This window comes from Streptomyces sp. NPDC034043 (assembly GCF_055575675.1).
In genome coordinates, this window is sequence record NZ_JBVISF010000001.1 from 270572 (window position 1) to 325504 (window position 54933).

At 73.3% G+C, this 54933-nt stretch carries 55 protein-coding genes and 3 pseudogenes (2 of these 58 only partly in view); 33 read left to right on the top strand and 25 right to left on the bottom strand.

The genetic code is table 11. From position 1 onward, the window contains the following. Positions 1–509, top strand: partial view of a histidine phosphatase family protein gene (locus ACZ51S_RS01570; RefSeq protein ID WP_468476126.1) — the 3' portion only. It extends 85 nt beyond the left edge of the window; 509 of the gene's 594 nt are visible here — the last part of the coding sequence; its start codon lies off the left edge, out of view; it ends in the stop codon at positions 507–509. A 37-nt stretch (positions 510–546) separates the two neighbouring features. On the opposite strand, the gene pdxR is transcribed toward ACZ51S_RS01570, so the two are convergent. Continuing rightward, positions 547–2007, bottom strand: a complete 1461-nt coding sequence (pdxR, locus tag ACZ51S_RS01575; protein ID WP_468476127.1) for a MocR-like pyridoxine biosynthesis transcription factor PdxR — start codon at positions 2005–2007, stop codon at positions 547–549. Between the two features lie 46 nt (positions 2008–2053). Here pdxR and ACZ51S_RS01580 point away from each other — a divergent pair, with 46 nt between their 5' ends. The 7 genes from ACZ51S_RS01580 (at position 2054) to ACZ51S_RS01610 (ending at position 9699) form a co-directional block, all read left to right on the top strand. Continuing rightward, entirely contained in the window at positions 2054–2506 is a 453-nt protein-coding gene (locus tag ACZ51S_RS01580; protein ID WP_468476128.1) for a carboxymuconolactone decarboxylase family protein, read from the top strand. A 55-nt stretch (positions 2507–2561) separates the two neighbouring features. Beyond that, the gene (locus ACZ51S_RS01585; RefSeq protein ID WP_468476129.1) at positions 2562–4079 is read left to right on the top strand and encodes an APC family permease; all 1518 of its coding nucleotides are present in this window, start codon (positions 2562–2564) and stop codon (positions 4077–4079) included. Positions 4080–4088: 9 nt separating this feature from the next. Further along, positions 4089–4514: a universal stress protein gene (locus tag ACZ51S_RS01590; RefSeq protein ID WP_388936868.1), complete on the top strand. Its 426-nt coding sequence runs from the start codon at positions 4089–4091 to the stop codon at positions 4512–4514. Between the two features lie 514 nt (positions 4515–5028). Next, complete coding sequence (locus ACZ51S_RS01595; protein WP_468885316.1) at positions 5029–6534, top strand: FUSC family protein; 1506 nt, start codon at positions 5029–5031, stop codon at positions 6532–6534. A 53-nt stretch (positions 6535–6587) separates the two neighbouring features. Beyond that, the gene (locus ACZ51S_RS01600) at positions 6588–7181 is read left to right on the top strand and encodes a GNAT family N-acetyltransferase (protein ID WP_468476131.1); all 594 of its coding nucleotides are present in this window, start codon (positions 6588–6590) and stop codon (positions 7179–7181) included. A gap of 224 nt (positions 7182–7405) precedes the next feature. Further along, the gene (locus tag ACZ51S_RS01605; protein WP_468476132.1) at positions 7406–8545 is read left to right on the top strand and encodes a nitric oxide synthase oxygenase; all 1140 of its coding nucleotides are present in this window, start codon (positions 7406–7408) and stop codon (positions 8543–8545) included. A gap of 134 nt (positions 8546–8679) precedes the next feature. Further along, complete coding sequence (locus tag ACZ51S_RS01610; protein ID WP_468959667.1) at positions 8680–9699, top strand: lactonase family protein; 1020 nt, start codon at positions 8680–8682, stop codon at positions 9697–9699. Positions 9700–9807: 108 nt separating this feature from the next. On the opposite strand, the gene ACZ51S_RS01615 is transcribed toward ACZ51S_RS01610, so the two are convergent. The 3 genes from ACZ51S_RS01615 to ACZ51S_RS01625 form a co-directional block, all read right to left on the bottom strand. Next, positions 9808–10728 (bottom strand): sirohydrochlorin chelatase, encoded by a 921-nt coding sequence (locus ACZ51S_RS01615; protein WP_388936858.1) that lies wholly within the window; start codon positions 10726–10728, stop codon positions 9808–9810. A 111-nt stretch (positions 10729–10839) separates the two neighbouring features. Continuing rightward, positions 10840–11526, bottom strand: a complete 687-nt coding sequence (locus tag ACZ51S_RS01620) for a uracil-DNA glycosylase (RefSeq protein WP_388936855.1) — start codon at positions 11524–11526, stop codon at positions 10840–10842. A 42-nt stretch (positions 11527–11568) separates the two neighbouring features. Next, complete coding sequence (locus tag ACZ51S_RS01625) at positions 11569–12657, bottom strand: WD40/YVTN/BNR-like repeat-containing protein (protein ID WP_468476135.1); 1089 nt, start codon at positions 12655–12657, stop codon at positions 11569–11571. Positions 12658–12876: 219 nt separating this feature from the next. Between ACZ51S_RS01625 and ACZ51S_RS01630 the strand changes: the two genes are divergently transcribed. Both ACZ51S_RS01630 and ACZ51S_RS01635 read left to right on the top strand, forming a co-directional pair. Beyond that, complete coding sequence (locus ACZ51S_RS01630) at positions 12877–13977, top strand: NADH:flavin oxidoreductase/NADH oxidase (RefSeq protein ID WP_468476136.1); 1101 nt, start codon at positions 12877–12879, stop codon at positions 13975–13977. Between the two features lie 125 nt (positions 13978–14102). Beyond that, complete coding sequence (locus ACZ51S_RS01635) at positions 14103–14456, top strand: ArsR/SmtB family transcription factor (protein ID WP_468476137.1); 354 nt, start codon at positions 14103–14105, stop codon at positions 14454–14456. A 63-nt stretch (positions 14457–14519) separates the two neighbouring features. On the opposite strand, the gene ACZ51S_RS01640 is transcribed toward ACZ51S_RS01635, so the two are convergent. Beyond that, complete coding sequence (locus ACZ51S_RS01640; RefSeq protein ID WP_468885310.1) at positions 14520–15887, bottom strand: FAD-dependent oxidoreductase; 1368 nt, start codon at positions 15885–15887, stop codon at positions 14520–14522. Positions 15888–15940: 53 nt separating this feature from the next. Then, entirely contained in the window at positions 15941–16597 is a 657-nt protein-coding gene (locus ACZ51S_RS01645) for a DUF305 domain-containing protein (protein WP_468959248.1), read from the bottom strand. A 76-nt stretch (positions 16598–16673) separates the two neighbouring features. On the opposite strand from ACZ51S_RS01645, the gene ACZ51S_RS01650 reads away from it, so the two are divergent. After that, entirely contained in the window at positions 16674–18158 is a 1485-nt protein-coding gene (locus ACZ51S_RS01650; protein WP_468476140.1) for an LVIVD repeat-containing protein, read from the top strand. Between the two features lie 12 nt (positions 18159–18170). Here ACZ51S_RS01650 and ACZ51S_RS01655 read toward each other — a convergent pair whose 3' ends face one another. The 4 genes from ACZ51S_RS01655 to ACZ51S_RS01670 form a co-directional block, all read right to left on the bottom strand. Next, entirely contained in the window at positions 18171–18794 is a 624-nt protein-coding gene (locus ACZ51S_RS01655; RefSeq protein WP_467884066.1) for a TetR/AcrR family transcriptional regulator, read from the bottom strand. A gap of 37 nt (positions 18795–18831) precedes the next feature. After that, positions 18832–19497, bottom strand: coding sequence for a phosphatase PAP2 family protein (locus ACZ51S_RS01660; protein WP_468476141.1), 666 nt, complete (start codon positions 19495–19497; stop codon positions 18832–18834). Between the two features lie 31 nt (positions 19498–19528). Continuing rightward, positions 19529–20467 carry a M56 family metallopeptidase gene (locus ACZ51S_RS01665; protein WP_468476142.1) on the bottom strand — a complete coding sequence of 313 codons (939 nt, stop codon included), beginning with the start codon at positions 20465–20467 and terminating at the stop codon, positions 19529–19531. 98 nt (positions 20468–20565) lie between these two features. Continuing rightward, positions 20566–21123: a DUF5134 domain-containing protein gene (locus tag ACZ51S_RS01670; RefSeq protein ID WP_468476143.1), complete on the bottom strand. Its 558-nt coding sequence runs from the start codon at positions 21121–21123 to the stop codon at positions 20566–20568. Positions 21124–21253: 130 nt separating this feature from the next. On the opposite strand from ACZ51S_RS01670, the gene ACZ51S_RS01675 reads away from it, so the two are divergent. Beyond that, entirely contained in the window at positions 21254–21793 is a 540-nt protein-coding gene (locus ACZ51S_RS01675) for a GNAT family N-acetyltransferase (RefSeq protein ID WP_468476144.1), read from the top strand. 25 nt (positions 21794–21818) lie between these two features. Here the strand turns inward: ACZ51S_RS01675 and ACZ51S_RS01680 are convergent, their stop codons facing one another. Together ACZ51S_RS01680 and ACZ51S_RS01685 are read right to left on the bottom strand one after the other, a co-directional pair. Beyond that, a complete protein-coding gene (locus ACZ51S_RS01680) occupies positions 21819–22511 on the bottom strand; it encodes a glycerophosphodiester phosphodiesterase (RefSeq protein ID WP_468476145.1) in 693 nt (230 codons plus the stop codon). A 190-nt stretch (positions 22512–22701) separates the two neighbouring features. Then, positions 22702–23409 carry a helix-turn-helix transcriptional regulator gene (locus ACZ51S_RS01685; RefSeq protein ID WP_468959669.1) on the bottom strand — a complete coding sequence of 236 codons (708 nt, stop codon included), beginning with the start codon at positions 23407–23409 and terminating at the stop codon, positions 22702–22704. A 13-nt stretch (positions 23410–23422) separates the two neighbouring features. Here ACZ51S_RS01685 and ACZ51S_RS01690 point away from each other — a divergent pair. The 5 genes and pseudogenes from ACZ51S_RS01690 to ACZ51S_RS01710 all read left to right on the top strand — a co-directional run bounded on the left by ACZ51S_RS01690 (position 23423) and on the right by ACZ51S_RS01710 (position 28587). Beyond that, positions 23423–24586 (top strand): annotated as a pseudogene (locus tag ACZ51S_RS01690) (LLM class flavin-dependent oxidoreductase). Between the two features lie 61 nt (positions 24587–24647). Then, positions 24648–26054: a DUF6421 family protein gene (locus tag ACZ51S_RS01695; protein ID WP_468476147.1), complete on the top strand. Its 1407-nt coding sequence runs from the start codon at positions 24648–24650 to the stop codon at positions 26052–26054. Next, positions 26051–26830 (top strand): SDR family NAD(P)-dependent oxidoreductase, encoded by a 780-nt coding sequence (locus ACZ51S_RS01700; RefSeq protein ID WP_468476148.1) that lies wholly within the window; start codon positions 26051–26053, stop codon positions 26828–26830. The genes ACZ51S_RS01695 and ACZ51S_RS01700 overlap by 4 nt, the downstream gene beginning before the upstream one ends. Further along, positions 26827–27888, top strand: a complete 1062-nt coding sequence (locus tag ACZ51S_RS01705) for a threonine aldolase family protein (protein ID WP_388936805.1) — start codon at positions 26827–26829, stop codon at positions 27886–27888. The genes ACZ51S_RS01700 and ACZ51S_RS01705 overlap by 4 nt, the downstream gene beginning before the upstream one ends. 99 nt (positions 27889–27987) lie before the next feature. After that, positions 27988–28587 carry a transglutaminase domain-containing protein gene (locus ACZ51S_RS01710; protein ID WP_468476150.1) on the top strand — a complete coding sequence of 200 codons (600 nt, stop codon included), beginning with the start codon at positions 27988–27990 and terminating at the stop codon, positions 28585–28587. Here the strand turns inward: ACZ51S_RS01710 and ACZ51S_RS01715 are convergent. Both ACZ51S_RS01715 and ACZ51S_RS01720 read right to left on the bottom strand, forming a co-directional pair. Then, positions 28523–29761 (bottom strand): MFS transporter, encoded by a 1239-nt coding sequence (locus ACZ51S_RS01715; RefSeq protein ID WP_468959251.1) that lies wholly within the window; start codon positions 29759–29761, stop codon positions 28523–28525. The two genes, ACZ51S_RS01710 and ACZ51S_RS01715, sit on opposite strands and share 65 nt — an antisense overlap. A 100-nt stretch (positions 29762–29861) precedes the next feature. Further along, a complete protein-coding gene (locus ACZ51S_RS01720; RefSeq protein WP_388936796.1) occupies positions 29862–30590 on the bottom strand; it encodes a lysophospholipid acyltransferase family protein in 729 nt (242 codons plus the stop codon). Positions 30591–30808: 218 nt separating this feature from the next. Here ACZ51S_RS01720 and ACZ51S_RS01725 point away from each other — a divergent pair, with 218 nt between their 5' ends. From ACZ51S_RS01725 to ACZ51S_RS01745, 5 genes are all read left to right on the top strand, one after another. Continuing rightward, positions 30809–31156, top strand: a complete 348-nt coding sequence (locus ACZ51S_RS01725; protein ID WP_468959252.1) for a thioredoxin family protein — start codon at positions 30809–30811, stop codon at positions 31154–31156. Between the two features lie 251 nt (positions 31157–31407). Further along, positions 31408–31983, top strand: coding sequence for a flavin reductase family protein (locus tag ACZ51S_RS01730; RefSeq protein ID WP_468959255.1), 576 nt, complete (start codon positions 31408–31410; stop codon positions 31981–31983). Between the two features lie 202 nt (positions 31984–32185). Continuing rightward, the gene (locus ACZ51S_RS01735) at positions 32186–32971 is read left to right on the top strand and encodes an electron transfer flavoprotein subunit beta/FixA family protein (protein ID WP_468476153.1); all 786 of its coding nucleotides are present in this window, start codon (positions 32186–32188) and stop codon (positions 32969–32971) included. A 60-nt stretch (positions 32972–33031) separates the two neighbouring features. Further along, complete coding sequence (locus ACZ51S_RS01740; protein ID WP_467884041.1) at positions 33032–33994, top strand: electron transfer flavoprotein subunit alpha/FixB family protein; 963 nt, start codon at positions 33032–33034, stop codon at positions 33992–33994. A 182-nt stretch (positions 33995–34176) separates the two neighbouring features. Further along, on the top strand, positions 34177–35475 hold the full coding sequence (locus tag ACZ51S_RS01745) for a DUF6986 family protein (protein WP_468801749.1): 1299 nt from the start codon (positions 34177–34179) through the stop codon (positions 35473–35475). A 32-nt stretch (positions 35476–35507) separates the two neighbouring features. Here the strand turns inward: ACZ51S_RS01745 and ACZ51S_RS01750 are convergent, their stop codons facing one another. Then, positions 35508–37745 (bottom strand): hypothetical protein, encoded by a 2238-nt coding sequence (locus tag ACZ51S_RS01750; RefSeq protein WP_468959257.1) that lies wholly within the window; start codon positions 37743–37745, stop codon positions 35508–35510. A gap of 157 nt (positions 37746–37902) precedes the next feature. On the opposite strand from ACZ51S_RS01750, the gene ACZ51S_RS01755 reads away from it, so the two are divergent. Next, entirely contained in the window at positions 37903–38097 is a 195-nt protein-coding gene (locus ACZ51S_RS01755; protein ID WP_468801751.1) for a hypothetical protein, read from the top strand. Here the strand turns inward: ACZ51S_RS01755 and ACZ51S_RS01760 are convergent. Continuing rightward, the gene (locus ACZ51S_RS01760) at positions 38087–39076 is read right to left on the bottom strand and encodes a LacI family DNA-binding transcriptional regulator (protein WP_468801953.1); all 990 of its coding nucleotides are present in this window, start codon (positions 39074–39076) and stop codon (positions 38087–38089) included. The two genes, ACZ51S_RS01755 and ACZ51S_RS01760, sit on opposite strands and share 11 nt — an antisense overlap. 221 nt (positions 39077–39297) lie before the next feature. On the opposite strand from ACZ51S_RS01760, the gene ACZ51S_RS01765 reads away from it, so the two are divergent. Next, the gene (locus ACZ51S_RS01765) at positions 39298–40335 is read left to right on the top strand and encodes an NUDIX hydrolase (protein ID WP_468476156.1); all 1038 of its coding nucleotides are present in this window, start codon (positions 39298–39300) and stop codon (positions 40333–40335) included. 106 nt (positions 40336–40441) lie between these two features. Here ACZ51S_RS01765 and ACZ51S_RS01770 read toward each other — a convergent pair whose 3' ends face one another. Further along, positions 40442–41137, bottom strand: coding sequence for an MBL fold metallo-hydrolase (locus tag ACZ51S_RS01770; RefSeq protein ID WP_468885302.1), 696 nt, complete (start codon positions 41135–41137; stop codon positions 40442–40444). A 113-nt stretch (positions 41138–41250) separates the two neighbouring features. Further along, entirely contained in the window at positions 41251–42615 is a 1365-nt protein-coding gene (locus ACZ51S_RS01775; RefSeq protein WP_468476158.1) for a M20/M25/M40 family metallo-hydrolase, read from the bottom strand. Positions 42616–42776: 161 nt separating this feature from the next. On the opposite strand from ACZ51S_RS01775, the gene ACZ51S_RS01780 reads away from it, so the two are divergent. Continuing rightward, a complete protein-coding gene (locus ACZ51S_RS01780) occupies positions 42777–44093 on the top strand; it encodes a geranylgeranyl reductase family protein (RefSeq protein ID WP_468959261.1) in 1317 nt (438 codons plus the stop codon). Between the two features lie 234 nt (positions 44094–44327). Here the strand turns inward: ACZ51S_RS01780 and ACZ51S_RS01785 are convergent, their stop codons facing one another. Then, complete coding sequence (locus ACZ51S_RS01785) at positions 44328–44786, bottom strand: nitroreductase family deazaflavin-dependent oxidoreductase (protein WP_468959264.1); 459 nt, start codon at positions 44784–44786, stop codon at positions 44328–44330. 149 nt (positions 44787–44935) lie between these two features. Between ACZ51S_RS01785 and ACZ51S_RS01790 the strand changes: the two genes are divergently transcribed. Further along, entirely contained in the window at positions 44936–45634 is a 699-nt protein-coding gene (locus ACZ51S_RS01790; RefSeq protein ID WP_468959266.1) for a TetR/AcrR family transcriptional regulator, read from the top strand. 124 nt (positions 45635–45758) lie between these two features. Continuing rightward, positions 45759–46715: a spherulation-specific family 4 protein gene (locus ACZ51S_RS01795; protein ID WP_468959269.1), complete on the top strand. Its 957-nt coding sequence runs from the start codon at positions 45759–45761 to the stop codon at positions 46713–46715. 102 nt (positions 46716–46817) lie between these two features. On the opposite strand, the gene ACZ51S_RS01800 is transcribed toward ACZ51S_RS01795, so the two are convergent. Further along, positions 46818–47171, bottom strand: a complete 354-nt coding sequence (locus tag ACZ51S_RS01800; RefSeq protein WP_468476162.1) for a CU044_2847 family protein — start codon at positions 47169–47171, stop codon at positions 46818–46820. A gap of 169 nt (positions 47172–47340) precedes the next feature. Between ACZ51S_RS01800 and ACZ51S_RS01805 the strand changes: the two genes are divergently transcribed. From ACZ51S_RS01805 to ACZ51S_RS01815, 3 genes and pseudogenes are all read left to right on the top strand, one after another. Beyond that, the gene (locus tag ACZ51S_RS01805) at positions 47341–47757 is read left to right on the top strand and encodes a DUF5958 family protein (RefSeq protein WP_468476163.1); all 417 of its coding nucleotides are present in this window, start codon (positions 47341–47343) and stop codon (positions 47755–47757) included. A 78-nt stretch (positions 47758–47835) separates the two neighbouring features. Next, positions 47836–48954: pseudogene (locus ACZ51S_RS01810) on the top strand (IS701 family transposase). Between the two features lie 301 nt (positions 48955–49255). Continuing rightward, the gene (locus ACZ51S_RS01815; RefSeq protein ID WP_468476164.1) at positions 49256–49576 is read left to right on the top strand and encodes a hypothetical protein; all 321 of its coding nucleotides are present in this window, start codon (positions 49256–49258) and stop codon (positions 49574–49576) included. A 46-nt stretch (positions 49577–49622) separates the two neighbouring features. On the opposite strand, the gene ACZ51S_RS01820 is transcribed toward ACZ51S_RS01815, so the two are convergent. Both ACZ51S_RS01820 and ACZ51S_RS01825 read right to left on the bottom strand, forming a co-directional pair. Continuing rightward, entirely contained in the window at positions 49623–49916 is a 294-nt protein-coding gene (locus tag ACZ51S_RS01820) for a hypothetical protein (protein ID WP_468801757.1), read from the bottom strand. 97 nt (positions 49917–50013) lie between these two features. Beyond that, a complete protein-coding gene (locus ACZ51S_RS01825) occupies positions 50014–50301 on the bottom strand; it encodes a hypothetical protein (RefSeq protein ID WP_468959270.1) in 288 nt (95 codons plus the stop codon). Positions 50302–50321: 20 nt separating this feature from the next. On the opposite strand from ACZ51S_RS01825, the pseudogene ACZ51S_RS01830 reads away from it, so the two are divergent. Continuing rightward, positions 50322–50491, top strand: a pseudogene (locus ACZ51S_RS01830) (transposase); the annotation flags it as partial. Between the two features lie 277 nt (positions 50492–50768). On the opposite strand, the gene ACZ51S_RS01835 reads toward ACZ51S_RS01830, so the two are convergent. The 3 genes from ACZ51S_RS01835 to ACZ51S_RS01845 form a co-directional block, all read right to left on the bottom strand. Beyond that, a complete protein-coding gene (locus ACZ51S_RS01835) occupies positions 50769–50891 on the bottom strand; it encodes a hypothetical protein (protein WP_468959692.1) in 123 nt (40 codons plus the stop codon). 105 nt (positions 50892–50996) lie between these two features. After that, positions 50997–52232, bottom strand: a complete 1236-nt coding sequence (locus ACZ51S_RS01840; RefSeq protein WP_468801758.1) for a GDSL-type esterase/lipase family protein — start codon at positions 52230–52232, stop codon at positions 50997–50999. 180 nt (positions 52233–52412) lie between these two features. Then, complete coding sequence (locus tag ACZ51S_RS01845; protein WP_468476168.1) at positions 52413–53156, bottom strand: maleylpyruvate isomerase family mycothiol-dependent enzyme; 744 nt, start codon at positions 53154–53156, stop codon at positions 52413–52415. 36 nt (positions 53157–53192) lie between these two features. On the opposite strand from ACZ51S_RS01845, the gene ACZ51S_RS01850 reads away from it, so the two are divergent. Together ACZ51S_RS01850 and ACZ51S_RS01855 are read left to right on the top strand one after the other, a co-directional pair. Next, positions 53193–53849 carry an alpha-ketoglutarate-dependent dioxygenase AlkB family protein gene (locus ACZ51S_RS01850; RefSeq protein ID WP_468476169.1) on the top strand — a complete coding sequence of 219 codons (657 nt, stop codon included), beginning with the start codon at positions 53193–53195 and terminating at the stop codon, positions 53847–53849. Positions 53850–53890: 41 nt separating this feature from the next. After that, on the top strand, positions 53891–54933 hold the 5' portion of the coding sequence (locus ACZ51S_RS01855) for an ROK family protein (protein WP_388936730.1). 220 nt of this gene lie beyond the right edge of the window; 1043 of the gene's 1263 nt are visible here — the first part of the coding sequence; it begins with the start codon at positions 53891–53893; the stop codon falls past the right edge of the window.

Here is a 54933-nt window from a genome sequence, read left to right on the forward strand (position 1 = left end):
CCGCGCGGGGCGTCGAGGAGGCCCTCTCGCTGGCCCCGTACTTCCGCGACCGTGCGCCCGCCCTGGTGCTGACCAGCCCCCTGGGCCGGGCCGTCGCCACGGCCGAACTCGCCGGACTGACCAGCGGGATCCCCGAACCGGCCCTCCACGAATGGGACTACGGCGGCTACGAGGGCGTCACCACCGCGGAGATCAGGCGGACCCGGCCCGACTGGTCGCTGTGGACCGACGGCGTCCCGCCGGGAGACGCACGGCACCCCGGCGAGGACGCGGAGCAGGTCGGCGCCCGAGCGGACCGGGTCCTCGCCCGCGTCGGCGAGTCCCTGCGCGCCGGTCGGGGCGACGTCGTACTCGTCGCCCACGGCCACTTCCTGCGCGTCCTGACCGCCCGCTACCTCGGACTGCCCCCGCAGGACGGCCGGCTCTTCCTCCTGCGCACCGGCACGGTCAGCGTGCTGTCCACGGAGCACGGGCTCCCGGTGATCGCGGGCTGGAACACCCGGCCCTGATCCCCGGCCCTGACGCGCCCCGCGCCCCGGCCGCCCCTCAAAGCCCATCGGCCTCGGGCGGCCCGGGCAGCGCCAGGCACAGGGCGTCCAGCGCCGCCGCGAACGCGTGCTCGGGCGGGGTGCCGTAGCCGAGCACCAGCCCGTCCCGCGGGGCCATGGCACTGTCCGGGTGCAGGTACGGCCGCAGCCCCTCCAGGGCCACGCCCGCCCGCCGCGCCGCGCGCAGGGCGCCCTCCTCGGTGCCCGGCGGCAGCTCCAGCACCGCGTGCAGCCCCGCCGCCACCCCGCTGACCCGGACGTGCGGCGCCTCGGCCGCCAGCCGCGCCGCCAGCAGGTCGCGGCGCCGCCGGTACACCTGCCGCATCCGGCGCAGGTGGCGGTCGTAGCCGCCCGAGGCGATGAACTCGGCCAGGGTGAGCTGGTCCGTCACCCCCGACCACATCTCGCGCGGCCCCTTCGCCTCCAGGACCTCGTCGACCAGCCGGCCCGGCAGCACCATCCAGCCCGTCCGCAGCGCGGGCGACAGGCTCTTGCTGACGGAACCGATGTACACGGTCCGCTCCGGGTCCAGGCCCTGGACGGCGCCCACCGGCTGGCGGTCGTAGCGGAACTCCCCGTCGTAGTCGTCCTCGATCACCACCCCGCCGCAGGCCCGTGCCCAGTCCACCACCGCCGCCCGCCGCTCGGGGTGCAGCGGCCCGCCCGTCGGGAACTGGTGCGCGGGCGTGAGCAGCACGGCCCGCGCCCCCGTGGCCGCCAGCTCCCCGACGCGCGCCCCCCGGCGGTCCACGGTCAGCGGCACCGTCTCCCTCCCCGCCCGGGCCAGCACCTCCCGGTGGAAGGGCAGCCCGTACGACTCGACGGCGACCGGGCCCGTCAGCACCCCGGCCAGCAGTTCCAGCGCGTGGGCGAAGCCGGAGCAGACCACGACCCGGTCGGGTGCCGTCCGTACGCCCCGCGCCCGCGCGAGGTACTCCGTCAGCGTGCGCCGCAGCTCGATCCGGCCGCGCGGGTCGCCCACCCCGAAGGCGTCCTGAGGGGCGGCGGCCAGCGCCCGGCGGGCCGCGCCCAGCCACGCCGTGCGCGGGAAGGCCGAGGCGTCCGGCGAGCTCGGCAGCAGATCGTGGACGGTACGCCGCGGCGCGGGCCGGGCCGGAGCGCGCGGGCCTTCCGGCTCCAGGGGGACGGCCCGCTCCGCGACCCGCGTCCCGGACCCCTGGCGCGCCGACAGCCAGCCCTCCTCGACCAGCTCGGCGTACGCGTCGGCGACGGTGTTGCGGGCGATCCCGAGGTCCGCGGCGAGCGTCCGGTAGGGCGGCAGCCGGGTCCCCGGCGCCAGCCGCCCCGAGTGCACCGCCTCCCGCAGGGCGTGCATCAGCCGGGCCCGCAGGCTGCCCCCGCCGCTCAGGTCCAGGTGCAGGTCGCTGCCCGTTCCGGCGGGGGCACCGCCGCCGCCGGCCCGCGCCTCCTCGACCGGATTGACCCATGATCTCCGCATGGAAATGAACCCTACGCCCGGTCGATCACGCCCGTAGGTTCCTCCCATGACGACTTTTCAGGTTCCCCAGCGCATGGACTTCTCCACCGTCGCACCCCGCGTCTTCAAGGCCGTCCTCGCCCTCGACGCCGCCGCCCGCGAGGGCCTGGACCCGGTCCTCCTGGAACTGGTCCAGATCCGCGCCTCACAGATCAACCGCTGCGCGTACTGCATCGACTACCACACCGGCGACGCCCGCAAGGGCGGCGAGTCGGAGCAGCGGATCTACCAGCTCTCCGCCTGGCACGACTCCAGCCTGTTCACCGTGAAGGAACGCGCCGCCCTCGCCCTGACCGAGGAGATCACCCTGCTGCCCGGCGGAGTATCGGACGCCGTCTACGACGAGGCCGCCCGGCATTTCGGCGAGGAGGAACTGGCCCACCTGGTCGCGCTCGTCCTCGCCGTGAACACCTGGAACCGGATGAACGTCACCACCCGCAAGACCCCCGGCACCGACTGACCCGGACCGACCCGCCCGCCTCGCGCCCGGCCGCCGCGTGCGTGACGATGCGTACATGAACGACGGCGACCGCGCCGAGGCGGGCGGCGGCACGGCGGACGCCGGTGCCGAGGAGGGCCTCAAGGCCAATGCGATCGGCTTCCTCGACGCCCTCGTCATCGGCCTCAACTCGACCTCTCCCGCCTACTCCCTGGCCGCCGTCATCGGCCCGATCGTGGCCCTGGCCGGCATCTACGCGCCGGGCGTGATGCTGGCCTCCTTCGTACCGATGCTGCTCATCGCCGCGGCCTTCTACTACCTCAACAAGGTCGACCAGGACTGCGGCACCACCTTCTCCTGGGTGACCCGGGCCATGGGCCCCTGGGCGGGCTGGCTCGGGGGCTGGGCCATCGCCATGACCGGGGTGCTCGTCATCGGCTCCCTCGCCGACGTGGCCGTCCACTTCGGCCTGCTCGCCGCCGGCCTCGACGACTGGGCCGCGAACCAGGCGGTCCGCCAGACGCTCACCGTCGTCGTCATCCTCGTGATGACCGCCGTCTGCGTCATCGGCACCGAGCTCTCCGCCCACCTCCAGGACGTCCTCATCCTCGCCCAGGTCTTCTTCCTCCTGGCCTTCGCCGTCGTCGCCCTCTACCGCGTGTACGCCGGCACCAGCACCCTCGACGGGATCGAACCCTCCCTCGCCTGGCTCAACCCCTTCGGCGCGGGCGGCGCCGCGCTCACCGGCGGACTGCTGCTCGGCGTGTTCATCTACTGGGGCTGGGAGTCCGCCGTGAACCTCACCGAAGAGGTCGAGGACTCCGCCACCGCGCCCGGCAGGGCCGGCATCTGGTCCACCGTGGTGCTGCTGGTCACCTACCTGTCCGTGGGCTTCGCCATCGTCGGCTACTCCGGGACGAGGTTCCTGGCCGAGAACGCCGCCGAGGAGGAGGCCGTCTTCGCCGTCCTCGCGCACGAGGTGATGGGCGGCTGGGACTGGATGGTGCTCCTCGCCGTCTGTACCTCCGCCCTCGCCTCCACCCAGACGACGATCATCCCGGCCTCCCGGACCGCCCTCTCCATGGCCCGCCGGCACGCCCTGCCGTCGCGGCTCGCGCACATCCACCCCCGCTTCCACACCCCGGAGGTGAGCACCTGGTGGGTGGCCGGCATCGCCATCGCCTGGTACCTCGTCGTCAACCAGATCAGCGAGAACGCCCTCCTCGACTCACTGACCGCGCTCTCCCTGCTGATCGCCTTCTACTACGCGCTCACCGGGGTGGCATGCGCCGTCTACTACCGCCGCCACCTGCTGGAGAACGCGCACAACCTCTTCCTCATCGGCGTGGGCCCGCTGGTCGGCGCGGGCCTGCTGGCCTGGCTGCTGGTGGAGTCCGTCATCGACATGTCCGACCCCCGCAACTCCGCCGGCGGGGTCTCCTGGTTCGGTCTCGGCCCGCCGCTGGTCATCGGCATCGGCATCGCGGCCCTCGGCGTGCTCCTCATGTGCGTCCGGCGGATCCGGGACGGCAGGTTCTGGCAGGAGCGCCGCGGGGTGGTCGACCCGGCCCTCGTGCGCGGCGGGAAGAGCTGAGGAGGCCCGATGTCCGTGGTCCTGGGGTACGACGAGTCCCCCGGCGCCGAGCGTGCCCTGCGGGTGGCGCTGGAGGTGGCCACCGCCTTCGGGGAACCCCTGGTCCTCGTGTACGGGGCCGCCGCGCCCGGACCCACGGGGGAGGAGTACCGCGCGCACCGCGAAGCCGTACTCCAGGCCGGGCGGGCCGCCCTCGCCCGGGCCGTCGAGGCCGCCGACGAGGCGGGCGTGCCCTCCACGGTGGAGGTGGTGGACGACAAGCCGGCCCAGGCCCTGCTCGCCGCCGCCGAACGCCACCACGCGCGGGTCATCATCGTGGGCAGCTGGGGCGACAGTCCGATCCGGGGCGCCCTGCTCGGCTCCACCCCGCACAAGCTCCTGCACCTGTCGCCCGTTCCGGTGCTGTGCGTGCCGACGGAGGGGGCCGGCTCCTGAGCCCGCCCGTCGGAGCCCCGGGCCCGCCGTCAGCCGTCGAACACGCCCGCCAGGTATCCGGCCGGTCCCCCGGCCGTCGGCGGGCAGAGCCGGGCCCCAGGTAGCCGTCCGGCCGCACCACGAAGGCCGTCGGCTCCCGCACCCCGTACAGCCGGGCGAACCCGCGACCAGAACGTCCGCCGCATCGCCTCGCACCCCTCCGTCGTGGGCGCCCCGCCCGCCCTCCGCACAGCGGCCCGGCCCCTGCCTCCCGGGCGGGTCCGTTGGTCTCCCACTGGCCGGAATTGCCCCCTCCCGGCTGTGCCAACGGCCCAGCGTGACGAACGTCGCTTGAGCCATTGCCCCTCCGGATGCTTATCTGTGTCATATCCATGTACTTTCGGCGCCGCGCAGCGCCGGACGGCAACGACGCCGGTCCGGAGCGCGGTGCCTTCGCCGTGCCCGTACGCCGCCCACCACCCCCGGGCGGACGCCGGGCCGGCGCGCGTGACTCCGAGGGGGGCGGCACACCGCCATGAAGAGGATGTTCGTTGCTCCGGATCCGGGGCGCACCAGACTGCGGAACTCGCTGCGCGCCGTGATCGGCACGGCGCTCGCCGTCGCCGTGGCCGAACTGTCGGGGCTGTCGCTGACCGCTTCCATCACCGGCGGCCTCGCGGCGCTGCTCGCGCTGTTCACCGTCCTCGACGCGGACGTCCGCGCCCAGCGGGTGACCACCGCCCTGCTGCCCGCCACCGGCTTCCCCGTCCTGGCGCTGGCCACCGGACTGCACGGGATGCCGCCCGTCCGCGACGCCGCCTTCCTCGCCGTCGTCTTCGCCGGGGTCTACGCACGCCGCTGGGGCCCGCGCGGCCACGCCCTCGGCATCTTCGGCTTCATGATGTTCTTCGTCACCCAGTTCCTGCACGCCCGCCCCGCCCAGCTGCCCGAGCTGTTCGCCGCCGTGGCCCTGGCGCTGCTCTCGGCCGGGGCCGTTCGGTTCGTGCTGTGGCCCATCGAGCGCCGCACGCCCCCCGCAGCCGCCCCGCCGCCGCTGCCCGGCACCGGCCTGGCCCGGCCCACCACCCGCCAGGCCTTCCAGGCGACCGCCGCCTGCGCCTTCGCCCTCGCCGTCGGCCAGGTGCTGTCCGAGGACCGCTGGTACTGGGCCGTGGGCACCGCCTGGTGGATCTTCGTCAACACCGCCTCGCGCGGCGAGACCCTGGTCCGCGGCTTCCGCCGGGTCCTCGGCACCGTCGTCGGCATCGCCGCGGGCCTGCTCATCGCCGTACCGCTGCACGGCGCGCCCGCGCCCACCGCCGCCCTCGTCGCCGTCTGCGTCTTCGGCATCTTCTACACGGCGGCCCCCTCCTACTCCTGGATGATGTTCTTCGTCACCGTCATGGCCGGGCTGCTCTACGGGCTCCTCGGCGTACTGCACCCCGGGCTGCTGCTCCTGCGCCTCGAGGAGACCGCCGTCGGCGCGCTCGGCGCCGCCCTCGCCGTGGTGCTGATCCTCCCCGTCACCACGCACGGCGCCAACGAGGCCTGGATCCAGCGGGCCCTGCACTGCGTACGCGCCGCCACCGCCGCCTCCCTCGACCGCCTCGCCGGAGACCCCGGGGCCGACCCCGCCCCGCACGCCGCCGAGCTGGAACTCCTGCTGGGCCGCGCCCGGATCGCCCTCGCGCCGCTCGTCCACCCGCTGAGCCCGCTGCGCGCCCGCAAGGCCCGGGCCCGGCAGGTCATGGCGCTGCTCGACGACTGCGCCCGGGAGGTGCGCGGGCTGGCGGCCGTCGCCGCGGACCCGCAGGCCTCCCACGACGCCCGGCTCGCCGCCGCCTGCTGGCGGGTGGAGACCGCCGTCGAGGCGCTCACCGCACCCGGGGGAGCCCCGGCACCCGCCGCGCCGGGGGCCCCCGCCCGGGACGCGGGCGCCGAACCGGCCCTGGCCCACCTGCACGGGCTGGAGCAGGCCCTCGTCGCCCTGGCCACCCCCCTGCGCACCGACCCCCGGTCCCCGCTGGCCATTACCGCCTGAACCGCCCGAACCGCCTCAACCGCCCGCCCCGCGCGGGCGGTACGGTCAGGTCCATGACGAACCCACAGGCCCCGGCGTTCGAGTACCGCACCGCCCGCCCCGAGGACCGGGAGGCGATCGAAGCCCTCGACGGTTCCTTCGTCACGTCCACCGTGTTCGAGGTGATCCGGCCCGAGGACGGCTTCGGTTTCGCCCTGCGCGAGGTCGCGGTGGACCCGCCGCTGCGCAAGGTCTTCCCGCCCGATCAGGACGACGAAGCCGACGAGGACGACCACGACGACGGGGACGCGGGCGACGGCCGCGAGGAGCACTCCCGCACCTTCGTCGCCGTCGACGCCGGATCGGTCTGCGGTTTCGCGACCGTCACCTACGCCCCCTGGAACCGGCGCCTGACCGTCGACGACATCGAGGTCGCCCCCGCCCACCGGGGACGCGGCGTCGGACGGGCCCTGATGGAGCTAGCGGCCGGCTTCGCGCGCGAACGGGGCGCCGCGCACCTGTGGCTGGAGGTCAGCTCGGTCAACGCCCCCGCCGTGCACGCCTACCGGCGCATGGGGTTCGCGCTCTGCGGCCTGGACACCGCCCTCTACGAGGGCACGCCGGCGGCGGGCGAGCAGGCCCTCTTCATGAGCCGCCCCTGCGGCTGACCCCGCCCCCGGCCCCTCGGTCCTCACCTTGCCGGAATGCCGCGGAGGATACGCCCGTAGGACCCCTTGCCGCAGGCTGATCGGGTGAGACCACTCGGACGAGTGTTCCGGAGGCTCCAGCGGCACCGGGCTGACCTGCCCCGTGTACAACGGGTGAGTGTTCATTGCACATTCATCCGGCACGTACAGGATGGATCTGGTCGGACAGGGGGTAACGGCCCGGGATGGAAATTCTGCAGAAGCACTCGAGCGCCGCTCAGGTGTGGGAGGAAGCCGAGGAGTTCATCCGGCTCTTCCACCGGGAGAATCCGCAGGCCGGTGATCCGCGTGCCCGCCTCGCCACCGTGCGGGCCGAGCTCGCGGAGACCGGCACCTACCGGCACACCCCGCAGGAGCTGGTCCACGGCGCCCGCGTGGCTTGGCGCAACAGCAACCGCTGCATCGGCCGGCTCTACTGGAACTCCCTGCGGGTCCGCGACCGGCGCGGGCTGACCGCCGCCGAGGACATCGCCGCCGAATGCTTCGAGCACCTGCGCGAGGCGACCAACGGCGGCAGGGTCCGGCCCACCATCACCGTCTTCGCCCCCGACACCCCGGACCGCCCCGGCCCGCTGATCTGGAGCGAGCAACTGGTGCGCTACGCCGGTTACGGGGACCACCACTCCATAACGGTGGGCGACGCCCGCAACGCACCGCTCACCGAGGCCCTCCTCGGACTCGGCTGGCGGGGCGGCGCCGGCACCCCCTTCGACCTCCTCCCGCTGGTCGTGCAGGGCGTCGACGACAAGCCCCGCTGGTTCGACACCCCCGCCGACGCCGTACTGGAGGTGCCCATCCGGCACCCCGACGAGGGCGACGACTGGAGCGACTGGGGTCTGCGCTGGCACGCCGTGCCCGCCATATCCAACATGTGCCTGGAGATCGGCGGCATCCACTACCCCGCCGCCCCCTTCAACGGCTGGTACATGGGCACCGAGATCGGCGCCCGCAACCTCGCCGATACCGACCGCTACAACCTCCTCCCCGCCGTCGCCCGAAGACTGGGCCTGGACACCTCCAGCGACCGTTCGCTGTGGAAGGACCGGGCGCTGGTCGAGCTCAACCGGGCGGTGCTGGACTCCTTCGACCGGGCCGGGGTCACCATCGCGGACCACCACACCGAGTCCCGGCGCTTCCTCACCCACCTGGAGCGGGAGGAGCGCAGGGGCCGCGAGGTGGGCGCGGACTGGTCCTGGATCGTTCCGCCGATCTCCGGTTCCGCCACGCCGGTCTTCCACCGCACGTACGATGACAGCCCCAGCTCCACGGGGTACGTACACCACGACGGCGCGCGGGAACGGGCCGAGGGACGGGACTTGGTCTAGACCTTCTGTTACGGTCGCCCCGACGGCGCGGAACGGCGGAAGGGCGACCTGTGGACGACGTGAACGGCGCGGACGGCGCACCCGGCGGGACCGGTGCGCGAGGGGCCGCGCACAGCACCCGCGATCTCGCCTACATCGGCTCCTTCACCTCCGGCGGCGGCCGCGGCATCACCACCGCGGCCGTCGACCCCGCCACCGGGGCGCTGACACCGGTCGCCGTGACCCCCACCCCCGACAACCCCTCGTGCCTCGCGCTCGGCCCGGACCATCGCGTCCTCTACGCGGTCAGCGAGGCCGACCGGGGCGCCGTGATCGCCTTCCGCACCGGACCCGGAGGCCTCGAAGCGCTCGGGGCCCCCGTGCCGGTCGGGGCAGCCGGACCCACCCACCTCAGCACGGCCGGCCGCAGGCTGCTGACCGCCAACTACACCTCCGGCAGCGTCAGTACCCTGCCGCTCGACGCCGACGGCGCCCCCGCCGGCCCCGCGGCCGTCCTCGCGCACCGGGGCGGCGGCCCGGACCCCGAGCGGCAGCAGGGCCCGCACGCCCACCAGGTCCGGCCCGACCCGAGCGGCCGCTGGGTGCTGAGCGTGGACCTGGGGACGGACTCCGTCCGGGTCTGCGCCCTGGACCCCGACTCCGGGGAGCTGCGCCTGCACGCCGAGAGCGTGCTCCGGGCCGGATCGGGGCCCCGCCACCTCGCTTTCCACCCCGACGGGGAGGTGGCGTACGTCTTGCACGAGCTGGAGCCGCAGATGACCGTCTGCCGCTGGAACGCGGCCGCCGGGGAGCTGGAACCGGTCTCGGAGGTTCCGCTCCTTCCGGAGGGCGCCCCGGACGCTCCGCGGGCCTACCCCTCGGTGGTCGCCGTCTCGGCGGACGGGCGCTTCGTATGGGCCGCCGTCCGCGGCACCGACACCCTCGCCACGTTCTCGCTCGCCGACGGGCCGGAGAAGCCGCAGGCCACCGATGTGACGGGATGCGGTGGCAGCTGGCCGCGCGATCTCGTCGCCGACCCCTCGGGGCGCCGCCTCTACGTGGCCAACGAGTGGTCCGGTGACGTCACCTGGTTCGAGGTGGACGCGCTCACCGGGCACCCCCGCCGGGCCGGTTCGGTGGCCGTCCCCGCGGCCGCCTGCGTGGTCTTCGCCTGAACGAAGCCTTTGCCCGGACGAGCCGTCTGCCCGGGCGAAGCCGTCCGGACGCACGGAGAGGGCCCGCCCGGAACGGATTCCGGGCGGGCCCTCGTCACGCCTGCGGGCCTACTGTGCCGCGGCGCCCAGCTGGAGCCCCAGGGCGGCGCTGTACTGCGCGACGGCCAGCTTGCCGAGTGCCGGGTAGGCCCCGAGGACTTCGGCGGTGGAGCAGTCGGCCTCCTTGCAGGCCGTGTCCAGCAGGCCCTCGGCCGCTTCCGGGCCGATCAGGTACGGGGCCAGTGCCAGCTGGACCGAACCGGAACCGCGCAGCTCGGCGGCGACCGCCGCCACCGAGCCCTCCTGGTCCAGCGCGGCGGCGATCACGGGCACCGCGAGCCGGGCGGCCAGCAGCATGCCGGTGATGCCGGCCGCCTGGACGGCCTCCTCGCCGCCGGTGGTGGCCAGGATGATGCCGTCGGCGGCGGTGGCCACCGTGAACAGGCGCGCCCGGTCGGCGCGGGCCAGGCCGGCCTCCGAGAGGCGTACGTGCAGGCCCTCGGCGAGCAGCGGGTGCGGGCCGAGTACGTCGGCAAGTTCGGCGGCGGCCGAGGAGTCCATCAGCGCCTGGCGCACCCGGCGCAGCAGGCCTCCGTCGGGACCGGCCAGCAGGGGCACGACCACGGCGTCGGGGCCGGTCGGCGCGGGCACCTCGAGACCGGCGGCCCGGGCGAACTCCGCCCGGGCGGTCCGCTCCTGGGCGACGGCGTTCAGTACGCCGGACAGCGAGGGGAACTCGCTCTCCTCGCCGTCCTCACCCTCGAGGAAGCCGATGCGGGCGTCCAGGCCCGGCAGCTCGGAGCGACCGATGCTGATGACCTCTTCGGCGAGCCCCCGCGAGGCGGCCGAGGGGGCACCGGGCACGGCGAGCACCAGCGCGGGCGCGCCCTCGGGCGCCACCGCGGGCTCGGGCCGGCGGTGCCGTCCGGTCTGGCGGGGTCGCGGCATTCGTACGGGCAGGCCATTCGCGGGCCCAGTGGGGGAGCTCATGGCGCCGCATGCTACTGGCTTATCGGAACGACGTGTTCGGGCAGGGCCCACTCGGGTGGCATCTGTCCGTATTTATCCATTGAATGTCGTACGTTGAATATCATATACGGTTCAACTGACTGACGGCAGGCGCCAGTCGACGGGCTGCGCGCCGAGGCCGGCCAGCAGCTCGTTGGTCCGGCTGAACGGCCTGGAGCCGAAGAAGCCGTTGGCGGCGGACATGGGGGAGGGGTGGACGGACTCCACGGCCGGCAGGTCCCCCAGCAGGGGGCGCAGGTTGCGGGCGTCGCGGCCCCACAGGATGGACACCAGCGGCTTTCCGCGCGCGACGAGGGCGCGGATCGCCTGCTCGGTGACCGTCTCCCAGCCCTTGCCGCGATGGCCGCCGGTCTTGCGGGGGGCGGTGGTGAGCGCACGGTTCAGCAGCAGCACGCCCTGTCGGGTCCACGGGGTGAGGTCGCCGTTCAGCGGCCGTCCCGTCCCGATGTCCGCGTGCATCTCGCGGAAGATGTTGTCGAGGCTGGGCGGCCACGGGCTCACCTCGGGGGCGACCGAGAAGGACAGGCCCATGGCGTGTCCCGGGGTCGGGTAGGGGTCCTGCCCGACGATCAGTACCTTCACCTCGTCGAAGGGCTGCTGGAACGCGCGCAGCACGTTCGCCCCCGACGGGACGTAGGTCCGGCCTGCCGCGATCTCGGCGCGCAGGAAGTCGCCCATGGCGGCGATCTGCCCCGCCACCGGCTCCAGAGCCCGGGCCCAGCCCGGCTCGACGATCTCGTTCAACGGTCGTGCTGCCATGGGTGATCACTCTACTGGCCCACACCGACAGCCGGCCGCCGCTCAGCGCAGTACGGCGGCCCGTACGCACAGCACGTCCGGCAGGTGCTCGGCCAGCAGCTGCCAGCTGTCGCCGTCGTCGTGGCTGGCGTACAGCTCGCCGTTGCGGTTGCCGAAGTAGATGCCCGCGGGGTCGGCGTCGTCGGTGCACAGGGCGTCGCGCAGGACGGTGCCGTAGTGGTCGCCGGCCGGCAGCCCCTTCGAGAGCGGTTCCCAGGTCGCCCCCGCGTCCTGGGTGCGGAAGACCCGGCAGCGGTGCTCCGCCGGCACCCGGTCGGAGTCGGCGTTCAGCGGGAAGACGTACGCGGTGTCCGGGCGGTGCGGGTGGGCGGCCACCGCGAAGCCGAAGTCTGAGGGCAGCCCGGCGCCGATGTCGGTCCACCGGGTTCCCGCGTCGTCGCTGCGGTAGACCCCCCAGTGGTTCTGGAGGTAGAGCCGGCCGGGGTCCCCGGCGTCCTGGGCGATCTTGTGGACGCACTGGCCGAACTCCGGGTCGGGATCCGGCAGGAACACCGCGGAGACCCCGCGGTTGGACGGCTCCCAGCTCGCCCCGCCGTCCCGGGTGCGGAACACCCCGGCGGTGGACACCGCCACCGTCACGGCGGCCGGGTCGGCCGGGTAGGTGATCACCGTGTGCAGGCCCTCACCGCCGCCGCCCGGCACCCACTCCGAGCGGGTCGGGTGCTCCCACAGCGGCCGCACCAGCTCGAAGGACTCGCCGCGGTCGGCCGAGCGGAAGAGCGCGGCGGGCTCGGTCCCGGCGTAGACCACGTCCGGAGCCTCCGGACCGGCCGGGTGCAGCTGCCAGACCCGCTCCAGGGAGGCGCCGGTGTCCTTCGGGAACCTGACGGCGGGCGCGGCGGGCTCGTGCCAGGTCGTGCCCAGGTCGTCCGAGCTGAAGACGGACGGCCCCCAGTGCGTGCTGTCCCCGCCGACCAGCAGCCGGGGCGCCGGCCCCCGGGTGTCGACGGCGACCGCCGAGACGGCCTGGGCGTTGAAGTGCGGACCGTCGAACTCCCAGGGGCCGCCGTCCCGGCGGCGGCCGATGAAGAGGCCCTTGCGGGTCCCGGCGAGCAGTACCACGTCGGTCATGGCCGACACCTCCGGACGTCGTAGTCCTTCACGGCAGCTTCCCAGCCAGTCTGCACCCGCCCGCCGACAGTGGTCCGGCAGGCCGGGCCGCCGAAGGCCAGTTCGACCCCCCAGCCTCTTCGTACGAGGGGTCTCGTACTACGAGAGATTTCGTAGTACGGTGTTCCTCGTACTTGGCGCCGGTTCCGGCGCACGTCCGGTGACATCTGGAGAGCTCCCATGAGTGCTGCACCCGCTGCCTTCGCCGCCCTGTTCCAGCCCTACACCCTCCGTTCGGTCACCATCCCGAACCGCGTCTGGATGGCACCGATGTGCCAGTACAGCGCCGAGGCCTTCGGCCCGAACGCGGGCGTGGCACTGGAGTGGCACTTCGCGCACTACGCGGCCCGGGCCACCGGCGGCACCGGCCTGATCATCCAGGAGGCCACCGCCGTCGCGCCGGAGGGCCGCATCAGCCCCTACGACCTCGGCATCTGGAACGACACCCAGGTCGAGGCCCTCCGCAGGATCACCGCCTTCGTCAAGTCCCAGGGATCCGTCCCCGGCATCCAGATCGGCCACGCCGGGCGCAAGGCGTCCACCGACCGCACCTGGAAGGGCGGCCGCCCCGTCGGCCCCGAGGGCCACGGCTGGCAGCCCGTCGCCCCGAGCGCCGTGCCGTTCGACGAGGGGCACCCGGTGCCGCACGAGCTCACGACCGAGCGGATCAACGAGATCACCGGCCAGTTCGCGGCCGCCGCCGGACGCGCCCTCGCGGCCGGCTACGAGGTCCTCGAGATCCACGGCGCCCACGGTTACCTCATCGGGGAGTTCCTCTCCCCGCACAGCAACAGGCGCACCGACTCCTACGGCGGCTCGTTCGAGAACCGCACCCGCTTCCCCCTCGAAGTCGTCGACGCCGTACGGGAGGTGTGGCCCGAGGAACTCCCGCTGTTCTTCCGGATCTCCGCCACCGACTGGCTGGAGGAGGACGGCTGGACCGCCGACGAGACGGTCCGGCTGGCCCGGCTGCTCCAGGAGCACGGCGTGGACCTGCTCGACGTCTCCACCGGCGGGCTCGCCCCGCACGTAAGGATCCCGGCGGGCCCCGGATACCAGGTGCCCTTCGCCGCCCGCGTCAAGGCCGAGACCACCCTGCCCGTCGCCGCCGTCGGCCTGATCACCGAGCCGGAGCAGGCCGAGAAGATCCTGGCCAACGGCGAGGCGGACGCCGTCCTCCTCGGCCGCGAGCTGCTGCGCGACCCGTACTGGGCCCGCCGCGCGGCCGCCGAGCTGGGCGCGGAGATCCCCACGCCGGACCAGTACCACCGCAGCTGGTGACACCGCGTGCGGCGCGGGCGGGCACGCGGGCACCCGCCCCTCCCCTCCCCTCCGCGCCGCCCTCCTTGCTACGACACTTCTCGTACGATGGGACCCGCAGCCGAGCCGAACGAGCGGAGCAGGACATGACGGAACGCGACACGGCCCGTGCCCTCGCCCACCCCGAGCCGCGGGAGATCCGGCTGGAGGACGTCCTGCACGCCCTCTCCGACCCGATGCGGCTGTCCATCGTCCGGGAACTCGCCTCCACGGACACCGAACTGGCCTGCTCCGACTTCGTCCTGCCGGTCACCAAGTCCACGACCACCCACCACTTCCGCGTCCTGCGCGAGAGCGGCGTCGTACGCCAGACCTACCGCGGGACGGCGAAGATGAACGGCCTGCGCCGCGACGACCTCCAGTCCCGCTTCCCCGGCCTCCTGGACAGCATCCTGACGGCCGCCGCGGCCGAGCCGACGCGGCCCGAGGGCGCGTCCTAGCGCCGACCTCCGCGACCGGTTCCGCGACCGGTCGTCCGTGACCGGCTCCTGGGACCGGTGGCCCTACCCGATGCCGGCCGCCGAGCGGAGACCCGCCCAGTCCGGGATCTTCACCGAGCGGCGGCCCAGGGAACGGCCCAGGGCCTCCTCCGCGGCCTCGATCGACAGCCAGCCCGGCCACTCCACCGGGCGAAGGCCCGCCGCGCGCAGGGCGTCCAGGGGGTCTCCCGGCAGCTCCCGCCGGGCCAGCGCCCCCGCGTCCTGGAGCAGCGAGGACACCGTCTCCTTGGCGCACGGCCGGTTGGTGCCGATCACCCCGGTCGGGCCGCGCTTGATCCAGCCCGCCACGTACTCGCCCACCGAGGCCCGGCCCCCGCGCACCACCCGGCCCGCCGCGTGGGGCACCGTGCCGGTGGCGGCGTCGAAGGGCAGGCCCGGCAGCGGCACCCCCAGGTACCCCACCGAGCGCAGCACCAGTTGCGCCTCGACGTCCTCGTACGCGCCCGTCCCGGTCACCCCGCCGCGGCCGTCCGGGGCGGTCCGCTCGAAGCGGAGCCCGCGGACCCGGCCGTCGGGCCCGCCCAGCACCTTCACCGGCCTCAGGTAGAAGCGCAGCCGGATCTCCCGGGCCGCGTCCACGGCCGCGTCCGCGCCGTCCGGCCCGGCACCGGCCCAGCCGCGGAGCACCTCCAGGTTGCGCCGGGCCACCGCCGGCAGCGCCGCCGCGGCCCCGCCCGCGTACGCCGGGTCGAGGGCCAGCTCGGCGGGCTCCACCCGGGTGCCGACTCCGGGCAGCGTGCCCAGTTCGCGGAGCTCCTTGGTGGTGAACTTGGCCTGCGAGGGCCCGCGCCGGGCCACCATCGTCACCGTCCGCACCCCGCTCTCCGCGAGCGCGCCCAGCGCGGGCTGCGGCATGTCGGTGGGCTCCAGCTCGGGCACGCCCCGGGCCAGCATCCGCGTCACGTCCACCGCGACGTTGCCGGCGCCGACGACCACGGCCGAGCGGACCCCGCCGAGGTCGAAGGAGCCGGCGTCGGGGTGGCCGCTGTACCAGGACACGAAGGCCGTCGCGGAGTGCACCCCGGCCAGTTCCTCGCCGGGGATGCCGAGCATCCGGTCGCGCGCGGCGCCCACGCAGTACACCACCGCGTGGTACAGCTCCAGCAGCCGCGCGGTCGGCAGCCCCTCGCCGCCCACCTCCACGTTGCCGAGGAAACGGATGCGGTCGTCCTCCAGCACCGACCGGAGGTTTCCGGTCAGCGACTTGATCTTCTCGTGGTCGGGGGCCACGCCGTACCGCACCAGGCCGTACGGGGCCGGCAGCCGGTCCAGTACGTCGACGCGCACGCCCGGCACCTCCCGCTGCTGGACCAGCGTCTGGGCGGCGTAGACCCCGCTGGGGCCCGAACCGACGACGGCGACATGAAGCACGGCGGTACTCCTCCCGCAAGGTGCTCCCAGCATGCCACCGGGTCCCCGGCCCGTCAGCCCAGGGCGCGCATCCGCTCGATCTCGGCGCTCTGGGTGGCCACGACCTCGTTCGCCATCTCCTCCACGGCGACGTTGTTGCCCCCGGCCAGCGCCTCGCCGGCCATCTTCAGGGCCCCCTCGTGGTGGGCGGTCATCATCCTGAGGAAGAGCCGGTCGAAGTCGGCCCCCTTGGCGGCGGTCAGCTCCGCCAGCTGCTGCTCCGTCGCCATGCCGGGCATCGCGCCGTGTTCGTGCTCGCCGGTGCCGCCGCCGGGCGCCGGGTACCGGGAGAGCCACTTCTCCATGGCCCCGATCTCGGGCCGCTGTGCGGCCGCGATCCGTTCCGCGAGCCGTTTCACCCCTTCCGCCGAGGCCCGGCCGGGGGCGAGGGCGCTCATCGTGAGGGCCTGCCGGTGGTGTTCGGTCATGCGCCGCACGTACGCGTGGTCGGCCGCGTTGGGGCTGTCGTCGGGGCGTTCCCTCGCGGCCTGTTCGGGGGAGAGGGTGCGGGCCGGGCCGCCCGGCCGGCCGGGGGCGACGATCGCGGGCCCGTCGTCACCCGCCGCCCGCGCGCCCGCGTCGCCGTCCTGGCAGCCGGTGACGGTGAGGAGGAGGCCGGCGGTCAGCGCCGCCCCCAGGAATCGGCCGACTAATGCATTTGCCATGTCCATGAAAAGCACGATACTGCCGGGGTCCAGGTTCCGTTCCCATGAGGAGCGAAACGTACGGGCCCCCACGGGAGGCACAGTGACCCTGCTCCACAGCGTCAGAGTGCATCACCGGAGTCTGGGGGCGGCCCTGGCCGCCGCCGGACTCCTCACCACCCTCCTCACCGCCGGACCGGCGGCCGCCACCCCCGACCCGGGCGACCTCGCCCCGGGCCCCGGAGCCCGGCAGAACGCCGGCCCCGCCCAAGGCCGCGAACTCGCTCCCGGGGAGATCCCGGGCCAGGACGAGATCGTGCACAGCGCCAACGTCAAACACCTCGCCAACATCCCCAGCGCCAACCCGGCCGGGATCAACTCCGACCTGGCGTTCCAGGGCGACTACGCCTACGCCGGCAGCTACGACGGCTTCACCATCTACGACATCGCCAACCCCAAGTCGCCCAAGGTCGTCACCCAGGTCCTGTGCCCGGGCGGCCAGAACGACATCTCGGTCTCCGGCGACCTGCTCTTCCTCTCCACCGACTCGTCCCGCAGCGACGACTCCTGCAACAGCGTCTCGCAGCCCGCGACGGAGAAGTCCTCGTGGGAGGGCATCAAGATCTTCGACATCAAGGACAAGCGGAACCCCAAGTACGTCAAGTCCGTCGAGACCGCCTGCGGATCCCACACCCACACCCTGGTGCCCGGCGGCCGCGACGTCTACGTCTACGTCTCCTCGTACTCGCCCAACGAGGCCTTCCCGGACTGCAAGCCGCCGCACGACGGCATCTCCGTGATCAAGGTCCCGAAGAAGGCCCCGACCCAGGCCGCCGTCGTCGGCTTCCCGGTGCTCTTCCCGGACGGCGGCAACCCGGGCGCGCCGACCAACCCCGGCGTTTCCAAGACCACCGGCTGCCACGACATCACCGTGCTGCCGTCCAAGGACCTGGCCGCCGGCGCCTGCATGGGCGACGGCATCCTCTTCGACATCAGCGAGCCGGAGCGGCCGAGGGTCATCGACCGCGTCCAGGACAACGTCAACTTCGCGTTCTGGCACTCGGCGACCTTCAACGAGCGGGCCGACAAGGTGGTGTTCACCGACGAGCTCGGCGGAGGTGGCGGCGCCACCTGCAACGAGGCCACCGGCCCCGACCGCGGCGCCGACGGGATCTACGACATCACCGGCCGCGGCGACCAGCGCCGGCTGGTCTTCAAGAGCTACTTCAAGATCCCGCGGCACCAGGCCGCCACCGAGAACTGCGTCGCCCACAACGGCTCGCTGATCCCGGTCGGCGGCGGGCGCGACATCATGGTCCAGGCCTGGTACCAGGGCGGCGTCTCCGTCTGGGACTTCACCGACTCCGCGGCCCCCAAGGAGATCGGCTACTTCGAGCGCGGCCCGCTGAGCACCGACAAGCTGGGCCTCGGCGGCTCGTGGTCCGCGTACTACTACAACGGCCACATCTACTCGAACGACATCGCCAAGGGCCTCGACGTGCTCAGGATCGACGACTGGCGCACCGAGAGCGCCAAGTGGGTACGGATGGACCGGCTCAACGTACAGACCCAGCCCGAGTACCGCTGATCGTCACCCCGCTCAGCGGGGAAACGTTCCGCCGGGCGGCCCCCCGTCCGGCGGGACCCCCAGCTCCCAGTCCAGCCCGTACCGCTGGAACAGCTCCGCCCGCAGCCGGGCCGCCGGCATCGGCGCCCCCGGCAGCAGCACCGCGACCACCGCTCCCATCAGCAGCGCCCGCAGCAGCGGGTAGTCCGTGTCCACGTCCGCCGAGCCGTACCGGTCGACGGTGTCCCGCAGCAGCTCCGCCAGGCGCTGCTGCTCCGGGCACTGGATGAACCCCTCCGCCTGGAGGATGCCCCCCATGTGCGTCCGCATCAGCCGGGGGTGATCCCGGGCCAGCCCCAGGATCGCGTCGATCGCCCGGGCCAGCCGTTCCCGGCCGTCCTCGCTGCGGGGCTCGCGCTCCAGGGCCGCTTCCAGGGTCAGGTGCATCAGCCGGTGCACGGCGGACTGGAACAGCTGGCGCTTGCCGGGGAAGTAATACGAGACCAGGCCGCGCGCCGCACCCGCCCGGTCGGCGATGTCGCCGAGCTTCGTGGCCTCGTAACCGCGCTCGGCGACCAGTTCGACCGTCGCCTGCAACAGCCGCTCCCGGGAACGTCTGCGCAATTCTTCATTGACCGATGCGCTGCGCGGGGACATGCTTACTCCTGCGTTGACTGGCTCTGAGCCAATATACTCAGCGCGCGGGACCGTCTGCTCGGGGCGACGCGGGGGATCGCCCCGGGCAGGCATGCCGGAACGCCGCCAGCGACACCACGGCCACCCCCAGCAGCCAGCCCGCCAGCACGTCCGTGAACCAGTGCACGCCCAGGTAGAGCCGGGTGAAGCCGACCCCGAGCACCGAAACGACGGCCACCGCCCAGGCCCCAGCCACCACCGCGCGCGGGGTCCTCGCCGGCAGCAGCCACAGCAGCAGTCCGCACACCACCGTGGCCGTCATCGCGTGCCCCGACGGGTAGGCCGCGTAGTACGCCGAGTCGACCGGATCCGGCCACACCGGACGGGCGCGCCCCAGCAGCGCCTTCAATCCCTGCTGCACCCCCGAGGCCACCAGTGCCGCCCCGCCCACCCGGACCGCCCGCGAGCGGTCCCCGCGCCGCCAGAGCCACAGACAGGCCAGGGCGGCCAGGGCGCGCATCGTCCACGGGTCCCAGACCCAGTCGGAGAGGACCCGCATGACACCCGTGACCCCGTCATGGGCGACCGCGTACGGGTGCAGGCCCCGGGCGACCCAGTCGTCGTACGAGATCAGGGGCGGCCAGCTCGCCACCACCAGGAGGGTCAGCGCGGCCGCGAGCAGCGCGCAGCCCACCCCGGCCCTCGAAAGCCACGTGTTCCGCATGCCCCGATCCTGCCAGCACACGGCCGCCCTCTCAGGCCAGCGCGCTCAGCCCCGGTCCGAAGGCCACCAGCAGCGGAACCGCCGGAACCAGCGTGGCCATCGCCGCCAGCCGCAGCCGGCGGGCCGGCGACAGGCGCGGCGCGGCCGACAGCAGACGCCGCACCCGCTGCGGGACGTGCGCCTCCTCGGGCCCGCACGGACCGAAGACGCCCCGGTCCTCGTTCAGCCCGACCAGGGCCAGGGCCACCGTCAGCCGCCCGTAGCGCCGCGAGGCCACGTCGTCGGCCGCCAGCTCGACCAGCCGGTGCATCTCCGCCTCGAACGCCGCGAAGACCGGCACCTGCGGGAACCCCTGCGCCAGCGCCCGCGAGCAGTGCAGCAGCCAGTCGTGCCGGGCCGCCACGTGCCCCTGCTCGTGCGCCAGCACCGCGTCGAGCTGGCTGCCCTTGAGCCGGCCCAGCGCCGCCGTCGTCACCACCAGCCGCGGCGCCGCCCCCGGCTGCCACCAAGCTTCGGGACGCGGGCCCTCCAGGACCACCAGCCGCGCGGCGGCCGGGTCCTCCCCGGGCATCAGCGGGGCCCGCACGAGGAGTTCGGCCCCCCGGGCGCGCCGCCCCGACCGAGCCCGCAGCACCTCCCGCGCCAGCATCGCTCCGGTCCACAGCCCGCCGCCGGCCAGCGCCAGCGCCGTGCCCGTGGCCCAGGGGCCGCCCTCCGTCCCCAGCGCGTACGCGTCGACGACCCCGTGCGGGGCCACGGCGAACAGCCGGCCCCGTACCGCCTGCCAGGCGGCGGCCGCGCTCAGCAGCATCGACAGCCCCAGGCACAGCAGGGTCGCGGCCACCACGCACTGCCACACCCACAGCGCGACCACCGGTTCACGCTCGGGCCACTGCGCCCGGGCCAGCAGGCGGGGCGCGAGCACCGCGGTCAGTGCGCCGAGCATCAGGAGAGCGGCGGAGACCATCATGTCCGCCAGCCTATGAGCGCGGCACCTCCTCCGGGTACGGGCTCGGGGCATTGGTGACGCAGGACACGTCCCGCCCGCGGGCACCCCGGCCACGGGCCTCACATGGCCAGCAGCATCGCCAACATCCCCGTCCCCATGGCCAGTCGGCAGGCCCGCGTCAGGTCCCCGGTCCCTCCCGCGGTCCCGCCGCCGCCCCCGTCCGCCGCCACGGCCACCGGCCGCGCCCCGCCGCCCGCCGTCAGCAGCCGCGCCCCGCCGAGCAGCACGTACCCGGCGTAGTACACGAGCAGCGCCCCCGTCACCGCAGGCAGCCCCGCCCGCCCGTGCCCCTGCCCGAGGGCCATCGCGAGTGCCATGTACGCCATCGCCAGCGAGCCGACCAGGTGGTGCGCGTGGTGCACCCCGCCGCGCAGCAGCCACAACGCGTGCACCGTCGCCCCGCCGAAGACCGCCAGCAGGACCTGCGGACCCCACGGCCCGATGCCCGCGGGGACGGCCATCGCCGCCATCCCGAAGCCCATCACCACCTCGCCCACGGCCGCCCCGCGCGTACGCCGGTCCGCTCTGCGCGCCCGCAGCAGGCAGTACCCGCCGGTGGCGGCGCACAGCGCCACGAGCATCCAGGCGAGGGTGAGCGGCATCGCGGATCCGTGCACGGCGGAACCTCCCGGTTCGTCGGCGTCGCAGAAGGGATTCCCTGCTCGCGCCGCCCTCACGCCGGCCCGGGTTAGGCTCTGCGTGCCGTACCAGGCATGTCATATGCCGCCGCGATGAACGGAGCGCCCGATGTCGACCGCCCAGCCCGCCGCCACGAGTTTCCGCAGCGCCGTGGAGGCGGACGTACCGGAACTGGTGGCGCTCGTCGAGTCCGCCTACCGGGGCGACGCCAGCCGGGCCGGCTGGACGACGGAGGCGGACTTCCTGGACGGGCAGCGCACCGACCCCGAGGGCGTCGGCGCGATCATCGCGGACCCGCACGGCATCCTGCTGGTCGTCGAGCGCGCGGGCGAGCTCGTCGCCTGCTGCCAGCTCGAACACCGCGGGGACCACGCCTACTTCGGCATGTTCGCCGTGCGTCCCGGGCTCCAGGGCGCCGGTCTCGGCAAGGAGGTCCTGGCCGAGGCCGAGCGCCGGGCCCGCGAGGCCTGGGGCGCGAAGGAGATGCGGATGACCGTGGTGAACGTACGGGAGGAGCTCATCGCCTACTACGTGCGCCGAGGCTACCGGCGCACGGGCGAGCTGAGCCCCTTCCCGTACGGTGACGAGCGCTTCGGCGTCCCGCTCCGCGACGACCTGGCCTTCGAGCTGCTCGTCAAGGCCCTCTGAGGTCCACGGGCCCGGCCGCGGCCGCTCAGGCGGTGAACCGGCCGGTGCTGCGGATCTCCGGGAAGTCGGTGGCGGCGCCGTCGAGTTGCAGGGCCCGCGCCAGCCGCAGCTGGTCCAGGGTGTTGACCGTCCAGCCCGTCACCCGGAGCCCCGCCGCGTGCGCCGCCTCCACCGTTTCGAGGGTGAGCCGGCGGATGTCCAGGGCCACGGTGCGCGCGCCCGCCGCCAGGGCGAGGTCCACGAGGTCCTCGGCGGCCGCCCCGGGCCGCCTCGGGTGCAGGGTGGTCCGCACGCCGGGGGCGTGCCGGGCGACCGTCGCGAGCACGTCGCCGTCACCGGAGGCCACCTCCACCCGGGCGGCCAGGTCCCGGCGCACGACGAGCTCCGCGAGCGCCGTCGCGGCGGCCTGATCCTGTACCGACACCTGGAGCGGGAGCCGGACGGCCTCCAGGACCTCGTCCAGGACCGGCACCCGCTCGCCCTGGCCGGCGTCCAGTTCGCGCAGCTCGGCCAGGGTCAGGTCGGCGACGGCGCCCGCGCCGTTCGTGGTGCGGTCCACCTCGGCGTCGTGCAGCACCACGAGGGCGCCGTCCTTGCTGAGGCGGACGTCCAGCGCGATGACGTCCATCCCGCAGCGTTCGGCGCGGACGAACGACCGCAGGGTGTTCTCCGGCTCGACACCCATGACCCCGCGGTGACCGATGGTGAGGAAAGTCAAGGTTCTCTCGCTTCCGTCGAGGGCGGCTCCCCGCGCGGTCGCGGTGTCCCGACCGGCCGCGCGCGGTGAGGACGCATGCTAGTGCGCCCCGGTCGGGATGGGACCGGTCGTGCGGGGTCCCGCGGAAGCCCTCCGGCCGCTTCCCGCCAGGGGCGTGCGCCGCACGGCGGGCCGGGGCCGCCGTATCGCGTCACCCCTGCGTGGGCGCGTCCCCGCCGGCTTGACGGGCGGCCGTCCGCGGGGCCCGCGCGCCGCCCGACGGGGTGTCCCGGCCGGCCCCGGCGGCCCGGATCCCGGCCTCGCGCACGTCCGTGAGCAGGGCGCCGGCCAGCTCCAGCTCGGCCAGGTGCTGCCGCTCGCTCCAGCGCAGCGCGAGGACCGGGAAGGCCCATTCCGGTACGTCCGCCGCGTGCTCCATCGCCTCGCGCACGGCGGCCAGCTCGCCCCGGGTCCGCTCGACGTGGTCCTCGACCATCGCGCGCAGCCGTTCGGGGTCGGCCAGGTGCCCCAGCCAGATGCGCAGCAGCAGCCCGTGCTTGAGGACCGGAGGCCCGGCGTCCGCTGTGTCGGAGGCCCAGCCGGAGAGGGCCTCGCGGCCCGCCGCCGTGATGCAGTAGCGCCGCTTCGCGCGGGCCTCCTCGGGCCCCGAGCGCACGGAAGCCGCGTACCCCAGGTCCTCCAGGCGGCGCAGTTCGGCGTAGATCTGGCTGATGGCGGGCGACCAGTAGAAGAAGCGGAGGGAGGAGTCCGCCCACTTCTTCAGCTCGTACCCCGTGCGTTCGCCGGGGAACGACAGCAGACCGAGTACCGCCCAGGCGGTCGGCGGGAGGTCTCGCTTCTTCGAGATCTGACTACTAGTTATATTTTTAATCGAAGCAAGACCGGGCACGGGACGCATTCCTGGAGGCATCGTGAAATTCTCCGTGATCTTCGAGGCTCAGCGGGCCGATCCCACCGTGGAACGGGAACACCAGGTCGTCCGTGACTGCGTCGAGCAGGCGGTCCTCGCCGAACGCAGGGGATCCGACCGGATCTGGGCCGTCGAGCACCACTCGCTGAAGTGGTTCGCTCACTTGAGCGCACCGGAGGTCTTCCAGAGTTTCGTCGCGGCCAGGACGAACACCATACGCATCGGCCATGGCGTCGTGTGCATGCCCTTCAACTTCAACCACCCGGTACGCGTGGCCGAACGGGCCGTGATGCTCGACCTGCTGTCCGGCGGGCGGCTCGACCTGGGTGCGGGGCGCGGGGGCACGGAGCAGGAGACCTCGCTCTGCGGGTGGACCGGGACCGCACCGCCGCCGAGGTGGAGGAGGCGCTGCGGATCATCGGGAAGGCCTGGCGGGAGGAGGAGCTGGAGCACCACGGCGAGCTGCTGGACATCGGCCCGCACCCGATCCTGCCGCGCCCGGCGCGGCGCCCCCATCCGTCGCTCGTCCTGGCGTGCGGCCGGGGCGAGACCCTGGTGCAGGCCGCCGAGCTGGGCATCGGGGCCCTGGTGATGGGTTTCGCCGGTCCGGAGTCGATAGCGGGGATGCGGGCGGTGTACGACGCCGCCGTGGCGGGCCGCGACGGCAGCCGGTTCGTGTCCACGGCCGTCAACGACCACTTCTCGGCGCTCTGCCCCACGACGAGATGCGCCGGGCCGCCGGACAGGTGGTGGCCCGGCTGCACGAGCAGGACATCCCGGGCGGCCGGCCTCGACGGCCACCTTCAACGCCGACCACGCCTACGGGAGCGCGGACGAGGCCATCGCGTACGTCGAGCGGCTGCGCGCGGCGGGCGCGGACGAGGTGATGTGCCTGGTCCAGATGGGCACGGTGCCGCAGGAGGCCTGCCTGGAGACGCTGCGGCAGTGGGGGGAGAAGGTCATCCCGCACTTCCGTGCGGAGCGCGCCGCCGTCACGGGCCTGAGCGCCGGGCCCCGCCGATTCCTCATATTTTTTCGCGGCCCCGCCGGAGGGCGGCCCGATACTCCAACTACTAGGCGGAGTGGTGGATTCCACCGTGCGTTACCGGAAGACTTCCGGTGGAGCTGGGGGTCGCACAGGATAATTTCCCGAGTTGCCTCTTGAGCGGAAGAGCCTCGCATGCATACGCTGTCTTAACGCGAGGTTCTCCTGTGGAGGAAGTGACATGACGGAAACTCTTGTGCCGGGCTCCGGCGGTGCCGTGATAACCGCTGGCGCGCGGGTGGTAGACCACCCTGCGTGGCCCGCGCTCAAGGCCGCCGTGGAGGAGATCCGCCCCTGGCAGGCCCAGGACGGATCGATCGACTTCGACGCCGAGGGCGCCCCCGCCCGCGTCGACGTCGAGGCCGCCGTGGAGCGGGTCGCCAGTGCGGTGCAGGAGCTGTCGCCGCTGCTGCCGCACGCCACCGCCTACCACGCCGCGCTCGTCGCCGACCTGCGCAAGTGGGCCGCCGAGGGCTTCGGCGTCCCGGACTTCCTCGACTCCCTGCTGGCCTTCCACCCGGCGTCCCAGCGCGCCGACGGGCTGCAGCACCTCGTGGTCTTCCCGATGTACACGCAGAACGGCAACCCGGACCGCAACCTCGAGGCCGTCGTCCTGAAGATGGTGTGGCCCGACTGGCTCTCCGAGCTGGAGCGCACCCGGTACGACAACCCGCTCTTCCTCGGCATCACCTTCGAGGACTTCACCCCGGGCTACGACACCAACTCGGCGGTGCTCTTCCCCGAGACCATCGCCGTCCGCGAGGCCCCCGAGCGGTTCACCTGGGGCGGCATCTTCTGCGACCGCGAGGCGGCCCGCTACCGCAAGGTCACCGCGGCGGCCGTCGACATCCTCGGCATCGAGCTGCCCGAGGACATCGCCCGCATGGTCGAGGACCAGGAGCGCTGCGAGAAGGCCTTCGTCCTGTGGGACATGGTCCACGACCGCACCCACAGCCACGGCGACCTGCCGTTCGACCCCTTCATGATCAAGCAGCGCCAGCCGTTCTGGATGTACGGCCTGGAGGAGCTGCGCTGCGACCTCACCGCCTTCAAGGAGGCCGTGAAGCTGGAGTCCGAGGGCAACGAGCACGGCCGTGACGTGCAGTACGCCGTCCTCTTCGACCGGATGTTCCGCTTCCCCGTCTCCGGCGACCGCAACCGCAACTACGACGGTCTCGGCGGCCAGCTGCTCTTCGCGTACCTCCACAAGCACGACGTCGTGCGCTGGACGGACAACAAGCTGAAGATCGACTGGATGCGCGCCCCGCAGGTCACCAACCAGCTGTGCGCCGAGATCGAGGACCTCTACCGCGCGGGCATCGACCGCCCGAAGCTGGTCCACTGGTTCAAGGCGTACGAGCTCGTCTCCACCTACCTGGCCCCGCACCCGGGCTCCAAGTGGGCCAAGGGCCCCGACGCCCTGGACCTGACGCAGCCCCCGCGCAAGCTCGTCGACGACGTGCTTCCGGACGAGTTTCCCCTCAGCATGTTCTACGAGGCCCTCGCCAAGAAGCTCAAGGGTGTCATCGCCGCGACCAAGGGCATCACCCCGGCGAACGCGGACGACGCCGAGCGGGCCGCCGCATGAGCGACCGCGCACAGGAGGCTGCAGGGATGAACGGCAACGGGAAGCTCCACGGAGCGGTGGTGGCGGTGGCCGGGGCCGGCGGCCCCGCCGGCCGCGCCGCGCTGATGCGCCTCGCCGAGGCGGGGGCCACCGTCGTGGCCTCGGACGCGGACGCGGGACGCCTGGCGGAGGCCGTCGACGCGGCCCGCTACGCCCACGGCGGCGCCACCGTCACCGGCGACACCGTCGACCTGCTCGACCTGGAGGCCACCAAGGCCTGGGCCGAACGCACCGAGAAGGAGTTCGGCCGTGTCGACGGCGTCGTCCACCTCGTGGGCGGCTGGCGCGGCAGCAAGACCTTCACCGATGTGGACCTCGCCGACTGGGGCTTCCTGGAGAAGCTCCTCATCCGCACCGTCCAGCACACCTCGCTCGCCTTCCACGACGCGCTGCTGCGCAGCGACCGCGGACGCTACGTGCTGATCAGCCAGTCCGGTGCGCACAAGCCGGTCGCCAACAACGCCGCGTACAACGCTGGCAAGGCGGCCGCCGAGGCCTGGACCCTGGCCATGGCGGACTCCTTCCGCAAGGCGGGGGGCGAGGGGGGGCCGCAGGCCGCCGCTGCGATCCTGGTGATCAAGGCACTGGTGCACGACGCGATGCGCGCCGAGCGTCCCAATGCGAAGTTCGCGGGCTTCACCGACGTCAAGGAGCTGGCCGAGGCCATCGCCGACGTGTGGGAGCGGCCCGCCCCCGAAGTGAACGGACAGCGTCTGTGGCTCACTCCACAACCGTGAAGACCGATGCCCGCCGCCACCACGATCCGGCGGTCCGCGGTTTCGCGAGCGACAACTACGCGGGGGTGCATCCGGAGATCCTGGAGGCCATCGCGCTCGCCAACGGCGGTCACCAGGTCGCCTACGGCGAGGACGAGTACACCGAACACCTGCAGAGGGTCATCCGCAGCCACTTCGGTCCGTACGCGGAGGCCTTCCCGGTCTTCAACGGCACCGGTGCGAACGTCACCGCCCTCCAGGCGATGACGGACCGCTGGGGCGCCGTGATCTGCGCCAAGACCGCCCACATCAACGTGGACGAGGGCGGCGCCCCGGAGCGGATGGCGGGCATCAAGCTGCTCGCCGTGGACACCCCGGACGGCAAGCTCACCCCCGAGCTGATCGACCAGGAGGCCTGGGGCTTCGACGACGAGCACCGGGCGATGCCCCAGGTCGTCTCGATCACCCAGAACACCGAGCTCGGCACGGTCTACACCCCGGACGAGATCAGGGCCATCTGCGAGCACGCCCACGGCCTCGGCATGAAGGTGCACCTCGACGGTGCCCGGATAGCCAACGCCGCGGCCTCGCTCGACGTGCCGATGCGCACCTTCACCAACGCGGTGGGCGTGGACGTGCTCTCGTACGGCGGCACCAAGAACGGCATGATGTTCGGCGAGGCCGTGGTCGTGGTGAACCCGGACGCCGTCCGGCAGATGAAGCACATCCGCAAGATGTCGATGCAGCTCGCCTCCAAGATGCGCTTCGTCTCGGTGCAGCTGGAGGCCCTGCTCGCGAAGGACCTGTGGCTGCGCAACGCCCGCCAGGCCAACGCGATGGCGCAGCGGCTCGCGGCGGGCGTCCGCGAGACCGACGGGGTGGAGATCCTCTACCCGGTCCAGGCCAACGCCGTCTTCGCGAAGCTGCCGCACGAGGTGTCGCGCCGGCTCCAGCAGCGGTACCGCTTCTACTTCTGGGACGAGGCCGCCGGTCACGTCCGCTGGATGTGCGGCTACGACACCCAGGAAGAGGACGTGGACGGCTTCCTCCAGGCCCTCAAGGAGGAGCTGGCCCGCTAGGGGCCCGCTCCGCCGGGCACGGACCGGAGAAGTGAATAGGTATGTCCCTGACTGTAAATCTATTGATCTACGGTCAGGGGCATGCCTATGCTCCCGCCCATGCAGCTGATCCAACAGAACCCGGACATCCACGCCTATTTGGCCTCCGACGAGGCCATAGACCACTGGCACCCCCTGGTCCAGGACACCGCCGACGCCCTCTGGACCGCCACCGGTGACGCATATTCATACGCCAAGGCGGCCTTCGAATTCGTCCGGGACACCATCCCGCACTCGGCGGACTCCGGGGACACGCGCGTCTCCTGGCGCGCCTCCGACGTACTCGCCACCCGCAACGGCATCTGCTACGCCAAGGCCCACGCCCTCGCCGCCCTGCTGCGCGCCCAGGGCATCCCGGCCGCCCTGTGCTACCAGCTCCTCGGCGTGGAGGACGGATCCGGCCCCGTCGTCCACGGGCTCGTCGCCGTCAGACTGCCCGGCTCCGAGACCTGGGCCCGCGTCGACCCGCGCGGCAACAAGCCCGGCGTCGACGCCCGGTTCAGCCTCGACCGGGAGCGGCTCGCCTTCCCCGTGCGGCCCGAGCTCGGCGAGATCGACCACCCCGAGCTGTACGCCGCCCCGCACCCCGCGACGCTCAAGGTCCTCCAGGAGTCCGCCGACCTGGCGCAGCTGTGGCGGAACCTGCCGACGGCCCTGTGACCCCCGGGGCGGGTACGGGTCCCCGGCCCGCCACCAGCGCGTGCAGCGCGGCAGCCACCAGCTGCAGTACGGCGATCCCGAGCAGCAGCGTCCACGGCGGCGCGGCGGCGACGAGCCCCACCAGGGCGGCGCCCGTCGAAGCCGCCGTCATCTTCAGCCCCGCCCCCAGCGTGAACACCTGCGGCCGCACCGCCGCGGGCGCGTGCTCCGAGCGGATCCGCAGCGTGGCCGTCAGCAGCGGCCCGTCGCAGAAGCCGGCCACCCCGAACGCCACCGCCGTCACCGCCACGGACGGCGTGAACGCGGCCACCGCCAGGGCCGCCCCGGTCCCCGCCAGGCCCCAGCGGGCCAGCCGGCCCGGCGGCACACCGGTCGTCCGGCCCAGCGTCAGCGAGCCCGCCAGCGCACCCACCGCGAACGCCGTCATCAGCACCCCGCCGGCGCCCGGGCTGCCGAGCCCGGCCGCCAGCAGCACCGCGCTGGTGGTCAGGGCCCCGATGCCGACGAAGGCCAGGGTCGTCGCCGAGGTGATCGCCCTCAGCTCCCGGACCCGCCACAGGGCCGCCAGCCCCGCCCCCGCCCCGGCACGGGGCCCGCCCGGAGAGACGGCCGCGCCCGGGTCCTCGTACGGCAGGGAGGCGGCCAGCACAGCCGCCAGCGCCCCGGAGACCGCCAGCACCGCCATCGCCGGCCCGGCCGACGCCAGCGCCCCGACCACGCTGACCGCCGCCGGGGCCGTCACCGCCGCCGCGTTGTAGGTGGAGGCGTCCCAGCCGTACGCCCGGTCCCGCGCCGGGCCCGCCGGCAGCAGCCCCGCGACCAGGCTGGAGAGCCCGCCGGTCACCACCGGCCCACAGGCCCCGCCGAGCACCGCCACCACGAGCACCACCGGCACCGGAGCCCGCCCCAGCAGGGCCGCCAGCGCCGCCACCGCGACCGTGAACCCCGCCAGCGCGCCCGCGTAGAACAGCCGTGGCCGCCGGGTCCGGGCCGCGGCGGTCCCCGCCAGCGGCGCGGCCAGCACGTGCGGCGCCAGCCAGGCGGTCAGCACGAACGCCCCGTGCGCGGCACTGCCGGTGCGCTCCAGCGCCAGCAGCACCACCGCCATGCCCATCCCCTCGGACGCGAAGCGCGCGGCCAGTGCCGCCGCCAGATACCGCCCGAACCCGCCCATCAGCGAACCCCCTCCGCGCCGGGTGACCTCGTCAAACGGACAGGACGTTACGCCGGCCGGACGCGGTACGGCCGGAAAGGGCCCGGGGCCCGGGACGGGGTCAGTTCCCTTCGCGCTCCTTGACCTGCGCGGCCGTCGGGGCGGTACCGCCGAGGTGCGCCGGGAGCCACCACGAGTCCTCGGCACCCTGCGGCTTGCCCGGGTAGGCGCTCTGCGCCGCGTCCAGCAGCTCCTGCACGCGCTCGCGCAGGCGGCGGGTGATGGCGCCCGCGTACTGGTCCGCCGGGGCCTCGATGGGCTCGCCGACGCGCATCGTCACCGGGATGTGGCTGCGCTTGAGGTTCTTCGCGCGGCCCTTGGTCCACAGCCGCTGCGTGCCCCACAGGGCCACCGGGATCAGCGGGACGCCCGCCTCCTGGGCCATGCGCGCCGCACCCGACTTGAAGCTCTTGAGGGTGAACGACTGGGAGATCGTCGCCTCCGGGAACACCCCGATGATCTCTCCCGAGCGCAGCGAGTCCAGCGCGTGCTGGTACGCGGTCTCACCCTGCTCGCGGTCCACCGGGATGTGCTTCATCGCGCGCATCAGCGGGCCCGAGACCTTGTGCCGGAACACCGACTCCTTGGCCATGAAGCGGACCAGACGCTTCTGCGGCCGCGCGGTCAGGCCGGCGAAGATGAAGTCGAGGTAGCCGATGTGGTTCGACACCAGGACCGCCCCGCCCTTGCGCGGGATGTTCTCGGTGCCCTTCATGTCGATCCGGATGTCCAGCGCACGGAAGAGGGTGTGCGCGGCACCGATCACCGGGGGGTATACGAGCTCAGCCATGCTGGGGGAGACCCCGCTTTCTGCCTGGGGAGGTGCTCCCGGCCGGAAGTTACGGCAGCGTAGGTACGCGGCCATGGGGATCGTGCCCCAAACGCGGCCCGCTGGCCAGCCCAGACGACCCCGCCGGGAGAGATTCTCGTCACGCGGGGAATGCCGCGCGCCGGACGGATGCTCGCACCAGGGTACGTAGACGCGGGACGGAGCGGACGGGAGCGGGTGTGCGGGTGCACGGAGACGAAGCGCGGCGGCCGGGCGGTCAGCGTCCCCTCGGTGCGGCCGAGCTGGGCAGGCCACCGGGGGAGCGCGCCAGCCTGGTCCAGTTCTCCAGCGCCTTCTGCCAGCCCTGCCGGGCCACCCGGAGGATCCTCGCCGAAGTCGCCGAAATGGTGGACGGCGTCGCGCACATCGAAATCGACGCCGAGCGCAACCTCGAACTCGTGCGCGCCCTCGGCATCGAGAAGACCCCCACCGTCCTCGTCCTGGACGCCGCCGGGCGCATCGTCCGCCGCGCGGCCGGGATGCCGCGCAAGGCGGACGTGATCGCCGCCCTGGGGGCCGCGGTGTGACCGGGGCGCCGGTACGCGCGCCCGCACGCAGCGTGACGCGCCTGACATCTGACCGCTGCGGCTTGACTGTGTACGCGTGAGATCGCCACGCTGGCGGCATGCGGTATGAACTCCTGCTTTACGGGCGGCTCCACGTGGACCTCGTCCGCCATGCGAGCGCGCGCTGTCGGGATCGCTGAAGGCCCCTCCGGCCCCCGGCCCCCGATCCCCTCTCACGCGCCCGCGCCCCCGCGGCAGAAGGAAGCATTCCCATGACGGCCCCGACGGCCCCGCCCGCATCCCTCGGCTCCTTCGACCCCTTCGACGCCGGTCGTTCCGCCGAGGGCGGACAGGCGGCCGGCGCCCCCCTGCCCGGCTCTCCCGAGCTGCTCCGCTCGGTCTTCAGGCGGCACGCGGCGGGCGTCGCGGTGATCACCGCGGAGAGCGGGGGCCGGCCCGCAGGTTTCACCGCGACCTCGCTCAACTCGGTCTCCGCGGACCCGCCGCTGCTCTCGTTCACCATCGGAACCGGCGCCTCCAGCTGGCCCGCCGTGCGCGACAGCGCGTACCTCGGCGTCCACATACTCGGCGAACACCAGCGGGAGCTGGCCGGCCTCTTCGCGCGCAGCGGCGCCGACCGCTTCGGGCCCGGCACCGAGTGGGCCCCGGGCCCGCACGGAGTGCCGCTGCTCGGCGGGGTCCTGGCGTGGACGGCGTGCAAGGTGGTCGCGCGGGTGCCCGCGGGGGAGCACCGGGTGGTCATCGCGGAGGTGGTGGCGGGGGACCCGGCGGGGGAGGGGCGCCCCCTGCTGTACCACCAAGGGCGCTTCAACGCGTTGCGGGACTGAATCGTCCCTGCTGGGACGGGTTCGGGCGGCGTTGGACAGATCACAGTTCGGCGGCCTTGCAACCGGGGAAGACCCACTGTGTACTGACGAGTAACATTCCCTTCGGAGCGCGGGCCGCCCCGACCGGGATCCGCCCGACGAGGCGCCTATGCTGCCTGCACAAGGCGGTATCAGAAAAAGACGATGCGGTAGGAGAGCCGGCGTGAGCCTGAGGATCGTTGTCTGTGTGAAGTACGTGCCCGACGCCACCGGTGACCGGCACTTCGCCGATGACCTGACCGTCGACCGCGACGACGTCGACGGTCTGCTGTCGGAGCTCGACGAGTACGCCGTCGAGCAGGCGCTGCAGATCGCCGACGAGGCGGACGACGCCGAGATCACCGTTCTGACGGTGGGCCCCGAGGACGCCAAGGACGCGCTGCGCAAGGCGCTGTCGATGGGCGCCGACAAGGCCATCCACGTCGAGGACGACGACCTGCACGGCACCGACGTCATCGGTACCTCGCTGGTCCTCGCGAAGGCGATCGAGAAGGCCGGTTACGACCTGGTCATCACGGGTATGGCCTCGACCGACGGCACCATGGGTGTCCTCCCGGCGATCCTGGCCGAGCGCCTGGGCGTCCCGCAGGTCACCCTGCTCTCCGAGGTCAAGGTTGAGGACGGCACCGTCACGGGCCGCCGCGACGGCGACTCCGCGAGCGAGCAGCTGGAGGCCTCCCTCCCGGCCGTCGTGTCGGTGACGGACCAGTCGGGCGAGGCCCGCTACCCGTCCTTCAAGGGCATCATGGCCGCCAAGAAGAAGCCGGTGGAGTCCTGGGACCTGTCCGACCTGGACCTGGAGTCCGACGAGGTCGGCCTCGAGGGCGCCTACACCGCGGTCGACTCCGCGGCCCAGCGTCCGGCCCGCACCGCCGGAACGATCGTCAAGGACGAGGGCGAGGGCGGCAAGCAGCTGGCCGAGTTCCTGGCCGGCCAGAAGTTCATCTAAGAGCTTCGGCCACCCCTCTCAAGCCCCCAGACACTTCGCAACAGCAGGAGAGACAGTCCCATGGCTGAAGTTCTCGTCTACGTAGACCACGTGGACGGTGCCGTCCGCAAGCCCACCCTCGAGCTGCTGACGCTGGCCCGCCGCGTCGGCGAGCCCGTCGCCGTCGCCTTGGGCGCCGGTGCCGAGGCCACCGCCGCGGTGCTCGCCGAGCACGGTGCCGTCAAGGTCCTCACCGCCGACGCCCCCGAGTTCACCGAGTACCTCGTCGTCCCGAAGGTGGACGCGCTGGAGGCCGCGTACAAGGCCGTTTCCCCGGCCGCCGTGCTCGTCCCGTCCTCCGCCGAGGGCAAGGAGATCGCCGCGCGCCTCGCCGTGCGCATCGGCTCCGGCATCATCACCGACGCCATCGACCTGGAGGCCGGTGACGAGGGTCCGGTCGCGACGCAGGCCGCCTTCGCCGCGTCGTTCACCACCAAGTCCCGCGTGTCCAAGGGCACCCCGGTCATCACCGTGAAGCCGAACTCGGCCCCGGTCGAGGCCGCCCCGGCCGCCGGCGCCGTCGAGGCGCTCGCCGTCACCTTCGGCGCCCTGGCCACCGGCACCAAGGTCGTCTCCCGCACCCCGCGCGAGTCGACCGGCCGCCCGGAGCTGACCGAGGCCGCGATCGTGGTCTCCGGCGGCCGCGGCGTCAACGGCGCCGAGAACTTCGCGATCATCGAGGAGCTCGCGGACTCCCTCGGTGCCGCCGTCGGCGCCTCGCGCGCCGCCGTCGACGCCGGCTGGTACCCGCACTCCAACCAGGTCGGCCAGACCGGCAAGTCGGTCTCCCCGCAGCTGTACATCGCCTCCGGCATCTCCGGCGCGATCCAGCACCGGGCCGGCATGCAGACCTCGAAGACCATCGTGGCCATCAACAAGGACGCCGAGGCCCCGATCTTCGACCTGGTCGACTACGGCGTGGTCGGCGACCTCTTCGAGGTCGTCCCGCAGCTGACGGGCGAGATCAAGGCGCGCAAGGGCTGACCCCCGCGCCGGTCCTGACCTGCGCGTCTCTTGGCCTCCGGGGCCGTGTGGTGATTGTCACCGCACGGCCCCGAGTCGTTTGTCCCACGCGGCGGAGGGACCATTGACTGAGCGGAACCCCGTGGCTAAATTCTGCTATGCGGATCTAAGCTTCCGTGAAGCGGAAAAGAGGAGAGTGCACGATGGGTCAGCAGGAGAAGGTGGCGACGAGCCTCGCAGGCGCGGTCAGCGAGGGCATCAGCGCCTCCCTGGCGCCGGTGGACGCCGAACTCGCGCGTCACTACCCGGGCGACCCCGGCACCCGCCAGCCCATCCACACCGTCTACGTCCCCGGTGACGTGTTCGCCGCCGACACCATCCGCTCCTGGGGCGACCAGGCCCTCGCGGCCCTCGACGAGCACGCCCCGGACGCCGCCACCTTCGCCAAGGTACTCGGCATCTCCGACGAGCTGGCCGTACCCGTCTACGACCGCGTCCGCGCCAAGCTCGCCACCGAGCCCATCGAGGACCTCCGCGTCGACTTCGAGGACGGCTTCGGCGTCCGCTCCGACGAGGAGGAGGACCAGGCCGCGGCCCGCGCCGCCCGCCTCGTCTCGGAGGCCTTCTCGAACGGCACGAACGCCCCGTACATGGGCATCCGCATGAAGTGCATGGAGTCCAACGTCCGCGACCGGGGCATCCGCACCACCGACATCTTCCTCTCCGGCCTGCTGGAGCACGGCGGTCTGCCCGACGGCCTCGTCCTCACCCTGCCCAAGGTCACCTACGCCGAGCAGGTCAGCGCCTTCGTCAAGCTGCTGGAGGCCTTCGAGTCCACCCGTGGCCTGCGCCCGGGCCGCGTCGGCTTCGAGATCCAGATCGAGACCAGCCAGTCCATCCTGGCCTCCGACGGCACCGCCACCGTGGCCCGCATGATCGAGGCCTCGAAGGGCCGCGCCACCGGCCTGCACTACGGCACCTTCGACTACAGCGCCTGCGTCGGGGTCTCCGCCGCGTACCAGGCCAGCGACCACCCCGCCGCCGACCACGCGAAGGCGATCATGCAGGTCGCCGCCGCCGGCACCGGCGTACGCGTCTCCGACGGCTCGACGAACGTGCTGCCCATCGGCACCACCGCGAAGGTCCACGAGGGCTGGAAGCTGCACTACGGCCTCACCCGCCGCGCCCTGGCCCGCGCCTACTACCAGGGCTGGGACATGCACCCGGCGCACCTGCCGACCCGCTACGCGGCCGTCTTCACCTTCTACCGCGAGGGCCTGGAGGCCGCGGCCGCGCGCCTGAAGGCGTACGTCGCCAAGATCGAGGGCGACGTCATGGACGAGCCCGCCACCGCGAAGGCCCTGGCCGGCTACCTGGTCCGCGGCCTGGACTGCGGCGCGGTCGGCACCGACGAGGTCACCGCCCTCACCGGCCTGACCCGAGCCGAACTGGACGCCTTCGCCATCCCCCGCCGCTCGGCGACCCTGACGGCGACGGCCTGATCCACCCGCCCCGCCGACGGCCCGGCCCGCCATCACCGGGGCCGGGCCGTCGGTGCGTGCGGGACCGGCAGGAGCCAGCGGCGGAGGGTGCCGTCGCCCCCGGCGGAGGCCAGCAGGCTCGCGTCGGAGGAGAAGGCCACACCCCGGACGGCACCGGTGTGGCCGGTCAGAGGCAGGCTGGTGGCGGGCCGGCCCGTGGTGGTGTCCCAGAGCCGCACGGTGCCGTCCGCGCCGGCGCTGGCGAGCCGGTGCCCCTGCGGGGAGAACGCCAGGTCGTACACGGGGCCGACGTGCCCGGAGAGAGGGTGGACGGGGGCGGCGGGGGCGCGTACGTCCCACAGCAGGACGCCTCCGTGGGCGTCGCCGGTCGCCAGAAGCTGCCCCTCCGGGGCGAAGGCCATGGCGCCGACGGTGCTCAAGTGGGCCGCCAGCTCGAGGTGCGGCACTCCCGGGGCAGAGGCGTCCCACAGCACCACCCGCTCGCCCATGGCGGCGGCCACCAGGGTCCCGTCCGGAGTGGCGGCGAGGGCGAGCGCGTCCGAAACGCCGTCCGGGACGTATCCGGTCCCGCGGCCGTCAGCCGTGCTCTGCACGGACACCCGCCCCTCAGCACCGATCACCGCCATCTGACGGGTGGCGCCGCAGAACGCGAGGTGCTGCACCAGGGACACGGGGCGGCCCGGCGGCCCGCCGGGGGCCCACAGCTCGGCCGGCCGGCCATCGGCGGGGAAGTCCAGTCCCCACGGGAGCATGCCGGCCGGCGCGGGCAGACTCTCGGACAGCATGAGACCCGACGCCGGATCCCAGGTGAGGATCCGGCCGTTATTGGCGCGGACCAGGAGACGGCTGCCGTCCGGGGAGAAGGCCAGCCTGCGCAGAGCGACTCCGTTCACGCTCGACAGCGGAGGCAGGGCCACGGCCTGCTGCTTGCGCAAGGCGGTGTCGAGGGCTCGTACCGCGAGCGGCCGAGAAGGCGAGGGCGCCGCGTGTGGCTCGTCGTGGTACACGACCAGAGTGTCGGCCTCGCCGCAGAGAGCGAGCATGCGGCCGTCGGGGGACATGGCCAGCCGGTCGAACGGACCTTTGTGCTCCGCCAGGGGCGGGCCCAGCGGGGCTCCGGTCGAAGGCTCCCACAGCCGTACGGTGCCGTGGTCGCTCATGGTGGCCAGCAGGCGGCCGTCCAGGGAGAAGGCCATGGTGGCCCCGCGCCCGGCCGCTTCGGGCAGTCCGCGCGCGAGGCTGCCGGTCGCCGTGTCCCACAGCAGGGTTTCTCCGCCGCAGGTCGTGGCCAGCAGGGCGCCGTCGGGGGAGAACGCGGCCTCGACGGGTCCGTCGATGTCCTCGAAGAGGGGACCGCCAACACTCCCACCCGTCGCGAGGTCCCACAGGCGCAGCGTCCGCGTGGTCCTGAGCGCGGCCAGGACACTGCCGTCGGGGCGGCAGAACGCCGCCTCGATCTCGCCGAACAGAGGTGGTCCGACAAGGTCTCCCGTCGCCGTGTCCCATCGGTGGACGATCTCGTCATCGGCCGTGACCAATGTCCGGCCGTCCGCGGCGAAGACGACCACGTCGACGGAGCCGTGGTGGCCGGGCAAGGGTGGTCCGGCCCGCTGGAGGGTCGCGGTTTCCCACAGGGTCACCTCCCCCTCGCAATCCCCGACGGCCAGGAGGTGGCCGCTGGGGGAGAACGCCAGCGAAAAGGCGAGGGGCCTGTTCAGGAGCTCGCCTACGGCAACCCCCCGGACGGGATCCCACAGTTGAACCACTGGGTCGGTGTGGTCCTGCCCCGCCACGGCGAGGAGCCGGCCGTCGGGAGAGAAGGCCACGCACCAGTTGTTGTCCGCGCGCAGGGCGAGCACGTGGGCCAGGGTGAAGCCGGGTACGGGTACGGGGACGGGGACGTGCTCCTTCGCGACAGGTTCGTGCACCCGGGAGCGCCGGACCGGCCCCAGGGCGGCCAGGTCGCGCCAGCGGCGGCGCCAGGGCTCCAGCTCGGGGGAGTTGTGGGGCGGCACGGCGGCCCGCTCCTGGCCGAACTCGTCGTAGGAGTGCAGGATCCGGACCAGGCCCATCAGACTGTCCAGTTTCGGAAGGCGGTCCCCGCGGAACACGTCGCTCTGGGTGGACACCGGAAGCCGGATCCCGGTCCGGGATTTCGCCGCACGCGCGGCGAGCTCGCGGTACGACCGGTTGCCCCGGTCGAGCCGCAGCCGACGCAAGTCCGCCGCGAACGAATCCAGTTCTTCGCTGAATGCACGCACGCTGTCCATCACCGCACAGGTTAGGGCCGTGCCCCGCGCTCCGCCGGACAATCCCGAACAGTGCCGGTCAGGGACGGGATACGGCGCTGTCCGGCGGTGTCCGGGGGCGGTACGGGTTCGTCCGGTGGGAGCGGGGTGCGGGAAGGAACGGCGGTGGAATCACGGCATGACCACATCCCACGACACCGATCCGCCCCTCCTGACCCTGCACGCCGCCGTCGTGCTCCTCGGCGCCCTGTTCGCCGGCTCCGTCACCGGCGGGCTGAGTTACCTCGGCGGGGTGCCGGCTCCGCTCGCCGTCCTCGCCGGGCTCACCGCCACCGGCGGGGCCGTGCCCGGGCTGCGGTCGCTCATCCGGTGACCGGCGGGATCTCGCCCGAGCCGCGGGGGATGAGGCGGGTGGGGAGTTCGATGCGGGTCGGGGGGAGGCTGCTGCCCGCCAGGCGCTGGAAGAGTCGGTCCGTGGCCACGCGGCCCAGGGCGGCCGGGTCCTGGGCGACGACCGTGACGCCCGGGCGCAGCAGGTCGGCGAGCTCGAAGTCGTCGAAGCCGACCAGCGCCACCGGCCGGGGAAGCGCCGCGAGGGCCCGTACGACGGTGACGGTGACCCGGTTGTTGCCCGCGAAGACGGCGGTGACCGGCTCCGGGCCCGCCAGCATCGCCGCGGCCGCCGACGCCACCCGGTCCGGTGCGGTGGAGCCGAGGGAGACCCAGGCCCCGGCCACCGGCAGACCCGCCCGCTCCATGGCCTCGTGGTAGCCGCGCAGGCGTTCCGTGGCGGTGTGGATGCGGGGGTGGTCGCCGATGAACCCGATCCGCCGGTGCCCGGCGGCGATCAGGTGCGCCACCCCGTCCCGGGCGCCGCCGAAGTTGTCCGACAGGACGACGTCGGCCTCGATCCGGCCCGCCGGGCGGTCCACGAACACGGTGGCCACCCCCGCCCGGATCTCGGGCTCCAGGTAGCGGTGGTCGTCCCCGGCCGGGATCACGATCAGCCCGTCGACCCGGCGTGCGCACAGCGCGAGCGCCAACTCCCGCTCGCGGTCCGGGTCCTCGGCGCTGGAGCCGTTGATGAGCAGGGCGCCGTGGGTGCGGGCCACCTCCTCCACGGCCCGGTTGAGCGGACCGTAGAAGGGGTCGGCGAGGTCCTCCAGGACCAGCCCGACGGTGGCGGTACGGCCCTTGCGCAGCACCCGCGCGCTGTCGTTGCGCCGGAATCCGAGCTCCTCGATGGCCTCCTGCACCCGGCGCTCGGTGTCGGGGGTCACCCCCGGCTCGCCGTTGACGACCCGTGAGACCGTCTTGAGGCCGACGCCCGCCCTGGCCGCCACGTCCTTCATGGTCGGCCGGTTGCCGTAGCGGGGCTCGGACGGGGGGCGGGTCTGCGGCACGGTGGGGAAACCTCCGGAGGTGGCGGTGGTGCGGAAGGGCTTTGACCTCGGCTGTGATCTCGGCTCCGCCCCCGAGCATAAGCACTCGGCCGGCGGGTGGGTTTCCGTGGCAGGGTGGGGCGGGCAGGCACCGGGGGGTTCGGAGGCGAGCCATAGGGAGAGGGGTAGACGTGATTGTCTGGATCAACGGCACTTTCGGTGCCGGGAAGACCAGCACGGCCCGCGAACTGGCCGGACTCCTGCCGGACAGCAGCCTGTACGACCCGGAGCTCATCGGTGACGCGCTGCGGCGGCTCCTGCCGGCCAAACGGCTCGCGGAGGTCGACGACTACCAGGACCTGCCGAGCTGGCGGCGGCTCGTCGTGGACACGGCGGCGGCGATGCTGGCGGAGCTCGGCGGGACCCTGGTCGTGCCGATGACGCTGCTGCGGCAGGAGTACCGCGACGAGATCTTCGGCGGTCTCGCGGCGCGCCGGATCGCGGTGCGGCACGTCCTGCTCGCCCCGGAGGAAACGATCCTGCGTGAGCGCATCGCCACCCGCCAGGAGCCGGGGGCGCCGCAGGAGGTGGACGTACGGGTCCGCCAGTGGGCGTACGACCACATCCCGGCGTACCGGCAGGCGTTGGGGTGGCTGGCGGCCGACGCGCACCTCATCGACAACGGGCACCTGACGGTCCGGGAGACGGCGCAGCGGATCGCCGACGCCGTACGCACCGACACGGCGGCCGTCTGCGACATCGTGCAGACCCCGGAGCCGACGCGGGAGACGGTGGCGGCGGGGGTGCTGCTCTTCGACGACCGGGACCGGGTCCTCCTGGTGGATCCGACGTACAAGCCGGGCTGGGAGTTCCCGGGCGGGGTGGTCGAGGCGGGCGAGGCCCCGGCACGGGCGGGCGTACGGGAGGTCGCGGAGGAGCTGGGCCTGACGCTGGAGCGGGTCCCGGGACTGCTGGTGGTCGACTGGGAGCCGCCCCGGTCCCCGGCGTACGGGGGCCTGCGGCTGCTGTTCGACGGCGGGCGGCTGCCGGAGGCGGAGACCGCCCGGCTGCGGCTGCCCGGACCGGAACTGCGGGCCTGGCGCTTCGTCACGGAAGAGGAGGCAGCCGCACTCCTGCCGCCGCAGCGCTACGAACGGCTGCGCTGGGCCCTGCGCGCCCGCGAGCGCGGCCACCCGCTCTACCTGGAGTCGGGTCGCCCCACCCCGTGACACCGGCGCCGGCGCCGGCGGCGCGGCCCCGGCCCGGTCCCGGCCGGGCGGGGGCCCCGGCCCGGTCCCGGCCGGGCGGGGGCTCAGGCCTTGGCCGGGCGGGGGCTCAGGCCTTGGCCGCCTCCGCCGCCGCGTGGAGCGCCTTCGCGGTGTCCTCGGTCCAGGGGTCACCGTGCCCGAAGCAGGCCACGGCCGGGGCGAGGGCGGCCAGCCGGCGGAAGGAGGCGACCGCCCCGGCCCGGTCGACGTTGAAGACGCCCAGCATCACCTGGCCCACTCCGGCCACGCAGTCCCCCGTGAACAGCACCCCGTGCGCCGGCAGGTGCACACCGATGCTGCCCGGCGTGTGGCCCGGGGCGTGGACCACCACCGCCCCGTCGCCGAAGTCCAGCACGTCACCGTCCTCCAGCTCCCCGTCGACCCAGGTCGGCGGCGCCTCCGGGGCCGTCAGCCCGTGCGCGTACAGCGGGACTTCCCAGTCCAGCAGCACCGGTTCGGGGACCGGCCGCTCACCGCGCACCACCGGGGCGTCCAGCCGATGGGCCAGCACCCGCGCACCCCAGCGGGCGGCGAGCTCACCGGCGGCGCCGACGTGATCGCGGTGGCAGTGCGTCAGCACGATCCGCTCCAGCCGCTCGGGCGCCAGCCCGAGGGAACGTATCGCCCGCTCGATGCCGTCGGCGGAGCCGGCATGGCCGGCGTCGATCAGGGTGAGCGCCCCGCCGTCCTGCCAGAGATAGGCCTGGCCGATGGAGAAGCGCAGCATGTGGAGCCGGTCCGGGAGTACTTCTACGAGATCCATGACGACGACCGTAGACAGCCGGGGCCGCCGCGGGCACGCGACTTAGCCACAAGCAGAGCACGCCCGGGGCGCACCGCGCCCCGGGCGTACGAAGTGTCCCGCCGGCTGCCGTGTCAGACGGCCTTGGACGCCGCGTAGTTCACCAGGAACAGGGCCTCGGCGACCGACAGCCGCTCCAGCTCCTCGGGGGAGACGCTCTCGTTCACCGCGTGGATCTGCGCCTCCGGCTCGCTCAGCCCGATGAGCAGCATCTCCGCCCCCGGGTACAGCGAGGTCAGCGTGTTGCACAGCGGGATCGACCCGCCCATGCCGCTGATCTGCATCTCCTGGCCGTCGTACGCCTCCCGCAGGGCCGCCGCCATCGACGCGTACGCCGGGCTGCTCGTGTCCGCCTGGAAGGGCTGGCCCTGGCCCACGACCTCCAGCTCGAGGCGGGCCTTCCACGGGGTGTGCGCCACCAGGTGCGCCTCCAGCAGCTTGATGGCCTCGGAGGTGTCCACGCCCGGCGGCACGCGCAGGCTGATCAGGGCGCCCGCGCTCGCGTGCACCGACGGGGTCGCGCCGACCACCGGCGGGCAGTCGATGCCGAGCACGGTGACGGCGGGACGGGCCCACAGCCGGTCGGCGATCGTGCCCTCACCGATCAGCTCGACACCGTCCAGCACCCTCGCGTCGGCGCGGAAGTCCGCCTCCGGGTACTGCAGGCCCTCCCACACCGCGTCCGAGGCCAGACCGTCCACGGTCGTCGAACCGTCCTCGGAGCGCAGCGAGTCCAGCAGGCGGATCAGCGCGGCGAGCGCGTCGGGGGCGACACCGCCGAACATGCCGGAGTGCAGGTTGCCGCCCAGGGTGTCGATCCTGACCTTGATCAGGGTCATCCCGCGCAGCGTGGCCGTCACCGTCGGCAGCCCGAGGCGGAAGTTGCCCGCGTCGCCGATGACGATGGTGTCGGCGGCCAGCAGCTCGGGGTTGGCCTCGGCGTACTGCTGGAGGCCGCCGGTGCCCTGCTCCTCCGAGCCCTCGACGATCACCTTCACGTTCACCGGCACCCCGCCGTTGGCCTTCAGGGCGCGCAGCGCGAGCAGGTGCATGATGAACCCGCCCTTGCAGTCCGCGGCACCGCGCCCGTACCAGCGGCCGTCGCGCTCGGTCAGCTCGAAGGCGGGGGAGATCCAGGCGGCGTCGTCCAGCGGCGGCTGCACGTCGTAGTGCGCGTAGAGCAGAACGGTCGGGGCGCCCTCGGGGCCGGGCAGGAACCCGTACACGGACTGCGTGCCGTCCGGGGTGTCGAGCAGCGCCACGTCCTGGAAGCCCTCGGCGCGCAGGGCGTCGGCCACCCAGTTCGCGGCGGCCTGGCTCTCGCTCTGCGGGAACTGGGCCCAGTCCGCGACCGACTGGAAGGCCACCAGCTCGGTCAGCTCCGCCTTGGCGCGGGGCATGAGCGAGGCGACGGTCTCGGCGATCGGATTCAGGGACATGGGCACGCTCCTCGTGGGTGCGACGTTGTGATGAGTGCCGGGGTACGGCGAATGCAACGCGAAAGACTGTCACGATCCTCGCACAGAGGGACGAGGCGGCGGCTCGCCGTAGGATTTCCACGGCATCGGAGCAACCGGGTGATCAGGAGCAGACGCACATCGTGAGCAGCGACGACGACGTGAACGGCGCAAGCGCAGAGCAGGCGGCTCGGGGGGCGGACGAGGGCGCCCCGGCAGAGGCGGCCGGGGAGACGGCCGAAGGGGCGGCCGCAGAGGGCGCCGGAGAGGTGTGGGACGTCGTCGTGGTCGGCGCCGGACCGGCCGGAGCGTCGGCGGCGCGCGCCGCGGCCGCGGCTGGGAGGAGCGTCCTGCTGCTGGAGAAGGCGGAGCTGCCCCGGTACAAGACCTGCGGCGGCGGCATCATCGGCCCCTCGCGCGACGCCCTTCCCCCGGGCTTCGCCCTGCCCCTCAAGGACCGCATCCACGCGGTCACCTTCTCCCTCAACGGCAGGCTGGCCCGCACCCGCCGCTCGAAGCACATGCTGTTCGGGCTCATCAACCGGCCCGAGTTCGACGCGGCCCTGGTCGCGGAGGCCGAGAAGGCGGGCGCGACCCTCCGTACGGGCACGGCCGTGTCCCGGGTCGAGCAGCACGGCGCGGCCGTGCCGGACCGCCGCACGGTCGCCGTCGTGCTCGCCGACGGCGAGACCGTCCTGGCGCGGGCCGTGGTCGGCGCCGACGGCAGCGCCAGCCGGATCGGCGCCCACGTCGGTGTGGAGACGGACCAGGTCGACCTCGGACTGGAGGCGGAGATCCCGGTACCGGAGACGGTGGCCGAGGACTGGAAGGGCCGCGTCCTGATCGACTGGGGTCCGCTGCCCGGCAGTTACGGCTGGGTCTTCCCCAAGGGCGACACGCTCACCGTCGGGGTCATCTCGGCGAAGGGCGAGGGCGCCGCCACCAAGCGGTACCTCGACGACTTCATCGCCCGCCTGGGTCTGGCCGGCTTCGAACCGGCCGTCTCCTCCGGTCACCTGACCCGCTGCCGCAAGCCCGACTCCCCGCTCTCGCGCGGCCGGGTGCTGGTGGCCGGTGACGCGGCCGGTCTCCTGGAGCCGTGGACGCGGGAGGGCATCTCCTTCGCGCTGCGGTCGGGACGGCTCGCGGGGGAGTGGGCGGTCAAGATCTCCGAGGCGCAGGACGCGGTGGACGCGCGCCGCCAGGCGCTCAACTACGCCTTCGCGGTCAAGGCCGGGCTGGGCGTGGAAATGGCCGTCGGCAAGCGGATGCTGTCCGTCTTCGAGACCCGCCCGGGGCTGATCCACGCCGCGCTCACGGGCCTGCGGCCGGCCTGGACGGCCTTCGCCCGCATCACCCGCGGCTCGACGACCCTGCCCGACCTGGTCCGTACGCACCCGCTGGCGCGCAAGGCGCTGCACCTGGTGGACGACCGTCAGGCGCGGGGCCGCCGCGGATAGGCGCGGGGAGACAGCCACGCCGAGGCGCCGGCCCCGGCGGCGTCCGCGTGCGCGGGGGCACCGAGGAGGTGCGCTCCGCCGCGCGGGGTCCGCCGGGGCCGGCGCCTCGGCACGTCCGGGAGGGGAACCCGTCAGGGGCGGTCGGGCGGGGCCGGGGCGGGGGTCGGGCGGTGTGCCCGGCGGGGGTCGTGCGGGGTCCGGTGGGGTCCGGGCGCCCGGCGGGGTGCGGGCGGCTCAGCGGGACACCGTGACGCGGAAGACCGGGTGGTCCCCGGCCGCCGCCCGGAGCTCGGCGTCCGTGGACTTCGCGGTGACGCCCTGGAAGAACCGGTTGACCTCCCAGCCCCACTTCTCCAGGTAGGCGCGCAGGACGGCCGCCTTCTCCGCCGGGTCGGTCAGCTCCACGGCGGTGAAGGCGCGGACCTTGCGGCCCACGCGCAGCTCGCCGCCGCCCGCCGCGCGCATGTTGCGGACCCACTGGGAGTGGCCGCGAGCTGAGACGAGGTACTGGTCGCCCTCGTGGGTGTGCGGGTTGACGGGGATGCGCTGCATCCGGCCGGAGGTGCGGCCGCGCACCGACAGCTCGGCCGAGCCGGCCAGGCTGAGGCCGAGACGGGCGAGCTTGCCGAACAGGGCGTTGAAGCGGACGGCGAAGCGGCCGGCCTGGGCGTAATAGGGGGCGGGCGCGTTCATGGTGGCCTCCGGGGCTCATTGGGAGAGCACTGCTCTCGCTTGAGATCAGTGTGCACGGATCGGCGCACCAGAACAAGAGCGGTGCTCTCTCTAGTGAGCGCCGCTCTGCTTTTCGTGCACTGCTCTGCTCCCATGGCACACTGATCGGTATGAGCACCGTGCGAGGAGCCAGGGAACGGGCCCGTATCGAGGTCACCGCCGCCATCAAGGACGAGGCCCGCCGCCGGCTCGCGGCCGAGGGCGCCGCCAAACTCTCGCTGCGCGCCGTCGCCCGCGAGCTGGGCATGGTCTCGTCAGCCCTCTACCGCTACTTCCCCAGCCGCGACGAGCTGCTCACCGCGCTGATCATCGACGCCTACGACAGCCTGGGATCCGCCGCCGAAGCCGCCGACATCACCGCCCTCGCCGCCGGCGACCCGCCCCGCGCCCGGTGGACCGCGGTCTGCGCCGCCGTCCGTACCTGGGCACTGGGCCACCCGCACGAGTACGCCCTCATCTACGGCTCGCCGGTCCCCGGCTACACCGCCCCCCTCGACACGGTCGGCCCCGCCGCCCGCGTGGCCAACGTCCTCATCGGCATCCTCCGCACCGCCTACGAAGGCCGCGGCCTCGCCCTGCCGCCCCTGCCCGCCCCCCTGCGCGCCGAAGCCCACCGGATGACCGCGGACTTCGCCGAAGGCCTGCCCCCGGAGGTGACGGCCGCGCTGGTCGCGGCCTGTGCGCAGCTCGTCGGCCTCGTCTCCTTCGAGCTGTTCGGCCAGTTCAACCGGGTCGTCGAGGAGCGGGAGGCCTTCTTCGCGCACGCCGCCGGGCAGCTGGCGCACTCCGTGGGACTGCCCGCCGTATGACAGGGGCATGGTGACGAGTCGCTTGTCTGTTCCTCATACCGATCCGGGTGGTTCGCCGTTCACCGGGATTCCGCGCGTCTAGTGTTCCTGGGGTCCCGCCACCGCCGCAGCCGGAGGAACAGTCGTGACCCCCGCCCGCGTACTGAGGTCTGTGTACGCCGTCGCCGTGACCGTGCTGCTCGCCGCACCGGCGCCGGCGGTGCCCGCCTCCGCGAGACAGACGGCGCCGCCGGCCACGCCCGCCCCCCGGATACCCGGCGTACGCGGCCTGGAGATCGGCGTACCCGCCTACGTCCGGGCCGACGCCCCGATGCTGGCCGCGCTCACCGCCACCACCCCCGCCGCCTCCGTGGTCGTCCTCAACCCAGGCAACGGCGACGCCCCCTTCGACGGCCGCTGGCGCGCCCGCGCCGACGCCCTGCGCGCCAGGACCACCGCCACCGGCGAGAGGACCAAGGTGCTCGGCTACGTCCACACCGACCACGGCCGGCGGGACCCGGCGGCCGTCAGGGCCTCCGTCGACAACTACCTGCGGCCTTCCGGCGACGGGGACGGCCGGCTGCACGTCGACGGCATCTTCTTCGACGTGGTCAGCCGCGACTGCGGCACCGGCAACGCCACCCGCGATCACTACGCGGCACTGCGCCGCTACGTCCAGGACACCATGCACGCCGCCGACCCGGACGTGGACGACCTCGTCGTCAACAACCCCGGCACCGCCATCGCCGACTGCTACCTGGAGCCGGGTCACCGCACCGCCGACATCTTCGTCACCTACGAGAACACGTACGCGGCCTACACGACGGGCGGATGGCACGGCAACGTCTTCGACGCCCACGGCGCCTACCGCCAGGGCACCGAACTCGACCCGACCGGCAGCGCGTTCTGGCACCTCGTGCACGAGGTCCCCGACACCGCCGCGATGCGCGCCGCCCTCCGCACCGCCTTCACCCGCGGCGCCGGCTACGCGTATGTGACGAGCGCGGCCATGCCCAACCCGTGGAACGCCGGCCCCGCCTGGAAATTCGGCCCCCAGACCGCCTACGCGGCCACCCTGGGCGGAACGGCCCCGGCCGGCTGACCCGTCCCGCGCGCACACCGACCGCTCCTGCGGGGCCAAGCCGCGGCCGACGGCCCGGCCGGTCCGGACGAGGGCCCGGCCACGCCGCAGACGCCCAGGCGATCAGCCCGGCGCCGGCCGCTCGCCCCCGGCCCGACGGCCCGGCGCGTCCCGCTCCCAGGTCATGGTCACCCTCAGGTGACAGTTGGCCGTGCTCTTGGTGATCACGGCCCCGGCCTCGAACGCGAGGTCGACGCCGAACTCGAACGAGATCCCGTCGGGCCCGGCCTTGCGCAGCTGGTCGAGGGTGGCGCGCGCCGCCTCCGTGACGGAGCCCAGGGCCTCCTGGAGGGTCTGGGGCAACTGGTGAACGGCATCGCCGAAGCGCCCCGCCTTGAGGGGCCCCCGCGCCGTGGCCGGAGCCTCGACGAGGAGGGTGCCGCCGTCCGCCAGTGGGATCCGGGCCAGTTCCGTCAAGGCTCCTCCTCCGGTCGCCCGCCCCCTCGACCATCCCCGGCACCGGCGCGTGCCGCACGCGCGGTGGGCCGTACGGATGACCGGCGCCTAATACTCCAGTCATACTTCGCGTTCTGGTTCGATGGCCCACGGGGGCGACTCGCCTCGGCTGGATCGCAGGGGGAGACAGATGAACGAGCGCACGGTCATGCTGAACATGCTCGCGCAGGACTTGCGTCCGATCGAGCAGGGTGTCGAGTGGTTCGAAGCTCTGCCGGCTGAGAACCAGTTCGAGGTTCTGCGGGAGCTGTGCGGACACTGCATGCAAGCCCGCGCGACGGAGGAGGACGGGCCCGAGAGCGTTCGACGCGCTGGCCTTCGGCCGACGTGTACCCCCGCCGTTTTGATCACGCGTGGGCAGCTGAACGTGCAGCTGGGAAAGATCATTAATCTGCCGCAGGACGAGCGGGTGAAGTCATTCCGGCTGTTGGTCGCGCTGCTGGGGGTGTCGGACGAGCGTCGTCGGGAGCGGTTCTGCGCTGACGGGTGTGGTCATGACTGGCACCAGTTGGCGGGTGGAACCGATCGGGGAGCGGCCACCGCGTGATCATCAACGGTTGTGTGGACTTCTGAAGATGGTGCTTTGGCCGTGGGCCATGGCGTAGACCCTGCTCGTTGGCGGGCGATGTTCGACCAGGCCATGGCCCGTATCGCCTGCCGGTTCCGGCGGGTCGAGCCGAGGGCGACAGCGCGGGCTTTCGTGCTCGGACTGCCGTCCGGTGCAGAGCGCAAGAACTGCTGGCAGCCGGCTGAGGAGGCTGGCCATTCCCGCCCCGGCGCGATGCAGCGGCTGCTGCGAAACGCACGCTGGGATGCCTAGGAGATACGCGACGATGTCCGCGCCTACGTGCTGGAGAGTCTCGGCGGTGACGGGGTGTTGATCGTGGACGAGACGGGTTTCTTGAAGAAGGGCCTACGTTCTGCGGGCGTGCAGCGGCAGTACACCGGAGCCGCTGGGCGGATCGAGAATGCCCAGGTCGGGGTGTTTCTTGTTTACGCGACCGCACGGGGACGGGCACTGATCGACCGTCGTCTCTACCTTCCCGAGCGCACCTGGTGCCAGGACGGCGAGCGCCGCGCGGGCTTCGGCGTTCCCGGGCACGTCGAGTTCGCGACGAAGCCCCGCCTGGCCCTGCGGATGATCGAGGCGGCTCTGGACGCCGGGCGCACCTCCTCCTGGGTGACAGGGGACGAGGTCCACGGCCAGGACCCGCACCTTCGCTCCGGCCTGGAGGCACGCGGGGTCGGCTACGTCCTGGCAGTCGCCTGTACCACCAGGGTGCGGATCAATCAGGACCGCACTGGGGTCCAAGCTGATGCCGTGGCCGCCTCTCTACCCAGGGACGCCTGGCACCGGCAAAGCGCCGGCGCCGGAGCGAAAGGCCCGCGCTATTACGACTGGGCCTGGATACAGACCGGAGCCGACAAGAGCCGGTGCCTGCTGATACGCCGCAAGCCCACCACCGGCGAACTCGCCTTCTACCTGTGCTGGTCGCCGGGCGCGGTAGCCCTGTCCTCGTTGGTCCGTGTCGCCGGGACCAGGTGGTGCATCGAGGAGTGCTTCCAAGCTGCCAAAGGCCAGGTCGGCTTGGCCCACTACCAGGTCCGCCACTGGACCTCCTGGCACCGCCACATCGCCCTGGCCGTGCTCACGCTGGCCTTCCTCGCGGCCGTTGCGGTCAGCGCCAAGCCCGGCCGAAGCCCCGACCCGAACCGTCCTGCCCGCAGCAGCGAGCCCGATTGACCTGACCATCCCGGAGATACGCCGCCTCGTCGGCATGCTGTTCCGACGGCCGACCGCACCTCTGCACAGCCTTCTGAACCGGTCAATCTGGCGCAGACTCCACCAAGAACAGGCCAGACGCTGCCACTGCCAACGGCGACTCAGTAGCTACCCGGAGACCTAAATCACGAAGTCGCACTGGAGTGCTACGACGTCGTTTCCTGTGGTGGTCGTCCCCTCCCTGAGGGCTGGCGCTTTCGGTGCAGGTGGCACAAGATCGGGTTTCATGTCCCAGGCCGTACACGTTCAATACACACACCTCTTGCGAACGAGCTCGCTTGATCTCTGGAAGCGCCTCAGGCACCTCCTCGAAGATCAGGGGCTCGACCCGGCTACCACTGTGCTGGTCAATCTCTTCCCGGATGGCGGCGACCACGAGTTCGGACAGTGCATCGACGGGGATGGCCGTGTCTACCGCTTCGATGTCGCCTACGACCGTGACACGCCGAAGGGCGCAGGCAAAGCCGTCCTCCGTAACTGGACAGACATCACTGATACGTGGCAGAGGGATCCGCTCCAGGACGAGATTGCCGATGCCTTCATCTGGCAACCTCCGGCGCGCAGGACCGTCCTGTCCGGCTGACCGCAGATGTGCCATCACTCCCGCCGTCGGCGGCACCACCCGCCTGTCAACGCGATCGTGCCGTGTCGTGCCGTGGTGGCTGGGGCGTCAACGGATGCCACTCCGGAACACGGGCAGTCCGGCGGGCGTTGACCTCGCCCTCGAAGGTCGAGCCGCTGTGCAGCGTGACTGTGACATGCAGCCGGGACCTGGGGACGATGTAATGCGTGACATTGGCGATCTCTGACCAGGGCAACTCGGTCTCCGCGCCTCCCCGGTCGAGGTCCTCATCGGTTTCGATCTGGTCCAGCGGTAGCCCGCGCCCATGCAGTGCCAGGAGTACCCCGTCGGCATCGACCACGATGCTGGAGTCCGTGTCCGCCGCGATGAATGCCTCGTCGTTCGGGGCGGGCGCCGGCCCGGAGCCTCGATCCGCCGCCTCCGATTGAGATGACGTCTCAGCCCGGAGGCATCGGCTGCCGCGGGGCGGCATTGAACAGATAGTCGTACATGTCCTGAAGGTGTGCGTGGAGAGTCTCGCGGTCAGGGAATTCGACATCGGTCAACCTCTCGTATTCATCCGGGCCGAACGAGTCGTCGGCAATGATCTCCGCGAATCCTTCACGAACGGATTCGACGTACGAATCGCTGAAAGCTGTGAGAGTCGGCCTCAGATATCCAGTCATGTCGTAGCCCATCTCAAGGCCCAGGCAAGTCCTGAGGAAGCCCTTGAAACGATCGTCCATTGAACATCTCCGATTCCCCGCACCCCGGACGGTTGCGTGTCCCTGACCGGACAGCACTCGCCGGCGTCCTGTTCGTGCTGCGGACCGGTGTCGCCTGGCGAGACGTCCCAGCGGAGACTGTGGGCTGTTCCGGGGTGACGGCCTGGCGCCGGCTGCGGGAATGGACGAGACCGGCGTCTGGCCACGCCTCCCCTCATCCGGCGCCTGCTGGGACGTCCCCGCCGCAAGGCGACCGGGGCTACAACTTCACCGAATACCGCCGCCCGCTGTCGAAGCGCGGCATCACATCCGTGATCGCCGACGCGCCGATCTCCAGCAGGGACTGCTCGAATTGGCCTGGCGGATACCGTCTTCGCGGTTCAGTGCACGCTGGAGGGGCCCTCTCGTCACGAGGCGCAGTCCGCAGAAGCCGGAACGGGAGCGCTCCGTGGCCGGGTCGGCGCGCGGCCGGCCACGGAGAGCCGAGGTCACAACCAGCGTACGGACGAGGCGGAGTCGTTGCCGGCGTCGCCACTGTTCAAGCTGATCGACTCGCCCGGCAGCAGCGTGATCGGCGTGCCCTTGAAGTCCCAGTCCGGGTAGACCCGCACGATGTCGGTGGTCCGGTTGTACAGCGTGCTGGCCCTGTCGTGGCACCGCAAAAGCGATCACTCGTGCGACGAAAACGCCCGGACAGCCGAGTAGCCGCCCTTCGCTCACGCGGTTCCCGGGGCCGAGCCATTCCGCTCCCGGCCGGGGGCGAAGGGGCCTTCCGGGGCGAAGGCATGGGCGGCGAAGCGGTCGGCGATGAGCTGGTGGCCGGCCGGGGACGGGTGGAGGCCGTCGGGGAGGGGGAGAGCGGCGAAGTCGGCCTCGCCGTAGAGGCCGAGCCCGTCGAGGTGGTGCAGGTTCGGGTCGTAGGTCGCGCGTTCCCGCGCGATGCGGGCCAGTTCCTCCCGCACGACCCTGAGGGTCAGCTTGCCCGAGGGGACCTCCGCCGGATCGCCCGCGGCCCGGAACCGGAGCCTGCCCTCGGAGAGTTCGCCGAGGTCGGGGGCGGTGGGGCCCGGGGTGTCCTCGTGGATGGGGCAGAGGACCGGTGAGACCAGCAGCAGCGGGGTGACGGGGTGGCCCTCGCGGATGGTGTCGAGGAAGCCGTGGACGGCGGGGCCGAAGGCGCGCAGGCGCATCAGGTCGTGGTTGACCAGGTTGATGCCGATCTTGACGCTGATCAGGTCGGCGGGGGTGTCCCGCAGGGCGCGCGCGGTGAAGGGGTCGAGCAGGGCGCTGCCGCCGAAGCCCAGGTTGACCAGCTCGACCCCGCCCCGGGCGGCGGCCAGGGCCGGCCAGGTCGTGCTGGGGCTCGCCGCGTCGGAGCCGTGGCTGATCGAACTCCCGTGGTGGACCCAGACCCGGCGGCCCCGGTCCGGGGAGGGCTCGACGGGGGCGTCGGTCCGCAGGGCCACCAGCTCGGTGACCTCGTTGTGCGGCAGCCAGATCTCCACGTCCTTGAGCCGGTCGGGCAGGCCGGAGAACCGGACCGTGCCGACCGGGCCGGGGACGCGCTCCGCCGACCCGGTGGCCATGTCCATCATGAGGACGTGACCGCCGGGCAGCGAGCCCCGGCCGGTGAGCCGGCCGTCGACGAGCAGGTCGTAGACGCCGTCGGGGCGCGGCGGGGCACCCCGGTAGGCCGTCCTGGTGCGCACGGCGTCCAGTTCGACGGCCGTGGCCCGGGTGCGGAACACCAGGCGGACCCCGGAGGGCTGAGCCTCCGCCATGGCCAGCTGCCCGTCGGCGCACTGGGCGCGGGCCCGGGCGGGCAGCCGGTGCGGGAGCAGCCCGAGCGGGGTGCGTTCGAGCTCCAGCGCGCCGCGCAGGAACCGCTCGTGCACCGGGGTGGTGATCCAGTCGGGGGAGGTCGGGGAGCCGGGGGAGGTGGGGGAGTCCATGGGGCCCAGCCTGCCAAGCCGGTGTCCGGTCCGCACAGGGAATATCCCCCGCGCCGGGCCCCCGCGCCGGGCCCGCGCCGGGCCCCCGCGCCGGCGCGCCCGCGGCGGCACCGGGCGGGGTCCGGCCGGCACCGGGCGGGGGAGCCGCTGCCCGGCGGCCCCGGGCCGGGCCGTCCGGCGTCAGATGCCCGCCGTCTCCTGCCACAGCCGTGCCAGCGACTCGTCGCCGCGTACGCCCGGGCCGGCGAGCGGGAGCCGGTTCCACAGGGCCGCGTACAGCCAGGACGCCTCCCCGGTCACCTCGCAGTCCGCCTCCTCACCGGTGTCGCCGCGTACCGTACGGGCCGGCTCCTTCGACAGGTGGACCGTCCACACCGCGCCCGTGTCCGCCGCCCGGACCCGCATCACCCGCGGCTCCTCGGTCCGCACCCGGCTGCGCGGCCGGGCGTGGAAGCCGGTCAGCAGCTCGTCCACCCCGTCCTCCGCGAAGGCCGGCTCCACCGCCGAGAGGGCGACACCCCGCGCGGACTCGGCGTCGAAGCGGTGCACGGTCGTCTCGTGCGCCTGCCGCCGTGCCCAGAACGCCAGCGGCGACGGCGGCGCCGTCGGCAGGAAGGTCCAGCACGCCAGCCCGGCCGGGGCCTCGGACAGGGACCGGACCAGTTCCGCGTGCCCCTCCCGGAACCAGGCGAGCAGCTCCGCCCCGGCCAGCTCCGGAGGCTCCGGGAACGCCACCGGCTCCACCAGCCCGTCCCGCACGTAACCGGCGGCCCAGCGGTGCACCGAGCCGGTGTGCCGCAGCAGATCGGTGACCCGCCACTCGGGACAGGTCGGCACCAGGACGTCCGTACCAGCGCGTTCGGCCTGATCGGCGAGGAGTTCGCCCTCCCGGGCCAGGGTCTCCGTGTATTCGGTGATCTTCATGCCGCGAGTCTGCCAGCAGCCCCCGACAATGGAAGGGTGGACGGGGAACTCTTCCCGCGCGAGCGGACCGAGATCGCACCCGGTGCGGTGCACCTGCCCGACTGGCTCGGGCCCCGGCGCCAGCGGGAACTCCTCGCCGCGTGCCGCGAGTGGGCCCGCCCGCCCGCCGGACTGCGCACCGTACGCACCCCCGGGGGCGGGACGATGACCGCCCGGCAGGTGTGCCTGGGCCTGCACTGGTACCCGTACGCCTACGCGCGCACCGCCGTCGACGGGGACGGAGCGCCGGTCAAGCCGATGCCGGGGTGGCTCGCCGAGCTGGGACGGCGAGCGGTCACCGCCGCGTACGGATCGCCCCCGCCGGACGCGGAGGCGTACGACATCGCCCTGGTCAACTTCTACGACGGCGACTCCCGGATGGGCATGCACCGGGACGCCGAGGAACGGTCCGGGGCCCCGGTCGTCTCCCTCAGCCTGGGTGATTCCTGCCTCTTCCGCTTCGGCAACACCGCCACGCGGGGGCGCCCGTACCGGGACGTGGAGCTGCGCAGCGGCGACCTGTTCGTGTTCGGCGGCCCGAGCCGGCTCGCCTACCACGGGGTGCCGAAGGTGCTGCCCGGGACCGCCCCGCCGGGCCTGGGCCTGAAGGGACGCCTCAACATCACCCTGCGGGTCGGTGGCCTGGACGTATAGCCGGGGCGGGCAGCGCCGCCCGGTCGTGCGAGGATCCCCTCATGAACGGCAACGGGGCCCCGCCGGGGGCGGGGGACGCGAGCACGGCGTCGGCGGCGTCCGCGAGGACCAAGCTGGAGCGCGGCCGCGGCGCACTCGGCCCGGCGCTGGAACTCGTCCACACCGGCCGGGCCCCCACCCGGGCGGTGCTGACGGCCGAGCTCGGCGTCACGCGTGCCACCGCCGGAGCAGTCGCCGCCGAGCTGGAGGCGCTCGGCCTGATCCGCGTGGACTCCCGCCCCGGCGGCGCCGGCGGCACCCAGGGCCGCCCCTCGCACCGGCTCGCCGTCGACGAGAACGGCCCCGTGGCGCTGGCCGCGCAGGTCCACCCCGACGGGTTCCGGGCCGCGCTGGTCGGCCTCGGCGGGCGCATCGTGGCCACCGCGCCCGGCAAGCTCACCGTCTCCGCCGACCCCGCGCAGGTGCTCGGCGCGGTCGTCGACGCGGGCGCCCGGCTGCTCGCCGAGTCGGGGCGCCGGTGCGTCGGCGCGGGCCTCGCGGTGCCCTCGGCGGTCGCGGAGCCCGAGGGCACCGCCCTCAACCCGCTGCACCTGGCCTGGCCGCCCGGCTCTCCGGTACGGGCCCTGTTCGCCGAGTGCGTGAAGGCGGCCGGCATCGACGGGCCGGCCCTGACCGGCAACGACGTGAACCTCGCCGCGCTCGCCGAGCACCGGCACGGAGCGGGCCGCAGCGCCCAGCACCTGCTCTGTGTGGCCACCGGACACCGCGGGGTGGGCGGGGCCCTGGTGCTCGACGGCAGGCTGCACAGCGGGAGCGCGGGCCTGGCCCTGGAGGTCGGCCACCTCACCGTCAATCCCGAGGGGCGGGCCTGCCACTGCGGCAGCCGGGGCTGCCTGGACGTGGAGGCCGACCCGCTGGCCTTCCTCACCGCGGCCGGCCGTACGCCGGGGCCCGAGGTGTCGCTGCTGGCGCAGGCCCGTGACCTGCTGCGCGCCGAGTACGCGCAGCCGTCGGTCCGGGCGGCCGCCGAGGAGCTCATCGACCGGCTCGGGCTTGGCCTCGCGGGCCTGGTCAACATCCTGAA

Bases quoted from the DNA above. Each gene is read 5' to 3' on its own strand.
- pdxR (WP_468476127.1), bottom strand. From the start codon at position 2,007: ATGCGGAGATCATGGGTCAATCCGGTCGAGGAGGCGCGGGCCGGCGGC.
- ACZ51S_RS01580 (WP_468476128.1), top strand. From the start codon at position 2,054: ATGACGACTTTTCAGGTTCCCCAGCGCATGGACTTCTCCACCGTCGCA.
- ACZ51S_RS01585 (WP_468476129.1), top strand. From the start codon at position 2,562: ATGAACGACGGCGACCGCGCCGAGGCGGGCGGCGGCACGGCGGACGCC.
- ACZ51S_RS01590 (WP_388936868.1), top strand. From the start codon at position 4,089: ATGTCCGTGGTCCTGGGGTACGACGAGTCCCCCGGCGCCGAGCGTGCC.
- ACZ51S_RS01595 (WP_468885316.1), top strand. From the start codon at position 5,029: ATGAAGAGGATGTTCGTTGCTCCGGATCCGGGGCGCACCAGACTGCGG.
- ACZ51S_RS01600 (WP_468476131.1), top strand. From the start codon at position 6,588: ATGACGAACCCACAGGCCCCGGCGTTCGAGTACCGCACCGCCCGCCCC.
- ACZ51S_RS01605 (WP_468476132.1), top strand. From the start codon at position 7,406: ATGGAAATTCTGCAGAAGCACTCGAGCGCCGCTCAGGTGTGGGAGGAA.
- ACZ51S_RS01615 (WP_388936858.1), bottom strand. From the start codon at position 10,728: ATGAGCTCCCCCACTGGGCCCGCGAATGGCCTGCCCGTACGAATGCCG.
- ACZ51S_RS01620 (WP_388936855.1), bottom strand. From the start codon at position 11,526: ATGGCAGCACGACCGTTGAACGAGATCGTCGAGCCGGGCTGGGCCCGG.
- ACZ51S_RS01625 (WP_468476135.1), bottom strand. From the start codon at position 12,657: ATGACCGACGTGGTACTGCTCGCCGGGACCCGCAAGGGCCTCTTCATC.
- ACZ51S_RS01630 (WP_468476136.1), top strand. From the start codon at position 12,877: ATGAGTGCTGCACCCGCTGCCTTCGCCGCCCTGTTCCAGCCCTACACC.
- ACZ51S_RS01635 (WP_468476137.1), top strand. From the start codon at position 14,103: ATGACGGAACGCGACACGGCCCGTGCCCTCGCCCACCCCGAGCCGCGG.
- ACZ51S_RS01645 (WP_468959248.1), bottom strand. From the start codon at position 16,597: ATGGACATGGCAAATGCATTAGTCGGCCGATTCCTGGGGGCGGCGCTG.
- ACZ51S_RS01655 (WP_467884066.1), bottom strand. From the start codon at position 18,794: ATGTCCCCGCGCAGCGCATCGGTCAATGAAGAATTGCGCAGACGTTCC.
- ACZ51S_RS01660 (WP_468476141.1), bottom strand. From the start codon at position 19,497: ATGCGGAACACGTGGCTTTCGAGGGCCGGGGTGGGCTGCGCGCTGCTC.
- ACZ51S_RS01665 (WP_468476142.1), bottom strand. From the start codon at position 20,467: ATGATGGTCTCCGCCGCTCTCCTGATGCTCGGCGCACTGACCGCGGTG.
- ACZ51S_RS01675 (WP_468476144.1), top strand. From the start codon at position 21,254: ATGTCGACCGCCCAGCCCGCCGCCACGAGTTTCCGCAGCGCCGTGGAG.
- ACZ51S_RS01685 (WP_468959669.1), bottom strand. From the start codon at position 23,409: ATGCGTCCCGTGCCCGGTCTTGCTTCGATTAAAAATATAACTAGTAGT.
- ACZ51S_RS01695 (WP_468476147.1), top strand. From the start codon at position 24,648: ATGACGGAAACTCTTGTGCCGGGCTCCGGCGGTGCCGTGATAACCGCT.
- ACZ51S_RS01700 (WP_468476148.1), top strand. From the start codon at position 26,051: ATGAGCGACCGCGCACAGGAGGCTGCAGGGATGAACGGCAACGGGAAG.
- ACZ51S_RS01710 (WP_468476150.1), top strand. From the start codon at position 27,988: ATGCAGCTGATCCAACAGAACCCGGACATCCACGCCTATTTGGCCTCC.
- ACZ51S_RS01715 (WP_468959251.1), bottom strand. From the start codon at position 29,761: ATGGGCGGGTTCGGGCGGTATCTGGCGGCGGCACTGGCCGCGCGCTTC.
- ACZ51S_RS01720 (WP_388936796.1), bottom strand. From the start codon at position 30,590: ATGGCTGAGCTCGTATACCCCCCGGTGATCGGTGCCGCGCACACCCTC.
- ACZ51S_RS01730 (WP_468959255.1), top strand. From the start codon at position 31,408: ATGACGGCCCCGACGGCCCCGCCCGCATCCCTCGGCTCCTTCGACCCC.
- ACZ51S_RS01740 (WP_467884041.1), top strand. From the start codon at position 33,032: ATGGCTGAAGTTCTCGTCTACGTAGACCACGTGGACGGTGCCGTCCGC.
- ACZ51S_RS01745 (WP_468801749.1), top strand. From the start codon at position 34,177: ATGGGTCAGCAGGAGAAGGTGGCGACGAGCCTCGCAGGCGCGGTCAGC.
- ACZ51S_RS01750 (WP_468959257.1), bottom strand. From the start codon at position 37,745: ATGGACAGCGTGCGTGCATTCAGCGAAGAACTGGATTCGTTCGCGGCG.
- ACZ51S_RS01755 (WP_468801751.1), top strand. From the start codon at position 37,903: ATGACCACATCCCACGACACCGATCCGCCCCTCCTGACCCTGCACGCC.
- ACZ51S_RS01760 (WP_468801953.1), bottom strand. From the start codon at position 39,076: ATGAAGGACGTGGCGGCCAGGGCGGGCGTCGGCCTCAAGACGGTCTCA.
- ACZ51S_RS01770 (WP_468885302.1), bottom strand. From the start codon at position 41,137: ATGGATCTCGTAGAAGTACTCCCGGACCGGCTCCACATGCTGCGCTTC.
- ACZ51S_RS01775 (WP_468476158.1), bottom strand. From the start codon at position 42,615: ATGTCCCTGAATCCGATCGCCGAGACCGTCGCCTCGCTCATGCCCCGC.
- ACZ51S_RS01785 (WP_468959264.1), bottom strand. From the start codon at position 44,786: ATGAACGCGCCCGCCCCCTATTACGCCCAGGCCGGCCGCTTCGCCGTC.
- ACZ51S_RS01790 (WP_468959266.1), top strand. From the start codon at position 44,936: ATGAGCACCGTGCGAGGAGCCAGGGAACGGGCCCGTATCGAGGTCACC.
- ACZ51S_RS01805 (WP_468476163.1), top strand. From the start codon at position 47,341: ATGAACGAGCGCACGGTCATGCTGAACATGCTCGCGCAGGACTTGCGT.
- ACZ51S_RS01825 (WP_468959270.1), bottom strand. From the start codon at position 50,301: ATGGACGATCGTTTCAAGGGCTTCCTCAGGACTTGCCTGGGCCTTGAG.
- ACZ51S_RS01840 (WP_468801758.1), bottom strand. From the start codon at position 52,232: ATGGACTCCCCCACCTCCCCCGGCTCCCCGACCTCCCCCGACTGGATC.
- ACZ51S_RS01845 (WP_468476168.1), bottom strand. From the start codon at position 53,156: ATGAAGATCACCGAATACACGGAGACCCTGGCCCGGGAGGGCGAACTC.